The following is a 57,671-nucleotide window of genomic DNA, read 5'->3' as shown; positions in this document are numbered from 1 at the left end:
CGGTCGATATGTAGTGGTCAACTGATCCCGGACACCTTGATCACAAGTATTGCGACGGCCGTTTGAACTCGCCAGCTCCGCCGCACACGCTCACGCAAACGACCATACCCCAGAGACTAATGCTTGCTGTTAGCCGCTTGCCAAAGCGCCTCCAGCGTCCGCATTTGCTCAGCTTTTTGGCGCTGAACGCGATCATGGGACGCATGAACAGCCTCCTTCACCTCAGTGAAACGCGCCACAGACGAATCAAGCCCTCTGCAAGGGCCCATATCGGGTATCACGTCTCCTGGTTTTACGGTGGTGTTGCCTAAACAGTTCCCATCGAATGCCTTCATGCGGACGTTGAGAGAAGCTTCTTCCTGGATCATTTCCCGAATGGCTTGATCGATCGAATCACTTGCATTTCGGATGGGGGATTCTGAGGCAATAATCTGAGTCAACGCGACATCAACTTGCAACCCACGAGCATCAGAATCACCACCAGACGACATACGCTGAGCCCGTTGCATCCGCTCATTGACCGCCTTGCTCGCCCGAGTGAAGTAGGAGACGACACGCGGCTCCTCGCCGATTTGCTTTTTCGCTCTTGCCACGAACACATCAAGTGATTTTTCCAGATCCAGCGCGGATCGGTTCAGGACTTCCACCTGATCCGCCCTCACCTTCTGAAATTTGATCGACTGACTGGCTTTCTGCAACCGCTCTACTTCGGTGTTGAAATCGGCAACATTCCCACGCTCAAACCGATCGAGGGTCGTCATCCCAGTACTCGTAACCCCATTGAGTTCTAGACCTGAGTCGATGAGTGATCCGCTGACATTTTGCCCTGTGGTCTGACCGACCGGGAAAATCGTAAGGGTCAGATTATTATCGGCCACTGCGCCAATGACATTGACCGTTGCAGCGTCTATGACGCCGCCGGCTTTGAGACCGACGTGCTGCAGGCTACCCACGATTTTTCCGTCCGACGTTTGAGTCAACTGCAGTAACTCGGCATCTGACGGTCCCTTGGCAACATAGCTGCCGGAAACAGTGTGCTCAAAACAACCGGCCAACGCCAAGGTTAAGGACACGATCAGGACAACGCGTGCACGGTTTTCCATACCGTTCTCCTCCAGCCAGACACATCCAGTGTAGAGGGGCTGGAAATGTCCAATGAAGGATCTTTTCTATGAGCGCAAAACTGATGTCGAAACCCTGCAGTATCCGCACTCACTGAGCATTCCTTTCACCAGAGATGTCATTTTGACATCGCCGGCCTGGCGCGGTTAAATCTATTCGCGGTACGGCAGTCCTGTAGAAAACTGACTGTTATTTCTATTCGATGCCCTGTTATGGAGACCCTATGCGCACCTATGGCTTGTTGTACGCTCTACTGAGCTGGATGCTCGTCGGCTGCAGTATCCCTTATCAAACACCCGAAGCCTTAAGACAGATTGAACACGACCTGAAGATCCCCCAAGGTTCGGTACAGGCCCTGAGCCAGACCAACTGGTGCTACCTGCCCTATGGATCGGACCATGGTGGCGACGGCCAGTGCAGGGCCATACAAGGCTTGGGGATCCTCGCTGGCGACGGTTTGATACTGAGCACCTACTCCGGTGGCAGCTATCAGCGCTTCATCACCTTGCGCACCAGCGATGTGCTCTGCATCAAGACCTTCCGTGGTCGCGAAGCCGCCGAGAGCTTCTTTGCCTTCACCCGAGCGGGTGCCGCACAGATCATTCCGATGACCGCTAATGGGCACCTCAACACGCCGGTAAAAATCCAGTTTCTGGATTACCTGATCGGTCAGAACCAGCCGAGCGCCCTGGGTTCCGATAAGAGTTACGTCCGCGACACCGGCAAAAAGTCCTACTCCGCCGGAGTCATACAGGGCACAAAAATCCCCTACTTCTCGTCAGTAGCGGTCACAGAGGTCTTCAATCCCTGCCCAGAAAACTAGGAAAGCCCATGTATGGGCAGCTAGCTCACAATGCCCAAAACATCGCCCTGCGAGTGAGCGTCCGGATCAGTGCGGAGTCACTGTCCGGACGATCGTGGAATAGATGTCCGAGACGACACGACGTTTCTACAGTATCGGTCGATTGCTGCCAGTCAGCAGCCGACCCTAGTTAGGTTTCGTCACGAACCTGCATCAGCGCGAACCCCAGCAGATTCAGGCCACGCCACTGGTTGGGATTGTTCGCGTTTTCGTCGTCCTGGGCGAGCCCAATCCCCCAGATGCTATCCACGGGACTGGCCTCAACGATGATGCGAGATCCGGTCTCTTTGAGGAAAGCGTTCAATTCCGGGTTTTGGGAAAACTTGGCTTGGTTGGCTTGCACGACAATCGCATAGCGATGCTGCAGCCACAGCTCATCATTGAATCCGCGCACGTTGCGGCCCAGTGCTTTGGCTACATTGGGGGTGGGGGCCAGAAGCACTTGAGCCCGAATCTCCTGATCGCCAAATAAGGCAGCCTTCTGCGCCATCATGAAATGCTCGGCCGTTGGGTAATGTTGTCCCTCGACGACGAAATCGGCGTTGTACCACTGACTGAAGCACGAAGCCGTGATGCCCTTCTTGCTGCGTTGGTGTCCCCAGAAAAAAAGATAGTCGAGTGCCTCCCCTGAGTTGAAGCGGGTGCGCAGATCTTCCAGATAGTGGGCGTCGTGCAATGGGGCTTCCTTAGCGAATGGCTGTTGACGTAATAGATGGCTCACGAGGTGCCAGGGTAATGCTCGATTGAAGCGTTTTCTAGCGTTTGCTTGTGCCTTCACGATCAATCCGGGCAGGCGGCTGCACCTGCTTGCAGACAAGGTAATGCGGGCATCGACTGTCCTTTCGGGTCCTCTGTGGCCTCCCAGTTCCACCAACCCTCAACTCCGTAGACCTGGTCGTACCATTGGGTCTTTCGGGCCTTCTGCGCCAAGTACTCAGGCGTGTTCATGCCGAAGACCTCCAGGGGGAAATCCTGCTTCATGTCCAGTAGCCAGAAATCCGGGAAAAACTCGCACTCGTCGGCGTCGTAGCGAAGCGGTTTCTCGAAGCGGCGGCCGGCGGCGAACAGCTTGGCTTCCAGGATGGATTCGTAATCAGAGTCCAGCGGTATCCAGCGCTCGCTGACATGCATCAACGCCAGGTCCATCACCTGGGCGCGAGCACCGGGGTTACCGGCTTCAAGGTTGAGCTGAGCCATTGCCACAACCCGCTCTCCACGCTTCCAAGCGGCGAGTTCCTGCTTGAACCGCCTCTCGGTGTCTTGCCAGACCTCCGCGGGCACCTTCAGATAGGGCATGCCAAAGGGCCCTGCCAGCGGCAGCTTGAGGAGCGCGCCTTCGTGCTTGCCCGCATCGAAACGCGCCAATGGCGAGATGGCCATTGCGCGACGGTGGCGTTGGATCGCGTCCTGCACCACACTTTCGTTGGCGGTTTCAGCGCTGGAGCGAGGGGTAGCACTGAGCAGCAACACCTCACTCAGCGCCAGGCGCCCCACCTTGATCCGGCTCGCGGTTTTACGCAGCGCGCTGTGAACCAGTCCGCTGGTGCGCTTGCCGTCCATCGCGGGGTACCAGACGTTCAGCCGCGCCTCTTGCCACAGCAGGTGGAGTAAGCCCAAGAGAGTCATGGCAGGCTTGCGAGCACCCGCAGAGGGTTTCTGAATTGAACGGGGCTCGTGGGCGCTGCCGGCCTTGGCCGCTTGTTCGAGGAGGCCCCGCGCGAGCCGGATACGCAGAGTGCCGTCATCGCCCTCCTCGACCACTCCCCGCTCATAGCCTTGCATCCCTGACCGCTCTGGCGCAGGAGAGTAGAAGCGGCATTCGTTGGCGTGTTCGGGTCCCGTGCTCGCGAACCTGGCCAAGTGGAAGCCGTCGGTCTCATCACGGCGTTTGATCGCCAGCTTGCGCTCACCGTTGCCCGGGCACCGGCATGTGCCGTGGGCGCGACCATAGGCCTTCTCAAGCACAGACTTCCAGCCGGTGGCGAACTCACTGTCGGTCTGGAATATTGCAGTGAACGTTTTGCCGCCGATGGCGACCGGGAATCGCTCAGACACCATACCCAGGCTCTCCTTGCCTTACTCACTCAACAGGTAATGCGGTACGAATGTAACCCTGTCGGTCGTGCAGCTCTAACCCCTGGGACGTTACAAGGTATTTGGCACCGAATTTGTCACCGATCTTGACGTACGTCTTCCCCGTTTTTTCCAGCCGGTACCGGCCACTGCTGCCGTCGCCGTTTCGACGTACCAGATAGTAAGTTCCGCTGTCGTTCAAGATGGTAAAGACCGCATTACCAAACGCAGGGGAACCCAGATCGTCGTACCACTTTCCGACGGTCGATTCTGCAGCCAAGGCCACCACACACCATAGTGACAGGGCCGTCATGGCCATCCATTTCCTGTACATAGCATCCTGCTCCTTCGTCAATGAGTCCTTTGCTGCGACCAAGACGCTCTAGTCATCAACCACAACGTTCACAGCATACCCTGTCGCGGTCCATCAACACCCGCCCAGGTCACTCTCACTGCCCAGCAAACGACACACACCCGCGCCCCCTTACGCTCGCAAACGGCCGACCACCGTCCACCGGGGTAAGGTCCTCACCCCCGACTTGCGCTCTGCACCACCTGAAGATTGCCGCCCAGATCATTGACACTCAAGACGCTAGGCATAAGGCCACGAAAACCTGGGAAACGTCTGACTATCTCTTCCTGGGGGTTTGGATCGACTATCTGGGCTGGTTCGCTGTCGTTGACAGCACCTTCCCAGGTAGCCAGGACCTTCAAGGTTACAGTGGGCTTTCAAGCTCATCGGTCATCTGTAGTTCGCTCAGCATTCGGAAGCGCGAACAATCGTCGAGTCTCCTCGTCGACCGAATGCGCCCGCCACCGTGACGGAAATCCTCCGTCTGGTGGATCTCCTGATCGACTTTCCGTACAGGAGACAACATGACACTTGCGATCACGATCTACGACGCGTTGACGACCGCTAACCTTCCCCCTGACACAGCCAAAGCGGTGGTGCACGTTTGGGAGGCCGAAGAGAAAAAACTGGCATCAAAAGCTGACCTCAAGCGGGTCAAGACTCATTTGATACGGGCCATCACGCACTTAGGCGTTGAGCTGAGGGCAGAACTCAAGGACCCACGGTCGTCCACATTAGAGGTTCGCCATGCTCTGTAACCCACACCGCTTGCCGCTGCTTATCAAAATCGGCCTTTTAGCCGCACAAGCAAACGTCCACACGAGGTTGTACAAGAAATTCCCCATCGTCATGGGTCCCGCCGTCACTGACCCCTATGACTTTCTGGACGAGGAACTTTGGTATTGCGTAGATGAGCTCGTCAATGAGCTAGCGGAAATGGACCACCGGAACAGCTTTTACCCCGATGCCAGTCCTCTCCTCACCGAGTTCGGTTTGCTACGCGATTACTGGGACATACGAGACCGACTAGATCCCGATCCAGAAGAGAACTGATGGCCTGATCAAAAACGTGATGTTCTCAAACCTGCCCTCTTGGGTGAGACGAAAAGTACGTTCCCTGCCTTTCTTCGTTCCAACACCCGCGCCATCAAGAGGCGGGTGGTGGCACTGGGCGTGTTGCGTAAACGGATGTGCGTGCCGTCCGTGAAGCCCCAGACGGGCAGCACACTGGCACTCAAGGCGCTAGGCACAAAGCCACGAAAACCTAGGAAACGTCTGACTAGCTCATCCTGGCGGTTTGGATCGATTATCAGGACTGGTTCGCTGTCGTTGACAGCACCTTCCCAGGTAGCCAGGACCTTCAAGGCTACAGTGGGCTTTCAAGCTCATCGGTCATCTGTAGTTCGCTCAGCATTCGGAAGCGCGAACAATCGTCGAGTCCCCTCGTCGACCGAATGCGCCCACCACCGTGACGGAAATCCTCCGTCTGGTGGATCTCCTGATCGACTTTCCGTACAGGAGACAACATGACACTTGCGATCACGATCTACGACGCGTTGACAACCGCCAACGTTCCCCCTGACAAAGCCAAAGCGGTGGTACACGCTTGGGAGGCCGAAGTGGAAAAACTTGCATCAAAAGCCGACCTCAAACAGGTCGAGACTCATTTGACACAGGCGATCACCAACTTAGGCGTCGAGTTGAGGGCAGAACTCAAGGAGCAGCGGGCCGAGCAACGGTCGTCCACCCGGATCCTTCAATGGAGCATCGGGGTGACGTTTCTCTGTGTATCGGCCCCCTTTATCCGAAGTGTGCTCGGGGTATAGACCCGGCCATCTTGGTTTGAGCCACGGTAACAATCCTCAGCCACCCGACCTTCATCGGAGGCCCACTTGTGACAAGGCGCTGACACCGGCCCTGTCCTGATTCACCACCTATTCAACCCATACGGGGAGCACGCCCCCGTACGGGTGCAGTGTCTCTCCGTATTGGGCTTTTCTGGAGAGACCCTATGCAACTGAACGCTTTCACCCCGCAGCAACAGCAGCTGCTCAAACTGCCGATCGTGCTCAGTGAGCGCACCTGGCAGGAAGCCGTTTACACCGAACATCCTTTTGCATGGATGGAGTTTGAGCAACGTCTGACCGACGTCATACGGGCCAGTTATCGGGCCATTCTGGAACGGCCCGAGCTAAGGGTGCCTTACTGCTGTGACTTCGGCCTCTATCGCTTGCCACCCGAGCATCAGACGTCCGAGTTTCACTGGTTGGACCTGCGCCTGATCGTCGAGCAAGACCAGGGTGTTCCGGTGCGGCTTCGGATCATGCTCCGGCACGAAGACCCACAAGCCACCCAGCCGCCTCGACCTCAGTGCTTTGAGTTCGGTCGGGTGCTGATGACGCGCGGTGTCGCTGAGCTCGTGCAACGAGGACAGTTGGACACACAGCTTTACCTGAACCGGCATCTGGCCGGTGATTGGGGCGACTTGGAAGAAGAAGACAAACGGAGCAATGAACAGGCGCTGCACGACGGCACCCGATTGCTCTCGGCCTACGACATCGATGCGGGAGACAACAGAAGGCTCTACATCATCACCGAGGCGGACAGGCGCGTCACCACCCTGCTGCTGCCCTATGAGTACTGACTCATTTCCCCTGCCCCAGCCTGACTGAGACTTCTCGACCGTCTGCTCACCCTCCCCGGTGAGCAGACGGCTTCCCCCTTACCGCAACGTGGTGAAACCGAGGTGCTGGGCTCACTGGCGGTGCGAACACCGTGTCGAACCCCAGGTGCCCCGAGGCCTTGAATCCGTGAAGACGGTGCAAGGCCTCTGACAGCCCAGCGGATTGGCTTTGAATCCAGGAGGTCTTCAGTGTCCAGCTCTCTTGCAAGAGCACGCGCCTATGCGTTCTACAATCAGGAGGGTCGTTGCTGTTACTGCGACTACCCCATGTACGTCATCTCGCCCCAGAAATACGCGCAGCGCTATGGCTGCTCGATCAAACAGGCCCAGCAGATGCAATGCACGGCCGAACATCTGGTGGCCAAGTGTGAGGGTGGCTCAAACCGCGCCTCAAACATCGCCGCAGCCTGCAAGGTGTGTAACGTACGTCGGCATCAGGGCAAGGTCGCTCTGCCTTCGCACGCCTATCGGGCGCTCGTCCAGAGCAAAGTGCTGGAAGGTCGCTGGCACCCGTTTCGTCTGATGGGGTCAGTGGTTCATCCCATGGGGACCTAGCAGCCCGCCCATGGTCGTACTCACGACCATGGGCGGGTGCCTTGGATTAACCGCGAAGGCGGTGCTCAGTGAACTCATAATCTTCCTGGCAATCGCCGGAAGGGTCTGACGCCACATTCACGAAATGCACCGTGTCGGCATCGATCACCTTGTAGGTGTAGACATCGGGCAAAGGCACGCCATCGGTTCTCAACTCTCGCTTACCGTTGGCAGCAGACCAACGACCATGCTCAGTTTGAATCAGCTGGGTCTGCTGGGCATCCCAGAAAAAGGTGATGGAGAAGCTGCCGTCGGGTTTGAATTCATTGTTCCAAGAGAGGAACTGACACTTGCCGTTTTCTGCCCGTTTGCCTGTCCACGCCCCTATCAAGTAGGGATCGTTGGCCGGCTTGTTGGCGGCGCAGCCACCTAGCGTTGCCGCCAGGACGATAAGGGCCAGGGAGACATTCCGTTTCACGTAGTGCTTCCTTCTTCAAATGAATGCCGTGCGTTGCGAACACCTGGCGTTGATCTTAATTGTAACGGCTTCGGACTAGGAATGGCTCACCTGGAGAGCTGTCCCATGCAGTGGCTGTCCTCACACCGATACCGAGACGCAATCTGTGACGCCCGCCCGTAGAGCTTTGCCTGGCATTTTTGTGGTTTGCATTTAGTATGCTGTTCCAACTGCGACACAAAGGTGCCCCTGTATGCCGGGCCAGGTAATGAAAACGGAGAAAATACTGTGAGGCTCGACAAGCTGCGCCTGCAGAACTATCGCTGCTTTGGCGCGTTCGAGATCGACTTCGATCCGCACCTGACCATCTTGATTGCCTCCAATGGTGGCGGTAAGACCTCCATTCTGGATGCGGCCCGGGTGGCGCTATGGCCTTTCATCAAAGCGTTCGACTTGGGCAGCCAAGCCACTCACTCAGCCACGATCCAAATTGAGGATGTGCGGCTCGCGCAGTTCAGCAGTGGCAACATGGAGTCTCAGGTCCCTTGCTCGATCCAGGCCTGGGGTGTTTGGTCGGACAGTGCCCATCAGGAACAGTGGCTACAGCAGCGCATCAGCTTGAAAAAGTCCACCAACACCTTGGGTGATACCGGTGTCAAAACCCTAAACGCACACGGCAAAAGGCTTCAAGAGCAGGTGCGCAGCGACGCGCCGGTGACACTCCCGATGGTGACCTACCTGGGAACCTCCCGGCTCTGGTACGAGGGACGCTTCACTTTCGCAGCCGCTCAAACGACACTCGATAAAACTGAATACTCCAGAACATCCGGCTACCTGAACTGCCTGGCTTATTCGTCCAGTTTCAAGACGTTCACCGCCTGGTACAGCTGGATCTATCGCAGCTACCGTGAAGCCCAATTGATTGGGTTGGAGCGCAATACCCAGTTGTCCGACACCGGCCAGCGCTTTGAGCAGATCATCACCGCCATCAAAGGCGCCATTGATCAGTTGCTCAAGACTTCCACTGGCTGGCACAGCCTGGAGTACAGCGCCAGCCATCAACAGCAACTGGTCATGCACCACCCTGAGCAAGGGGTGCTGCCTGTGGACAGGCTCAGCGATGGGCTGCGCAACACCATTTCCATGGTTGCCGATCTGGCCTTTCGTGCCTGCAAACTCAACCCCCATCTCGGCGAACGAGCTCCGCAGGAAACTCCAGGCATTGCATTGATCGATGAAGTCGACATGTTTCTGCATCCCCACTGGCAGCAAACAATCATCGGCTCATTGCGAGCCGCTTTTCCCGCCATGCAGTTCATCGTCACGACGCATAGCCCGCAAGTCCTCAGCACCGTCCGGCGTGAAAACATCCGGGTCATCAGCAAGGACGCCGAAGGCCAATTTATTGCGTCTCAGCCGCTTGCCATGACCTACGGCGAGCCGAGCAACAGCGTGCTCCACAGTGTGATGCAAGTTGATCCGCAACCTCCGGTGGATGAGAAGCAGGACCTGCTTCAGCTCACCGAGTGGGTGGACAAGGGCCGCTATGATGAGGAGCCGGCGGTTGCATTACTGCATAAGCTGAGCAGCGCGCTGGGTGAACAGCACCCTCAGCTTCAGCGCTTGCAACGCAGCATCAGACGGCAAAAGGCATTGAAAGGATGAGGGCGATTCGAAAGCGTGTAGAGGTTCCCTTTCAGCTGTCCCACGCACACACCAACCAGCCAACAACCCATGACGCCGCCTCCAGCCGGTGGGGCAGATTCCAACACAAAAAGCCAGTTCTGGACGCCCTGCTGATTGAGCAGTACGGTTTATGCTGCTACAGCGAAATTCGCCCGGATCGGGTGGGCTTGGGTTTGCACATCGAACACGTCGAGAACAAAAGCCAGCATCCCCAGCGCACCTTCGACTACAGCAACCTGGCGGCCAGTGCCTTGGATAGCCAAAACGATCTGCAGTCACTCAAGACGCAAGGTACCGAAGTCTTCGGTGGCCACGCACCCGGCAAGTCAAAGGGTGTCGATATCACCCGTTTTGTATCGTGTCATCAGGCCGATTGCTCGCGCTTCTTCGCCTATCTATCCGATGGTCGTGTGGTACCGGCTGACGGGCTGTCTCCTCAGGATGAGGACCGTGCTCGCTACACCATCAACCTGCTCAATCTCAACAGCCCCTATCTTCAAGATTTACGTCAGCGCTGGTGGGAAGAACTGGAAACGCTTATCGAAGAACACCTTGAGCACGACATGGACCTGCATTGCCTGGCGGGTGTTGACCTCATCCCCATCGGTCCCGGCCTGAGCCCATTCTTCAGTATCACGCGCAACTTGTTCGGGCGCATCGCCGAGGAGGTCCTTGAACAAGATGCTCCTGACTTGCGATAACCAGGATGAATGTACTGTTTGTCTGCGGTAAGAATCGGCTCCGCAGTCCGACCGCCGAGCATGTGTTTGCTTCCTGGCCAGGAGTGGAAACGGCATCAGCGGGTGTTGGCAATGATGCGGATGTCCTGGTGGATGCTGAGGTCCTGGCATGGGCAGATCTGATCTTTGTCATGGAACCCGTCCATCGCAGGAAGCTCACTGCTCGATTTCGTTCTGGGCTGGCGGGTAAACGTGTGATATGCCTCGACATCCCGGATAACTTTGACTACATGGCGCCTGAGCTGGTCGAGTTGTTGCAGGCCAGGGTGCGTCGGTTTCTACCCACCTGATGATCAGTTGGCTGGACCGATAACTACGATCTGCGACAGACGACCCGCAGGTCAATTTGCGTCGCCGTGCCCAAGCAGAGCAAATCGCAATGACCACGAATGAGAACAAAATGGCGCTTCACCGTTTGATGCTTGAGGCGGCCGAGACCGGGCTGAGTCTCAACGATATCGAGCCGATTGGAACACGGCTCGGGATCGATTCTCGTCATCTGATTAACGAGCTCGCACTCGCGGTAGCGAACGGTTTTGACGCAATGACCCTCAACTTCGACTTCTGTAACCAGGTCATGAATGGCGTGGAGGGTGTAGTTGCTCAGTTGGCCATCGAGGGTGAAACACCAGAGCCCGCCCTTTCCATCTATCTGGCTTTCGATGCCGGCGAGTTCAAACGTTCTGGCGACGCGATCGATGTTTGCCCTGCTGAGAAATACACGAGGCCAATGATTGAGCGAATCTTGCTTGAGACCCCAGATAATCGGAGCTGACCCGATACCGAGCGCAATGCCTCGGTCGTACGGTCCAAGCATTCTGGCGCCTCAAACTCAGGGGTCAGTTTCACAGTGGCGGTGACACCTTACTTGGGTTTACCTGCACAGCGGCGTTTAGAAGCCGTGCAAGGTTCGCCATTCGAGTGATGTTCGGCGCACGCCTGGCAACAGTAGTGCTTGCCATGGCGCCCGCTCAGCAATCGCGCACGGGACTCGCGATCAGAAGGAAAATTAACGATAGGATAGGTCTCCCCATTTTAGAGGCGGCAGATTGGATGCAGACCTTTGACCCGATTCGGGATTTTTTCGAGCCACGGCAGGCGCGTCGGCTGAGCAACAGACTTCCCGTCGTTCACCTGCAGGTTGATCGCACCGAGTGCCACCGAGACACGTTTCTGTTCCCGGCCCCCATGACCTTCGCAACGGTCGTGGGCGACAGTCAGCCTGTCGGCACGATCCGGTATGGCATCAATCCTCTGGGCGATCGCCTCTACATTTCCGAGATCAAGATCGACCCTGCCCATCAGCGCCGCGGCTATGCCTTGTCGGTGCTCTGGTTGTTGCACCTCTCCCATCACCTCCCCATCGTCCCCCTTCACATCTGGGGATCGGCCTATCCGTTTTGGACGGCAGCGGGTCAACAGTTTCGGGCCGCCGGCGCAACCATCGAAAAAGAGTTGCGCGCCGGCGAACTCGAAGAGGCCAAGCAGCGCTGGCAGCACCTGGTGCCGGAGCTTGAACACCTTCGTCGGATTCGTGAGTACGAGGCATCGCCTGAGTGGGCATCCCTCCAAGCGAACCGGTCGCACTGATCCTTTGATCGTACCGAGCAACGCCAGTGCAGATGGCGTGGCGGCTGCCGATCTTCAAGACTTGGCCTCCATCCAGCACTGGAGTAGAGCGACAGTTTTTGGAGGACTGACATACGCCTCACAACGGCCTCACCCTCAGCCCAAAGCGCGTCTATCGTTGTCTCCGCACGAGGTAATCGGCGGTAGAATGAAATAGGATCCAAAGAATTCAGCTTTTGCCTCCACGACTACTCTCCGTACTGATGACGATCCCATGACCGAAGAATCAATCCAAAGAACCCTCTGGTACGAAACGAAGACTGACCGCATTCAGGTAACACAATCAGAACTCGTCGGACACGAAAGGTCTCTTGTCGTTCTCGGCGAAGCCGGCATGGGTAAAAGCCATCTGCTTGAGTGGCTTGCTTCTCATCCAGGTTACTCAACGTGTACAGCACGCCAACTCATCAACAGTCGCTCACCACAAAAGCTCCTCGGTGACGCTGCCATCCTCGTCATCGATGCGCTTGATGAAGTGAGCTCGCAGAAGCAAGGCGACGCCATAGATCTTGTACTTCAAAAGCTGGGCGAACTGGACTATCCAACGTTTGTGCTTTCCTGCCGGGTCTCTGACTGGCGCAGTGCAACTGGGCTTGAGTCCATTTCCGAGCAATACGATGAAAAGCCACTCGAAATGCATCTTGAGCCCTTTGGAGATGCTGATGTCGCTGCCTTCTTACACTCAGTATTCGGAGACGACTCGAGAACGGTGATCGAGCACTTCAACGCTCGAGGACTCAATGGAATGCTGGGAAACCCTCAGTCACTCCAAATGATTGCAGAAGTCGCCAAGACCGGACAGCTCCCAGAAACCCGTGGCGAGTTGTTCGAGGAAGCCGTCGATGTGTTGCGCAGCGAGCATAAGGAGGCAAAGGCTGACACCCAGCCTGCAAAAGAAACCGCGCTCGACGCAGCAGGTGCCGCGTTTGCCGGAATGATTCTGACCGGTAGCGACACCATCGTCAGAAAAGCTGCTGCAAATGTCGCCGAAGGAGAGCTTCAAATAACGGAGCTGTCCATGCTTCCTGGTGGGGAGGTAATCAAGAGCATTCTGGGTACACGGCTGTTCAAGGCCAATGGACCTGATAGGTTCAGTTATTGGCATCGTCGTATTGGTGAGTATCTGGGGGCTCGCTGGCTTTCGAAGCAGGCCAATACAAAACGAAAACGCAGACGGCTCCTTTCGATGTTCCAAAGCCTGGGCCTCGTCCCGGCGAACCTTCGTGGCCTTCATGCATGGCTCGCACGAGATCCTGCGCTCGCTCATGAGGTCATTGCCGCCGACCCGATGGGCGTTATTGAATATGGTGACGCCGATGCTCTCAGTGTCGAACAGGCCCGTACACTGCTCTGCGCGTTAGAAAAGCTGGCACGGCATGGCCCTCGCTTCTCCAGCTTTGGTAAATTCCCATTGCGCGGGCTGATGCAGCCCATGCTGCTAAACGAAATACGTTCATTGATCACTTCAGCAGAGACGCCATTTGCGCTACGTCTGTTGCTCCTAGATGCCCTAAAAGGCTCTTCTATTGCTCCGTACCTTGCGGATGAGCTGGATGCTCTCATGCTCGAAAAAACGGTATCTTTCGCACATCGAAAATCGGCAGGCAGTGCACTTATTGCATCCGGAATAGAAAAAGACTGGCCGCTTATAACTCGCAAACTTCTCGCTTACGGTGATAGCTTTTCTCTCCGCCTAGCCATCGAACTCATAGGAACAATTGGTTACGCGCTTTTTGACGACGACTTGATTAGCGACTTAGTCACGTCCTACACCAAGGACAAAAGAGCAACTACCGGAATACTCTGGCAGATGCGAAATGCCTTACCCCCATCGCGCATAGAAAATATTTTAGACCAAATAACAAAAAGAATAGCAACCTCTGAAAGCTCTCAAGAACAAGCTGCTCACCGCGAGCTCTCCGACTTCATATATCACTTGATCTTTCGACGCTCGGAGTACACCCCCCTTAACAACGAGAAGCTCTGGTCATGGATCAAAAATCTTGATTCCAGCATGGGCTATGCAGGCGAGTACCGAGAACGATTAACCGTGCTAATATCAACCAACAATTTTCTTCGACAGGCCATTCAGCGATTTGTATTAATCGAGGCTATAGATGAACATCATATTAGAGTAAGAGCCTTTCACCTAAGCAAATGCTTACCCTCTCTTTTCCCTAATACTGACGATGTGGCAGTCCTGCTCAAATCTCTAGATCCAGACGATCACAGCGATCAGCGTTGGCGCGACGTTATGCAGCTTGTTCAGCATGATGGGCATATTGGTGCTGACACTCGTGAGTTAGCAAAGCCATTTGCAAAGCATGACTCTGAGCTCCTTGCTTGGATCGACAGGCTAGCCACTCCCATCGTAGAAGACTGGGGGCTCAAACAAATGGAAAGCGAACGTAAGAGGCGCGCCCAGAGAGAAGTCAACCTCGAAAGCCAGCAGAAATTTTATCTAAAAAATATTGCCAATATGCGTAAGGGCCAATACAAATACCTAATCGCCCCAGCCAAAGCCTATCTAAAACTCTATAACGACATCGGTGATGACAAACCGGCCCATGAACGGGTTGACGAATGGCTTGGCCACGACATCGGCAGCGCTGCACACGAAGGTTTTGAAGCTTTTCTAAAGCTTTCCCCCCCAAAACCAACCGCCGAAGAAATAGCAGTATCTTGGGCTAACGGAAGAACCTGGGAAGCGACATATATTCTGGTCTCAGCTCTCGCTGAACGGTCACGAAAAGGTATTGGTTTTGAAGATCTCTCTGACGAACGTTTGATGGCAGCCTTATTCGAGCTACGTCATAGTAAAATTGATCACCATGCAGGATTTGACGGACTCGAAAAAGAGATAGAGGAGGCGCTTCAGAAGCGCGGCGCGTGGGAAAGCACCCTAAGGCTATACTATGAGCCTCAGTTCAAAGCACAGCGCGAATCAATTGATGGTCTGTATGCACTCCTCAGAGATGACACTCACGCCCACATTAGCACCAAGCTGGCTGCCGAATGGATTGAGCGTTTTCCTGACGTACAACTAGACGTCGAAACAAGCTTTATCCATCGTCTTCTTCACTCTGACCAGCATGATCGATTGCGCAGCATCGCTGCTGAGCGGATCGAATTGAGCGACGAAAGTCGCCAACAAACGTGGTTCGCTACAAGTATATACATAAACTTCGAACAAACGGCTCGCCTACGGAGCCAGCCAATAAATCCTGAACTTTTATGGCGTTTGAAACACTTAACAGGTGTGTATTTTGACAACAACAAAGACCTGACCCTCACCGCTAGCCAGCTTGAATGGATTATCAGCACTTTTCGTTTGCTTTGGCCATTCATCAATGGCGCCGAATTTGAAGTCTATGGTGGCGAAAGCCCTTGGGATGCCAGTGAGTACATCGTTCACCTCATCAAGCGCCTTGGCAACAACCACGATGATGAGGCGATCGCTGCAATACGACGACTTAGAGATCAACCGGCAGATGGCTATACAGAAACCATCCGTAGTGTCGCGGCAGAGCAGGCACAGGCACGTGTAGAAATTGACTATCGCCCGCCTTCACTGAGCGCTTTGAATGCCATCACTCGCGATATTGAACCAAGCAGTGCTCTTGATCTTCGAACCTTCATGCTCGAAGAGCTTGAAGTCGTTCAAACAAAAATCAAAAGTGACGATGCCGAATCATGGCGGGGATTTTACGATGACAAGTTTGTAGCTCGTAAAGAAGAGGAATGCAGGGATCACCTTTTAGGCCTTCTTCGGCAAGGTTCGGAAGGTATTGAATTAACCCCAGAAACGCATGTAGCAAACGATAAAGAGGTGGATATTACCTGCTCCACAGGATTGTTCAGGGTTCCTATCGAAATCAAAGGACAGTGGCATAGAGACCTCTGGCATGGCGCGGATACGCAGCTGGATGCGCTTTATGCAAGTGATTGGCGCGCCTATGGGTATGGCATCTATCTAGTGCTCTGGTTTGGCGACCGCCAGCCGCCCAAGAAAAAACTTAAGCGCCCAACACGAGACTTAGACTCACCTCAAACGCCCGAGGCGCTAGGGCAAATGCTCTCAGCCCGAAGCCAAGCCGTGAGCGACGGACATGTCGTTGTATTCGTTCTTGATGTGGCGCGATAAACGAATGGTTGATTTACCCATCCGATAGAATCTGTCGGTATCCGCCGGGATACGTAGGGCATTGTCACCAGCACCACCAGTTGACTTTGAAGGTAGCGATAAACATGGGAAACACCATCCCCTTTGGTGAACGTGACGGCGTGATGTATCGCGCATTCGAGGTCGACAACGGCTTGGCCTGCGGCTGTGTGTGCCCTGCCTGCCACAAACCCTTGAGCGCGGCCAATCAGGGCGAAATCGTCGCCCCCTACTTCCGCCATGTCCGGTGGGACGACTGTCTCTGGGGCCACAAGGAAGGCGTGCGCCGAGCCGCTATTGCCCTACTGATGCCGCCTCACACTTTATTGCTACCCGGTTTCCAGAGTCGGGTGTCGGTCGCGACGGTATCAACGCCATTGAGTCAGGAGATAGGGTTCAGTTCCTCCACCATCACGGCAGAGCGTGTGGAACGCTTTGTGGTCTTCGATGAGGTGGTCGCGCATGCCGTGCTTCACCTCAGGGACAAGCAACTGCTGGTACGACTCAAGACGTCCGCTCGCGCTGAAGGCCTGCGCTACAAACGCCTGGAAGCCCTTGAGCACTCCTCTCTCGAAATCGATCTCAGCGGGCTCAGCCTGGAGCAGATCAACGACCCAGCAACCTTTGAACACGCGGTACTGAACGACCTTGATAATCGACGCTGGATACGGTCGACCCGTGCCCTGGAACTGGAAGCGAGAACGTACAAAGCACTTCAGGCCCAAGCACAGGCAGCCGGCGCCCGCTGGACTGAAGAACAAGCGCGCTTGCAGGCCATCGCTGACGACCAACGTAAGGCGCAGGAACAAAAGGCCGCTGCTCATGCCCTGGAGCGGGAGGCGCATTGGGCAGCACAGAAAGTGGTGGCCCACAAACAATCATTGAATCCACGGCCAAGCAACACTGCCGGAATGCGTGAACGGCGCGAAGCTCAAATCGTGGGTACGACTATGAAGGTCTCCACCGAGTATGGGCACGGTACTGAATGCTCCACCTGCCACCTGGTCAGCCCACCCGGCACCACATTTTGTCTCTACTGCTCACACGACCAGAGCCACATGCAGTCGATCTCTATCGCAAGAGACTTTGCGACCACCGTTCACTTGCGTATGCGCAGCTCTGCAAAACCTGACCACTCCCTCAGGGCGGTACCAGTGCTGACGGTCGAGCCTGATCTGTAGCACTCCTCTCTTTTGTTCGGCCATCTGAAGAATGTCCACCTCTTATCTATGAACTTCTCACACGGCAGAGTTCACGAGCCATGAGTTGCCGGCAATACCGGCGCACACTCATACACCCACGCCCAGTTCTCCCATTCAATACGTACTACTGCATCGTCCGACCGCATGATAGAGTCCGCCTCCATTCCTCGGATGATCGTTGTAGATCAATCGCCAGGATGGACTAGGTGAGGACAAGGAAGATGAATGAAAGCCAGGCGGTGCAGCGTATTCATGCCTACCTTACTCACGACCTCGGATTTCCCACCGAACTGATTCAACGGGAATATCAGACCAGCCGCAACGCGCGTCTGGACTTGGTCGTGATACTGCACGGTCGCATCCAGATCGTCTGTGAAGCCAAGCGCCTCGACAAACTGCCTCCTGACACCAATCTGATTCCATTCAATGCCCTGATTCGCCAGATCCAGTTCGCGGCAATTGAAGTTGGGGCGCGTTTCTTCCTTGTTTCCGATGGCCTACAGATGCTCTGGTTCGAGACTGACGAATCGGGCCGCCCCTTACCGCTATCGGTGCCGAAGACATATTACGACCTGGTCGAAGGAGATTCCTACAGTCAATCGCGCGCCAGCCGGATAGCGGGAGTCAGGAGCACGTTGCGCAACATGCTGGAGCGCTCGCGCCAGCAAAAGTGGTCGCCTGAAGCCCTGGCTCTCATCCTCTTTGCGCACCTGCAGTGGCGACGCGGCCGCAACATATTCTGCGATCTGCTGATCGGAGGTTCCAATTCTCAAGTGGAGCTCGCTGCGGCCCGCCTGGAATGGTCGGACGCCGACTTCGTGGAAATGTTCGTCCTCGCCGCCAGGCATAACCCAACATCGCCGCGTGTGTACCAAGAAGCACTCGACTTGCTCGCCGCCTCAGCACTGGACAGTCTTGAGCCCGTCGACGCTCTGTCACTACTCGACGACATCCTAGGTCGCTATCCCACTTTATCGGGTGCAATCCGATTGCCGCGCTGGACCTCAGACCTGCTTGTGCGTCTTGCAGGCCTCGAACAGGGCGACCGGGTGCTAGATCTTCATTGCGGCCTGGGCAACCTATCAGCTGCCGTGCGCCTGGCGGGAACCACGTCGCCATCGAACATGGTCTTGTTTGCTCGCCATGCGACCGATGCCATATGGGCTAGTGTGCAGCAGTTGGTATTCGGTGCCGAACTGCCCTCAATATCGATCGGAGATCCGCTTGAGTCCACGCAAAGTGCGCACCGGCAGGACGGTCTGGCTGACCTTATCTTCGTAGCACCTCCCTTCGGCATGACCACACGGCACAAGCGATTTGACGACCGGCGAAGCGGCGGGCTGTCAAGCGAGGAGGCTTATCTTCACCATGCGTTGGAACACCTTTCGCCCACGGGCCGAATTGTGGCTCTGCTGCCGAACGGTCCGCTGGGCAATCCAGACAGGTCGCATCTGCGGAAACTCCTGCTGGATAACGGGCTGCAGGCCGTGATTGATATCGGTACCTTCCTGCCCGATTCGGGCTTGGCAGCTAGCATCATCGTACTCGACAAATCTGCCCACTCAAGAGATGCCCTGTTCTTCGCGAAAGTCCAGAGCCGCCAGCAACAGGACAGCTTCGACTGCACGTCATTAGCCGGGCTGCCCCATGTCTTGCAGCGATTCGGATCGTGGATGAAGGGTCATGAAATCGGGAACGACAACCTAGGCCTAACCGCAACGGCTCCCCCCGAAGAAGGAGTGCTGAGCGCAGGACCGTACCTTGCACGCCAAGCGCAACAGCAACTTCCTCTCACTTCATTCAAACATCACTCACTGGAAACCCTTGCCCTCATAACGAAAGGCGGTGCCATCCGTCGCTCGAAGAACGCTGGCGATGTCGTGTTCATTGGGCCAGGCGCAATACGGCCGCTGGAGATACAGCTGGATCCGCAGGATCGAGCGGACGAGGCCGAGGTGCAGCAATACCCTAATGCGGTCGCCAGCGAAGGCGATATCGTGCTGAACGGACTAAGCACCTATTTAGGTGCCGCTGCGCTCGTCGAGAGCGGCCGGTTCCCGATCAACCGGCATGTCTTCCGTATCCGCGTCCACAACACGCTAGTGCTGCCAGAGTTCCTCGCGATCGCGATCAACAGCCGCTATGTGCATGAGATTTTGATCGCGGGCGCCGGCGGAAGCGTAATGAAGATGTTGAGGTTGGAGGTCTTACAAAAAATTTTGATCCCTGTGCCTCCACGGGATATCCAGGCCGAGATCGTCCGTCGAGTCGTCCTCGCGAAAGAGGAACGCAACGTTGTCGAAAGGTCGCTTCAGCAGAAAGAGAAGGCGCTCTCGGTCCTTGTGCGCGATCTCGACCTCGGAGAGACGGCATGAAGTACCCCGTTCATGTCAGCGGCAGGGTCCTAGAGCAGACGCTCGATGCTGTGCTCGAGCTTCTGGGCGACTCGCAACACCTGCTGTTCGCCGCCATGGACCGGTTGACTGATGGCACGCCTTCACACGTCATCGCGCCGGTCGGCCCTGCCGAATTCGTCCGCAAGAGAAACGAAATCGCGAGGATCTTCCAATCGCCTATGATGCTGCGTGGCCTAGATATCGCGCTTCGACTGTTCGAGGAAGTCTACCGCCTCGTCAATGCGCAGGGCGGCGTGCCAGGATACCGACCGCTGGACCTGCTGGATCTGCTGCGTATCGAGACCGAACAACCCGACGAGACAATTTCGCTTTCCACTGACATGCGCTGGGTCGTGGAGTGGCCTGTTCGCTTACCGGTTGGCGATCCGGAGACTCGCATGAGCTGCGAGTGGCTCGCTCGCCCCTGGGGTACCGTCGTGCCACCTTACATCGTCAACTATCTCGCAAGCGCTGCGACGGCGCGACGGCAGAAGCGCAACGATGCCGCGGTGGCGCTGCTGTCGATCGCCGCCGAGGCGACGCTGCGCGACGTCCTCTCGAGTCACGGCTACTCCTTCACGCACGGTTCAGTATCAAAGGACGTCTACGCTTACAGTCGCGCGCAGGTCACCGCAGACCCCGCAGCAGGCACTTACATTGTGCAGTTCCACGACGCGATGCCATTTGGCGTCTCTGATTTTGGCAGCTCGTTTGCCGATGCATCGGTGGAGATAAAACTGAAACGGGTGCCAAAGAACAGGAACGGAACGCGCATCGATCTGAACATTGTCGCGCCGAATCCGCTCCATGAACACTGGACAACCTCTACGGTGGAAACACCTGGTGTCCGAACGGTTGGCGGACTCGGTGCGGCGTTGGACATCGCCCGGAACGAGGTAGTCTGTGTCACGGCGGAGGACCTCGCCCTCGATTTCGACGAAGTGCTGCAGGCCGTACGGAACAACCTCGTCCACCTATCGGGCGCCGCCCTCGACACACCGCTTCCGCGCTTCGACATCCTCAAGAGCGGCTTCACCTTGCGGGATTTTCTGCTGGAAGACCTGCTCGTACAAGATTTCGTCGCCGCCATCTCCAGGTTCGTTACGGTCCAATACGTCAAGCTCCGAAGCTCCGGGACACTCTACACCTGAGCCGCCAGAGAACACACCGTCGAGGGCGCCAGGTCTCGCTTGCACTCGCGGTGGGTCGCTCCAGCACCGACTCTGGTACCTCAGCGATCGCGATCCGCGCTTAGCGTTGCACGACTCGCGGGCGAAATTGGTGGCTACGGCCCTTATACCTAGTCAGCTGACTCGCTCATGTCGATTAGTTCAATCGTATTTGTTAGGGGCAAAGATTGTCGGGGGAAATTTCGCCGCAATTGCCGCGAAAGGTCACCAACGGCATCATTACGATCGAGTGCATGGTGGATCAACAACGAAACGACCTGCCGTACCTGTGTTTTGGTACCAGGCTTGCGATTGACTTCACGTCCGCGCAACGCGTTGCACCAACCAAGCTCTGCCTTTTCGACATCAATCTGATCCAGCACTGGGGTTAACCCACCAGGCCCAACCTGCGCGAGGAGGCGTAGAAACAGAAGGCCATCACCGTAGGACGCCGGACTGAACTGCGACAGCGCTGCCGCAATACCTCCATAGTGCGGCTCTAGTAAGGCCGGAATCAATGTCGGTTCCAACTGAGAAAAACGCGCCAAAACATAGGTCCCTAGCTTCCAATCGACATGACCCCAATTGGAGATCGAAATGCGTTTACCCACCGCAACGTGGCGCAACGCACTCGCCGGGGCGAGCGCCGCAAGATGTGTCGACATGATGACGATGTTTGGCTCATTGCGCTCAACTAGCGATTCAATCGCCGGGCGTGAAGCAGGCAAGGAATATGCGATACCCAGCAGCATTCGCGCATCGCCAATATTTTCCGACCAATGTGTACCAATCGCCTGATCAATCGCGTCCCAATCGAGCGACAGCACGGTCGCCTCGAACTGCTTTGGCGAGGCCTTGCGCATAAAACTGAGCAGCCCGGCGGCAGACTGGTAGTTGCGTTGCGTGCTGCGGGATAATTTCGCCGCTAGATCCCGCGGCGACCAGCAAGCACAGATCTTGCGTCCAACTTGTCGCATTCGTCTTGTGGGCGCTAGCTTGCCCACATATATGCTGAGCGGATCGTAGAGTCGCAACGAGTTCCACACAATATCGTTCAGTTCATGAAACGATTCTTGCGGATCAGCACGCAGCCCGTCGGCGATTGCTGGGATTAGAGCCTCAATCAACACAGCCCCGAACTCTGGCTCGAAATAGCAGAAATGCTTGCAGAAATCGGCAACGATTGACAAATAGGCGTCCTTCGGCCAAGTCGAGACTGTACGATGACAAGCCTCGCGATCGACATGCTCAAGATAATAGCTCTTCCACGCATCATTCTTATCGAAAGGCATCATGGAGATGAGTTCAGCTATCTCACCAGCATGCAATGGTCCCGCCGTACTGATCGCTCGGGCCAGTGCGCGCGGATCGACCAATAAGACAATACTTTCGCCAAGAGCCTCATTGGTATTGTGAACATGATTGATGACCCGACCAATCGCATAGCACGCACCTTCAGGAGCCGCCTGAATCCATTTCGCTAAAATTTCTTTATGACTTGCAATTCGGTCCATCTCGTCATGCAGATAGCCATGCAAATTGCTAATCAGCCAACAGGCATCGCGGATGTCGAGCCGTGCGGTCGCAGCCCAGCAGCGTTCCAACACGGACACAAGCCATGCCGGTTGCACAAGCTGTCTCCAATGAGGGCCCCCACCCGCCCATGACAATTCGCGAAGCAACACACTCAGACCGATCAGAGGTGTCGCCTCGTCATGGAATATAGTCTCGAGTATACGAGCAATGGTCTGATGCTCTTCGACTGACTGCCCCGCCAGAATACGCTCAAGCAAAACGCTAGCGAGACGCTGGTGCGGGCACCGAAGATCGTCCCCATTCAGCAGAAGTCGCTGCGAGACCAACCAGTCGACTGCATGGTCCAAATCAACGATCGACGTCGCGCCACCAATCAGTTGAATCAGGGCGTCGCGTGAGCAACGAGCATCGCGGCTGGCAAGTTGACGAATTGCCGCAGCGGCAAGTACCAGGTCCGCTTTCGCGGCGCGAGCTGAACTCGACAACGCGCTCGCCCGCCGCCATCCTCCTCCGAGGATGAAGCAGAACTGCCACGGGTAGACTGCCTCTTTCTCCGCATCGTTAAGACGGTGGTCGAGTTGCTCCTCTCCTACACGATCTCCGACCCCATCATCTGCACGGCGAACAGCAGCAAGCGTGGTTTCGGGAGAGGCCCGCAGCCCGTCCGCGATGACGCGAACCGCACGCTTCGCATCAAGTTGGATCGCCCCCGGAGAGCCACCCTTATCCTCTGAAATCGTGTGCGCACTCAGCACCCAGACAGATGTCGTTGCGCGCTCCTCCAACTCACGTAGCAGCGCCGGACGAGCCAAATGCGCATCATCAACGAGATATAGGATTGGGGTTGAGCTCTCAACCAATGGAGGAACCTCTCCCGTGTGATCAGCAAATCGCAAAACTCGCCAACCACGTTCACGCATCTGCAGCGCCGCCTGAAGGATGCAAATAGACTTGCCTGCCCCGGGTACTCCAACGAGTCGGGCCGAACAGCCCCGCTCCAGGTCGGCAATAAGAACGGCCACTTCAGGAAGCATCGGGCAAGCGGCAACGTCCGCAGGCCCAAGAGGACGGCCCATCAGCGCGGGGCCAAGGTCGCGTGCAGTATCAAACTGAACCTCAGACCACAAAGAGTCCTCAGCATTCGGTGCTGCTACACGAGGCATGAACCCCATGAAGCCCCGCCGAAACTGATCGAGTTCGCGAGCACTTGGAAGGGCCTTTAGAGCCTCCAGTATTTTTTCAGAATTGCCCGCATGCTCGGAGTAGAACTCTTCAAGCACAGAAGGGTGACTGGAAAGCAGCGCCTGAACTGTTTCCCAACCGATGGCAACGACAGGAAAACGACCTTGCTTCTCGCGCCTCTCAGACACTAGCCGTGCATGCTCTTGGAGTGCCCCATCATTTGGCGCTGTAGTCGCGAAGGTCCAGTGGCCAAGCGTCGGCTTAAATTTTTCGGCCTTTGCAAGCTCAGCATTAAACTCGGCAATCGTTGCTTTGGCCCCATAAGCCTCGCTCTTACCCTTACATTGCACACCTGAAACCTTGCCCGGCGTAGCCTCAGGTGTACCGAAGACATCCACACCGTCTTGCCTCTGGCCACTCCGACCATTCTTTTGCGTCAGAGGCGCTTTCCAGACAGCAGCAAACAGCGCACGTATAAGGTCTTCGAACTTCTCCCAAGATTTTGGAGGCGCGATCTGCTTGTCAATAGGGTCCATTAATTCCGCCAGGCTGATCCGCTTCATTCATCTGCAACATTTCCCCCAAGACCCTCATTGGAACAAAGTGGATCGTTTTGCATCAGGTCGAAGATAGGGTAGCGAGCTTGCTGTAGAATTGCGATACACGTCATTTTGACGTACATTCGACCAATAAAAATCAAAATGACCTCAAAATGACGCAAAAGGAAAGCCCATGGCCAGAATCAGCATCCGCGACCTACCCGACGATTTGCACTACAAACTTCAAGAGGCAGCAGCTAGCCATGAGCGATCGCTCGAGAGCGAAATTCGCTTTGCACTCAAGCAGTACATCCATTCGTTCAGCAAGCCAGCACCAGAGCAGCTTTCGCTCCGCGAGGCTTGGCAGCGTCAAGTAGGCCAACGGCTTAAATTCCTCTTTGAGCGCTTGCGAGAAGACGGAGTATTTGCCTGGGGCGAGCATAGCGATACTCCACACTTAGCGCTGAGACTGGATGAGCCCTCCCCCTCTCTACTGATGGACTGCATCGATGGTCTATCGGCTCTGACCTTCGCACTGGCCGAAAAAATCACTCAACAATTCGGTTGCAGCCTAGAGTGGCTCCTAAGCGGGAAAGGATCGATGTTTCCCTATCCTGAGATAGGTAACAGTTACGCAGAATTCTTCGCACCTGCAATCGACCATGCAAACACCCATATCAAACTAGTACGCGTCTGTCAGGAGGAAGCTGGCGGCTCCTCTGGTCGACACGATGGAACGTTGATTATGTTCCGTGTCGAAAAAGGCAAGCATTCAATTGCTGCTGGCTTCAGTTCAACACGGTTTTATTTGGGGAGTGGAATGGGCGCTACCGGGCACGGCAACCTCGAGACGTTCGTCAAATTCATAAACCAGCATCCAGGGATTCGTTACGAAGCTCATAATTTCTGTGGCGAATTGGATGAAACAGGAATGTGGGAACACCATCCCAGCTATTACCTTAACGGTTTGGAACATGCTCAGTGGCTGAGACCATTACTAGATGGCACTTCGCCGAGCAGTATAAAATGGCAAGACTAATACGAGCCTTGCCAAGATAGGCCCTTTCCTTTGCAGAAAAGGCAGCAGCAAAAGCTGCCCCAGCCGATCTAGGCGACCTGACAGCCCGTCACCACCTAGTGTACTGTTCTCGAAATAACTTACCCATTAGCCTGTGAGGCCATTGCCTCACGGGCCGTTGTATCTTGTTCAGAATATCCTCTCCTTTTGCGTTCCAGACATAGCGGGTTGGCTGCGCATTGTGCAGGGCCATGAACGCAATAATCGAAGCCTCCAACTCACGTACCGAGCCGAAGCTACCTTCACGCAGGTAGACCGTGATGTCGCGGAAGAAGCGCTCCACCATGTTCATCCATGAGCTGGAGGTCGGGGTGAAATGCATGTGAAAGCGCGGGTGCTTGGCAAGCCACGCCCTGACCGCCGGATGTTTGTGGGTGGCGTAGTTATCGACGATCAGATGCAGCTCAAGATGTTTGGGCGTTTCACGATTGATCTGCTTGAGAAACGCCAGCCACTCCTGATGCCGGTGCTGGCGTTCAATGCAACTGATCAAGCGCCCCTGAAGATAGTCCAGTGCCGTAAGCCATGGAGCACATAATTGTGTGTTTGAGTTCGGATATGACCGATGCCCAGTGGCAGTCCCGGCTGAGTTCGCTCAAGGGCTTGAACCTGACTTTTCTCATCGCAGCAGAGCACCAGCGCTTTGTCTGGTGGATCCAGATACAGCCCGATGACGTCCCAGAATTTCTCTTCGAAATGCGGGTCATTGGACAATTTGAAGGTGCGGGTCAGGTGGGGTTTCAAGTCATTGGCGGCCCACAGTTTATGGACGCTCGTGGCCGAGATCCCAGCGACTCGCGCCATGCTGCGGCAACTCCACCTTGGCTCACCGAACGGTGGCCGAGTGACGCTCTCCAGAACACGGCGCACGGCCTCTTCGGGCAACGAGCTTTTGCGGCCACGCCCTGGTTTGTCGATCAAACCGTCCAATCGCAGGGTTTGGAAACGCTGGCACCAACTGGTGACCGTAGGCAGTGAGAGTCCGGTCAGGCGAGCGATCTCCACTCGCGAGCAGCCTTGGGCTGCCAGCAGGATCACTCGGGCACGCCGACCGTCGCGTTGACTGATCGTGGCCGAACGAACTCGGCGGCTCAACTCGGACTGCTCTTCTGGACTGAGAACAATTTCCTGGGCGTTCATTGGCGTTCCCCCGAGCGCTGGATGCGCAGGAGAAGTGTAGCCAATATCACAGGAAAATTGTTTCGAGAACAGCACACTAGATGTTAGACTCAGCTAGATAGTCAGTTATGATCTGTGCACCTCTTTCTGCTGAATCCAGCAGCAGCTTCTCATCCTCAAGTAACCCGATGTAAAATTCGTCAACTTTAGTCAAAGCTGGAATCTCTCTCTCGGACTCAGATTCGACTCTCCACACTCTAAAACTACTAATATCTTGTATCCTTTGACTGATACTGTGCTTATGAGCCTCTACCGCATCGCAAAGCAACTTGCGACGGAGTTTCAACTCATGCTCCGTAGCCAGCCCACTTTCAATAAATATCTTCGTTATTCGGGGCTCATCAAACGACACACTATAAACCTTTCGCAACAGTTCAAGATGCACTTCCAACTTATCCGCCAAACTTCTATCAAACTCCTGCTCCAGCATTGACATTTGAGACGACGTATATCTTCTTGCGCCAAAAAGCAGTATATACCTGATCTCATCGAGAGACTTGGGCTGACACTCTGCGATGAAAACGCATGCATCACATGTACTGCTTACAATTTCATTGATCAGCTTATTAATATCACCTCCCAGATCATCTTTAGCACCGTCTTCAATATAACTCAAGCCGGACATTTCATCATGCACCACCTCCATTAACACCTCTTCACTTACATCGATCAGCCGATTGCTTTTTAGTATATCCCCAGGGGAGATTTTTTGAGGCGCACTATCCGATAATGGAAATCCAAATTCTACGTAACTCTCCGCAATCAACTGCGAGCAGAACAGCTCATTGGCGCCCAGCTCATAAGACTCAAAAGGCGCAGCGCACAACAAAGCGCCTTTTAACGAGTATTTTTTATACAGATGTGATTTGGCAATCTCGGCCAACCTACTCATATCGGCATTATTAGTTCCTTCACGCAATCTAAGTATCTTTATGCTTTCTTTATCTCTTACAGCCCTGCCCAACACTGACGTCAACTTTACGCCAAGAGGAACAGACTCAATTAGTACCCCTCCGTCGTGCACAAAAATTGCTGCGTGACTAAACCCAGAGCGAGTCACGCTTTTGATTACGGTGCTCCTCCAATTCTCGGTGGTGCTTAGCAATATGTCACCGACTCTTATTTTCGACATATCAAAAATATAAGAGCGAATCGCATTCGATTTCATTTTTTTATTGACTTGAATATCCATACAACCCCTAAGCAGGAAATTTTGTGAGTGAGCAGTACCAATTTTATTATTCGATTAACTAAATCGACTCTGATACCCGAGCGAGGCCTCCCTTAAACGTTGGACGCAGTCCCTCTGTGGCCGTGGTTTTGCCATTCGTCCGGGATGCTGGTGAGCCTAAACCCATCGTAATAGCCCTCAACGCAAGGAAATTTTTATGCTTCTCGATACTGATTGATCAGCGAATTATATGTATAACACGGCGCTTTCTTCATAGCCAGACTTAGTGCAACTCGGTAAATATTTTTCAAGGCCAAACATTTGAAAACAACACAAACAGTACTTTCGATTTCGACGTTGAAATCTCAATAAGTTGATAAACCTACCGCTAGCATGATGTCGCGATTATCCGCCCCTTCCCCCTTGATAAACGCTCAGCCCCCCCCCCCGGCGACTTTCATAAGTATGGACCTTACATCTTGGCTCTCGCATTTCCTTTGCTGAGGACAATCAAGAGTTCGAGCCATCAGGAGGGCCTAGGGCCGAGAGAAAGTGACAGCTACTGAGGGTCAACTGAGCAGCGACCTCCATGAATTCATCCAACTTGGATCCGCGATTACGGACACGAGCGGCCCACTCTCGTGTCACTTTTCGGTAGGCCGCCTGGCGCTCCGCTTTCCACCCATCTTCGGATCGGACAGTCGAGGCGATATGTGCGATGAGTACGCGATCTATAGCCTGATCCTCAAATCGCTCATGGTGATGTACCGAGTGCCGAGCTCTCAATTCGCCATCAAATTCCTTATCGAAGAGCTTTATAAATTTTCCAATATCAATTCGATGTGTAGGGGCCGCCACGGTTAGCACGTTAAGATATTTCTTAAGGCGCTCCCTAAACTCATAGAAACGTCCAAAATACATTTCACAAATATTTGTAATGTGATCGGAGTGTGTGATAGGCAAACCGTAAAAAGGAAACCTTCGGAAATAGTACTCACATTCTTTGAGAGCGGCAATTGTTTGCTGTAGGCACAGGTATTGGAGAACCACCGCATGTTGCCGCTCTACGACCTCAGAAAAAACAAATGCGTTTTGCCCCTCTTCGTCAGCATCTGGCGACAAGTCGTCATCATAGAGGATGCGGCTTAATCGGGCACGTTTCCACTCCTTCCAGCCCGGGTAGTCTTCCAACCAACCTATCCATTGAGCGGCTGCATCAATCATGATCGTTCTATATCTCAGCGGTGGCCCCGCAGTAGTATCTTCCGATTTTATCATCGCTACTCCACTTTAAAGACTTTTCGAATTGAAGAAATGGTAGCCGCAATAGCTCGCCCCTTTCGGGGCGCTGATGTGTTAGCCTCTATCAACATATATCCCTACAAGCATCCCGAAATTCTCAAGGCGCATCTAGCCTAAGCTTTACTTAGGCTCTACCAGGGTGTAAACGCAATGCTTATTTCCAGGTGAGCTCGCATCAAATAGCCCAAGCTCCTCTCACAATCTTATCAATCTCTTCAATGTCGCAATGCTCCAACTAGACCGGGACGCGGTCAAATGCATTTTCATCCGGCTGACTTTCTGGCAACACACGGAATGCTGCAATTACCTTCGTATCGATGACTATCATTTTACGGTTTCCATATAAAAGCGATTAACAATAAGGCATATCGGCGGCTTATTAGAAAGGTTGAAGCTCTTCAATGAACACGGCTGGATCAGCACGAAACTATGAAATTTGATCTTGATCAAGCCCGCTTCGGCCGTCCATGGTCACGAGGCACACGAGTCAAGTTCGATGCCCTTGCCCGGTCACCTCCGATGAGTCTCAAAAAAAACCTGTCGCACGTAAACCAGTTTCATGGCTGCGATCGCTCCGCATTTTGAGCAGGATTCGGGTTTCTGTTACCCGGAGACTTCTCATGATGCTATTGCCCTCCCCTCGGTCACTTGGCTTTGCTGCCCTGCTGATCGTTCCCCCCGCTGGTTTCGCCAGCGCCTGGGTCATCACCGACTCGGCTCACCCTGTTGAGGTGGCCGAGGACATTCGTGTGACTCACCTGGATCGCCTTGATCACCTGGAAGTGGCGCTGTCCCAGGGACTGCCGGCAGACCCCGCTCAAGCACAGGCCCTCTTTCAAGCCAACATGACCACCGAGGCCGCGGCCGAGATCAGCCAGGCGCACCAGGACGTGGTGGATGCCTGGCGCCTGGGCATCACCAAGATGCCGGCCGTGGTGGTTGATCAGCACTACGTCGTCTACGGCGACCCGAACGTTGAACGTGCGCTGGCGAAGATCGAGCAGTTCAGGAGGGCGCAGCCATGAGCCGTCGTGTCGTCCGCTCGCGTGTGACCGCTTGGGGACTGGCCGTCCTGGCCCTTCCCTATTCAGCCCTGAGCCTTGCCCTGAACACCGCCACCATCGTGCCCACGGTCTCCTCCCCAGACTGCCTGGACTACCAGGTCGTGGGGGTGTGCTATTGGCTGCGGTGCACCACCTTCGGCTGCGACGTCAACACCTCGGCCAAGGTCCGGCATTACGTGCCCGATGCCGTGGTCTCCAGTTATTCCGTCACCGGCGAAAATCCCTGGACGGAAGTCAGGTTGCTGAGCCCGGTCAACCCGACAGCCCAGGGCGGTGGCAGTGGCACGACCAACAACACCCACGAGAACAACCTCTCGGTCTTCAAGAACGTCGATGTGATCGGTCACCCGGGCATCGCGGCGTTCAATGCCTTTGCCAGCGGTTCGGGTTACACCTGCGCGGGGGCAGGAACGCCCTACACCCCGAACTTTCTCAGCACCCTGGACCCGCTCGGTTGGCGCCACGGCATTCCGGAAAGCGTGTTCCCGCAGTCCTTGATCCCAGGCCTGCGTGAGATCGGCAGCCGGTTGTCGCTGAACCTGTGGGGCAGCGTGTACCCACGCAGCGGTTTTCTGCACCAGCCCGACGACCACAAGGCCTCGGCCGTGATGGCCCAGCGCGCCGGGGACATCGTGACCCGACCGGGCCAGGTGCATGTGTACCGGCCGCTCCTGGCGCTGCCCAGCCCGGGTTACTGGCCGGCGGGGGAATTGCGCGAATCCGATCCCCTGACGGGCAAGTGGCAATCACTGGCACCGGTACCCAGCCCTTCCTGCTCGGTCTTTCCAGACCCCGGCCCGCGCGTCCAGGCCATGGATGGCGCTTACGCCTGGTCGCTGTGGCGTCCCTACACCTGCTGCAAACGAGAAGGACAGACCTTTCTCGGCAGCACCGGTCCTCACTGATCCCACCCTCACAACGGAGCCTTACCATGACTTGGATGTCAGTTTTTCACCGGCCCGGCGCCCGCCCCTGGCTGGCCCTGCTCACCGCCCTCTCAAGCCCCCTCGCCTTCGCGGCCTCCCCCAGCCTCAGCAGCTCCGGCAACGTGATCGGTGATGCGGTGCTGTACCACATCGGTGGTGGCAGTGCCGTGTCCATGGGCCGTGCCGGCAACATGCGCAGCATCGGTGTGGGCGTGGGTTGGAACAGCAACCTCATGTGCGGCAACATGGACCTGTCCACCACCCTGCACAATCAGCTCAATGGGCTCACCGATGGCTTTCAGAGCATCATGGGCAGCCTGATTCAGAACGCCACCGGGGCGGTCGCTTCGCTGCCGGCATTGATCATTCAGCGGGCGGACCCGGCCCTGTACAACCTGCTCACCAACGGCATTCTGCAAGCGCGCTTGGACTTCGACCGGTCCAAGGCGACGTGCCGCGCCATGGCCGAGCGCATGATCACCGTGGCCGGCAACCAGAGCGGCTGGGGGTCGCTGGCCGAAGGTCAGGCCCTCAAGGAAGCCATCGGCCAGAACCGCGATGCCGTTGCAGTGACCGCCCAGGCCGAGTCGGACAAGGGCAACACCGGTGTTCCCTGGGTGGGCGGTGACAAAGCCGGTGGCCGGGGCCAGCCTCCCATTCGGGTGGTCAGCACCGTGACCAAGGCCGGCTACAACCTCCTCAATGGGCGCAGCGCCACCGAGACGTCGAGCATTGCGCCCGTCGACTGCAACGACGGCATGCTGTGCGGCACCTGGCGCTCCCCGGACGAAGCGGCAGCCTTCGCCAACCGGGTGCTGGGCGAGGTGGAACAACAGACCTGTGAAAACTGCACCAAGAGCAGTGCCACCGCCGGTGTCGGCCTCACGCCGCTGATTCAGGAAGAATACGAGGGCAAGCTCCAGGCGCTGCAAGACCTGATCACGGGGAGCAAGCCGCCCAACCATGACAACTTGTCGGCCGCGGGCAGCAGCTCCATGCCCATTACCCGGGGCGTGATCACCGCCTTGCGTGATGAGCCCGACCAGGAGCTGCTGGCCCAGCGCCTGGCCTCTGAGATCGCCGTGACCAGCATCCTGGAAAAAGCCCTGTTGCTGCAGCGCACCCTGCTGGCCGGTAAGAAAGAACCCAACGTCGCCGCCAACGAGATCGCCACCACCGCCGTCAACCAGGAACGTGAATCCCTGCAACAGGAAATCACCAACCTGCGCACCGAGCTGGAACTGCGTCGTTCGCTCACCAGCAATGCCCCCGCCGCCATCATCGCGCGCCACACCGAGCGCAAGGACAACTCGCGCACCATCTACGAAGGCGACCCGGAAACCAACCGCCTCGAGCAGGCCGAGAAGGACACCACCAGTCGCCGCACCCGGAGCTCCCAACCATGAACCCAAACAAACCGTTCCGATTTCGTGGTGCAGGCGTTTGGTGGCCTGTCGCCGTGGCGCTGTTGGTGGTCATCGTGGCAGCGCTGTTCAACCTGGGGGGCATTTACCTGATGCACAGCCTGCCCGCCTGGCAGGCCTGGCGCGCCGAGTCCTATGGGTACTTCCTGGTCTGGCGGGTGGCACTCTACAGCCTCGTGCTGTGGGGGTGGCTGTGCTGTCGAGCCCGGCTGATCAGCCGGGACCCCGAGGCTCGCCCAGGGCTGCGCAGGGCCGAGATCGCGGTGGGGCTGGCCTTTGTGCTGATGGAATTGTCCCGTGCCCACAGCCAGCTAGGAGGCTGACATGACGCTCTACACCAACGATTATCTGGAGTACTACCTGACCCTGGTGGGTTGGCTGGTCGGTAACGGCATCTGGGATGTGCTGATGGACTCAGGGCTCTTTGCCTTGCCAATCTTTGCGATCCTGCTTCAAGAGTGGCTCAAGGCCCGTGACGAAGGCGCCGATGAGGGCAACAAAGGCCTCTTGGCCAGCACACGTATCGAGAGCCGTCTCTGGCTGGCCACGGCCGTGATCATGTTTGCGGGGGTGCCCTTCATTGAACTCAACCTCACCACCCTGCAGTTTGACGACACGCGCTCGCAGCAGTGTCAGTACCAGGTGCCTGCGCCTGAGGACACCGGGTGGGGGCGCTCCTTCACCTCCCTGAATAATCAGAGTGCCCGTGTGCCGGTGTGGTGGTGGTTTGTGCACTCGATGTCCAAGGCGGTGACCGGTGCGGCGGTGGCCGCCATCCCCTGTGGCACGGACCTTCGGCAGATGCGCATGCAGGTCAACACCACCCGGTTGCATGACACGGTGCTCACCCAGGAAGTCGCGGACTTCACCAACGACTGCTACGGCTATGCCCGGGCCAAGCTGTTCATGAGCCGCCCGACCCTGAGCGACGAGCAGACCCACGACATCAACTGGATGGGTTCTCGCTACTTCAACGAGCAGTCCGGGTACTACGACACCTACCACTCCAAGACCCCGCGGACCGAGTGGCCTTACGACCCGGTCCGGGACATGGGACTGGCCGAGGTCAGTCATGGCGGCGGTTACCCGACCTGCAACCAGTGGTGGGCCGACAGTGACCAGGGGCTACGGGCTCGGTTGTTGACCCAGATCGACAGCAGCCTGCTGGAACGCTTTGTTCAGTGGGCCAACTTCGTGAGTCAGGAAGAGGTGAACGACGCGATCATTCGGCAGGTGGTGTCGCCGGCCAACCAACGGATGTCCCTGGGTAAGGTTTACAGCGACTACGGCGGGCAAGTGGGTGGCTCAATGTTCAATGACATGAGCCGTGTGACCGGTGCCGTTGGGGTCGGGGCGGGAGCCATGGTGTACTTCCCCGCGATGGATGTCGTGCGCCAGGCGCTACCCATGGTGATGGCGGCACTGAAAATGGCGTTGGTGATCTGCATACCGCTGGTGCTGATGTTCAGCACCTATGACCTCAAGGCAGCGGTCACCGTCTCTATGGTGCAGTTCGCGATGATCTTTGTGGACTTCTGGTTTCAACTCGCCCGCTGGATCGACACCACCATTTTGGATGCCCTGTATGGGTTCACATCCCCTCACGCCAATCTGAACCCCCTCCTGGGCCTGAACAACATGCAGGCCGACTGGCTGTTGAATTATGTGATGGCGGCGTTATTCATTATATTGCCGACGTTTTGGATGACAGCATTAACTTGGGCTGGAATCAATACAGGAGCAGCCCTTCGAGGGTTGTCAGATGGTACCAATGGTGCCCAGCAACAAGGAGCTAATGGTTCGAGCAAAATAAAGAGCAAAATGAAAAAAACCTCACCAAAAAAATAATAACCGGCATCTATAAGTCATGGTGAAAGGCTGGGTCATTGATGTTCTCAGGAGCATAAGGGTCAGGACATAGCTTTTCACCATCAAATACCACTATATCTTCATCAGTATCCAAATCAGCCATTAGCATTTCCTTGAGGACAAAAAGACTTATAACAAAGACCGCAATCCAAAACGCCAAATACAAGAAGCCTCCAATCAAGGCCAACCTAACCACTAAAAAAATCATAGTATTCATTGTTGGCGGCGAGCCTTTCTTCCCCATCCAGCGAGCCGCCTTTTCCTCAAATCTCAAATAGCGGCCAGACGCCCGGGCAATCCATTGCCCCATACGATAGAAAAGCCCCTTGTTCTTCGTTTCGGCTACCATGCTGTGGACCTCGCGTTGAAATTCCGTTCTTCGCCCACTCCAAATGGTGGGTGCGATTGTTCAGATCAGCTTTGCAGATGATCAAAAATTGCGCCTGTAGGTCTTTTCGGCAAATGCCGACGGATTAGCCTTTTAATTGATAGGGTGCCGAACGAGTATCACCTTGAAAGGCCACACGGCACTACCTTACCCGCCTCCGCTCCCACGTCGTATCTATCAGTCCAGACCCAGACAGATCGACTTTCTTTGAACAACAAAATGTGACCACTGACGTTCAATAACAGAGTGACAACAGCAGAGAGGTCATAATAAAATCCGAAAAGCGACTTGAAACTCAAAAAGACATTAAACCCTATTCGTCACGACAAAACTTTGGATCATTAAGATTTTCAGATGAATAGGGATCAAGGCAAACCTCGTTTGGATCTAAAGGCACTGCCTCCCCACCAGCGTCTGGCTCATCTCTCCAAATACTGCCCAGTGCCAAAAGCCCGATCATCAAGACCGCAACCCAAAACGCGAAATACAGAAACACTCCAACAAAAAACAGCCTCGCCGACCACTTCAAAACGGCCGCCAAAATGGCTGGCAAACCTTTGTTCTTCAGCCAACTCACGGCGATCACCTCAGACCTGAGGTAGCGGCCCGAGAATCGGCCCAGCCAATTGCCAATGCGATAGGCAGGTCCTTGATTTTTGATTTCATCTTCCAAGGGTTGTGCGTTGCGTCGCCTCCACCACTCCTGCAACGCTTGCATCTGCGCTTTTGAGTCCGCGACTAGCTGAGGGTCTGAGGTTGTTCTGATTGCCTTCACGACAGCGAACTGAGCGTCAAACCGATGCATCGTGTATCGGTAGTTCGAGCCGGCTTCTTCTTCGGTGTACTTGGACAGTGAGGCCTGCAGCACCGCGTTCGCCCCCCATTTCCTGGCCGTCTCTATTAGCAGCCGGCGGGCCTCGTTGGGGTCGCTGGATCTACTCCAGCCTTTGCCGGTGATGAGCACCGTCCGCATGCCTTTCGGCGGACCGCCTTTGGACCAAACGAAGTCGTTCGGATCCACGTAGATGGTTGTCGGGCCAAGCCCAGGAATCACACGCTTTGCCTTTAAGCCTTTGGCGGAAGATGTAGGCGTGAACGTGACATTCTGTCCCGTTGCCAGAGACGCTCTCCCTTCGACGTCTTGAAGATGGAAAAAGTATTGCTCGCCGTCTTCCCCCTTAATGAATCCGTACTCCCCAATCGGTACAACGTGGGTGACAACACCCGCGGTGCTACCGGCCGTTCTGTGCTCACGCTCCATGTCCATCACTCCAACCATCCCTATCGTTATCAGCCGCCGATAGCCCGCCTGTCGTTACTTCATCAACCACGGGGCTGAATCAGTCAGGTCTGACTGAGGCGTGCCTGCGGCCGCTCTCGCGCAGGATCGGGTGAAGGGAGCCATGCTCCCCTGACCCGAACGGTAACCGCCTCATACAGCGGTGACCGAATCAGCAAGCCCTCACACCAATTCCTCAGCCATCCAGCGCCGGACCTCGCACCAGATCATGCACAGGCTCAATGAGAGCTCGCATTCGGCCATCGACATGGCAACTTCCAACACGGATCGCAGGTCCCGCACGTCCGTCCCCTGCTCTTTCGTCAGTCGGGCCCAGTGCTGCCAAAGGCGGGTCTCTTCCTCAGCTTCGACGAAGCGCCAGCGCCCCTTACGAAGAGGAATCCCCAGAAATTTCCGTCGGGCGGCAACTTCCTTGTGCGTCAAGCCAAAGAGCTCACCGATCATACGCGCACTCGCTCCCAGGCAGAGCGCGCGGTAGATCGCGTTTTCGTCATCCATATTGTTGGCACGCGCCAGCAACCGATCGACGACGGCTCCATCCACGACGACCCTGAACCAGGGAACCGATGAGTTCGCCAGGGCCCCTATTTTATGGGGGTCAATCAAGCTTTTCAGATCCTTCTGCTTAAACCCCATCGCCAGGCAGCTGCGCAATTGGCCATTTTTGATGTTACTCATAATCTGAAAGGCGACAGCCAGATTCAAAGAATGCACATGTACCTCCACCACTCCATGGTTGTTACGGTCTGACTGACAAGCCGACCGTCTTCAAAGCTCAGCCATCCAGCGAGCCCTATGTCCTTTCACACTGTCCTCGAAGCTGGACTTTCAGTACCTCGACACCGGCCCAGCCCTCAAGGCGACTCACCAGCTCATACAGAAAACCACGCATCCTCAATTGCTCGGGATCGAGTTTGAGCTGGATCGTGTAGGTGTCATACCCCGTGGCATCAGGATCGAAATCCAAGTGTTTGCCCTCCCCTTGATCGCTCTCGCCTCCAAGGCCGAGAGACAGTGATAGCAATTGCTCATTGCTCAGGTTGAGCTGGACCGTGTAGGTGCCATTGCTCGTGACATCAGGACTCAAATCCATTTGTATGTTCTCCCTGTGATCGCTATCGCCTCTAATGGCTGATAGACAGTGATGTCTGAACGGACTGCTTCAATTTTCCTCTACGACCTTGCGAAGCCGTATCGGTCATTCATCGAATAATGCCTCACCACAACCGCTCAATTTTGTGGTGCCCTAATTATGTAGTGCCTCCGCTAAGAATCGGCTGTCAGAAAAAACGCCGCACCATGGGAGAAAAGCATGCGCCCGTTGTGAGTCGCTTGTTTTCGCGAGAAATTCGTTAAAATTCGCTCAGCCCTCCAGCCGATAACACATCGTCTGCACACGAAGAACGAAGCATCTCCTTACAATCAGCCGAGAAAGGGCTGGCTATCTCAGTCAACGGGTTTGGCCCGACTATTAGATCTGGATGACGGCTAGCAACAGCTTCTTCCCAGGTGGTTTTTCTTCATAGCCAACCTGCACTAACGGCTCATTGATCGGTTGAGGCTCACCCAGCCTTTACCCGTGTGAGCAGTCGTCAATAGACACCCCAAAAAGACCATGGCCGCTGTCAGCGGCATAGGAGACCGTAGTGCGAGATCCAGCATCGAAATATGATCTGAGTTCGACTGAAAGTCTGTTGAGTCGAGAAATTTCAAATCAAGGCGATAAGTTATGTGCCTCGATCAGAGAGCTGCACACGTCTATTAGACAACAAGGCGAAAAAATCGCCACACTCAGCAGAACCCTCAACGATCAGCGAGACAACCTCAGCAATGAAATTGCTAATAAAACCGCACTTAAAATTATTGCAGAACACGACAGGGTCAGGAAACAAAGGTCCGAAAATATCTGGCATTGGTTTTTTGGCATAAGCTCGGGGCTGGTCCTACTGATAACTATTTTCGTCCCAAAGTAAAACTTTGGCCGTCGGTACTGACGCCAGTATCAACCGACATTGAGGTTGCGACGCTACAAATGAGCCGTGTCGATAAGGCACCCTAAATCGGCATTTCCACGCAATGCAGCAGCGAACAGTTGAGGTTATGTCAGGGCGTCGGTATAGACATCGGCGCCCTTCCCTGCGAAGTGCTCCGGCTTAAGCGGCGTATCCATGAGGCAGATCCAGTGACAGAGCGTGCGATACAAAAATATTTCCTCCTGTACAAAAAACAGCCCTCGCCGCTCCCCGCGCGGCCTTGCGAAGCCCGCGTATATCTGCGCGCAACTAGCTAGGCCATTTCCTACATTTACACAGGAAGCGGCTGGCTATCTCGACCAGTGAGTTTGGATCGATGATTTGGTCTGGTTCGCTGTCGTTGGCAGCACCTTCCCAAGTGGTCGTGATCTTCGAGGCCACGGTGTGCAAATAGCACATTGATCATCCTTAGTTCGCCCAGCATTCGGAAGCGCGAACAGTCGCCGACATGTTCGCCGATCGAATGCCCCACCCCACCGTGACGGAGTCCTACCGTCAGGTGGTGCCTCCTCGTCACGTATTCATTGAGCAGGAGACACCATGAGCAGATCTATGACTCTGTATAACGCGCTGTCAGTCATCAGCGTACCACCGGATAAAGCCAGAGCCGTTGTAGAGGCTTGGGAGACCGAAATGAAAACAGTAGCGTCAAAATCCGATCTGATACGGGTGGAGAAACAGCTGGTTCAAAAAACCATAGATCTAGGTCGAGAGTTGCGTGGCTCGATCAAGGAAATTAGCGACACGGTCAAAACACATACCGTGCAGATAAATACGCTCAGCCAAGCGATTGTTACCCAGGGGACCGAGCTTCGCGCGGAGATGAAGGAACAGGGCAATGAGTTTCGGCTTGCAATGGAAAGACAGGGCAACAGCTTCTCTCTTGCGATGGAAAAACAAAGCAGCGAATTTCGACTTGCTATGGAAAAACAAGGAGGCGAACTTCGGCTTGCAATTGAAAAGCAAGGTAACGAGCTGAAAAAATCCATTTCGGACTTAACCGCTGACGTTGATAAGAAAATGACTGTCACATGCTGGAAATTCGGCATAATTTTCGCTTTCATAGTCATTCCATTAGGAAAATTCGCCTTCGATTATGTTGTTAAAGAATGGACGTTCTGATTCATCGTTTCACCACTCTACCGGCAGGTTTCGGCCTGTGGTTTAAACGCTTCAAGATGTGGGCGTTGCCTGCGTCGCTCTGATACACCACCATTTCTGCCCATGCGGGGAACACTCCCCGTCCGGGCGCAGTGTCTCTCCGTTTTGGGCTTTCCCTGGAGAGACCTATGAAACTAGATGCACTCACACCGCAACAGGAAGCATTGCTCAACCTGCCTGTCGTTTTCACGCCGAGGGCATGGCATGAGAGTGTTTACATAGCGCAGCCACTGAACATCGCCGAACAGGGCTATCGCCTGACTGCAGTGCTTCAGGCCGTTCGCAATGCCATCATTCAGGAGCGTTGGGATGATGAGCCATTGTTCTTTGATTTCAGCCATGAATGCTTTCCCTCCTCGGGTGAGCGATTGGCAAAAACCTGGTTGAAACTAAGCTTGGTCGTAGACCGTTCGGACGACGAACAGAATGTGCTGAACCTCATGCTCAAGCAGGAGGCCGAAGCGCTTGAAAAGCGGATTCCTGGAGAGCTCTTTGCTCTCGGCGAGCTCGTGATGACCCAGGGTGTAGAGGCACTCATACAACAAGGATTGTTGGACATAGCCCCGTATCTGGACCGTCACCTCTGCGGTGATTGGGGAGAGTTATCTGGATCGGACAGGGCAAAAAACGAACGGGCGGTGCTGACCGGCGCCAGCTTGTTCTCGGAATACGAAGTGGATGTTGGAGCCGTGAAAAAGCTCTGGATTGTCACCTCGGCAGACAGGAGATTCACCTCCCTGCTACTGCCCGTTGAACCCACCCTGCCCCAGCTTGGCTGAGGCCCACTGACCGTCTACCCGCCTTTTCAGGCGAGTAGGCGGTATTTTCGTTCAGTGGACTCTAGCCAGTAGAGACTGCGGCCCCTTCGGGCAGGGCTCTTACTTGCTTGAGCAACGGTAGCCAGAGGTTGGGAGGAGGAGGTAGTCGGTAATGCCTACACGCCATGACAAGAATAGGCCAGTGACTGAGCTTGATAGCAGATAGCGCGTTGAAGTGCTCATCGCGAGCGCACTCAGTAGCGATCATTTCAATGGCAGCGTTACCGTCTGCGGTTATAGGGATGTCTGTGAGCGCCATACCGTGACCAAGATTACCGCTGTATACCCTACCTTCGCTATCAGCGCCTGGTATCCACAGTTGCAGATTACAATGCGTAAGTCGCTCGTTGACGAGTTCGGAAAGGACCTGAGTGTATTCTGTTTCCCCGAGCGACGATGCCCAGATAACCAAAATAGGTATGAGGGTGCTACCTTTAGTCTGGCTTTCACGGTGCTCATCATTCTGCTCACGAGGATGATCGATCAACTCTCGATAACTCCCTTGGATCGTAGGGTACTGGCCATGCGTATTATAGGTGAACAGGAAATTATTTATTAGAGCATCGCAGTAACTTTGGGCTAGCGGTTGCCACTCCTTAATCATGGACAAAAATATGAGCGAAATACAAATATCAATGGATTGCTCATCAGCTATCGGGGAAAGTAAGCAACGGTTATTTTCGATGAGTTTACAAATTTGCGCCGCAAGAGCACTCGCCCTGGTTAAATCTCCATCACTGCATACACAAGGAATATCAGCCGAATTTTGCCCCCAAAGGAGCCATAAACCACGAAGAGACAATCTTCCAAGCGTCTCAAATAATTTAAGGTTAACATCGACAGCACATCCGGAATTTACGGCAGAAGAAACAGCGTGCCTGAATTGAACAAAGGGTAGCACCTTGTTACCAAGAAATTCGTCCCAAATTTGAAAATGTAGATCAACCAGTTCAGAGAAAGTTATTCCTATGTCCTCTGAAAATTTCCTATCATGTCCAATATCACCGTTAATAAGCTGCCACCCTTGTAGGATTGCCAGCTCACTAGCTCTATAGGGCGCCTCCAGATTACCTGAATCCCGCGCCCAAACGAAAATCACCCAGAGACAGATGTAGATTTGTCTAACGCTTGTGAGCCGCTCCTGTGGCGTTTCGTTTTTAGCAGACATCAGCCCCATGACCAACTGAGAGAAATGCTTAAAAGCGATTTCAGGCTCATCCAACATCGCGACAGATTTCTGGAAACTATTGCGAAGGTTTTCATTAACCAACTGCTGTCGAAGAATTCCTTCGCTCAGAAGCCCAGCTAGGTAGTCGCCGTTCCACTCTTGGAAGGAAATCCTGTCACTCGAATGCGCTTTGATGAATTGGTTCAAATTACCGCGCACGGCCTCTTGGACATCGCCGCCAAAACATAAACAAATTACAATTTTCAGATGCTCATGCTGTTTTGGGATTTGCACAGGGATGTAGAAGTCGAGAATTTCATTAATCGAGCTTCGAAGTGCCTGCAACGTCCCATCCCAATCGGCTCGTGTCAGATCGCCCTGCTTAATGGAAAAAAGGAATATTTTCTCCTCGCCTTCATCCGCCCCTAATGCAGCTACATCTACACCATACTGACGGGTTCCCACAGACGGACGCGAAATAACATTGTAGCCTAGCTCACTTAATAAGTCAGGCAAGACAACATCCAACTCGCGACGCTCACGTAGCGAGGCGAGATATTGTCGAAAAACGAGTTTCATTGAGAGCGCCTCTCAAGTTTGAAATTCAGCAGCGTGCTGCGAAGGCCTGCTGGATCCAAAATTTCTTCTCGTGGCAACTCAAATTGGCGGCTATAGGTCTTTAGCTCAACCTCTATCCGCCGAAGTGGAAGCGACGGCCGCCCACCTTGTTGAACTGACGCAGATAAATCTTTGACCCAACTCACCATGCCATTCCCATAGAGCAATACCCGATGAGAAACGAAATCTGCTAGAAATGAATGTTTAGTCCCCTTACGCATGGCATCGGCCATACTATCAGAGCGAAGTTGCCACTCGATCTGGCGCTCCCTTTCGGATGGTTGGAACTCAGGAACGAAGCCAATTTTTTCTATCCCGCTCAAGTAATCATCCAACCGAGCAAGAGCATGCCGAACCATTGGGCTTGCCTTGTCTTCCTTATCGTCCGCCACTGATCTGAGGTATTTCTCGGCCAAGCTCGGATAATTGATGAGCACAGGGTCAAACAAAAGCCCTCGTAACTCGTTAATCTGCGCAAACGACGCAGAACGCCCTAATGAGACCATCAGCGTTGCAATGTTCATAGGTTTCGAGAAAAAAGCTGCGATAGCCTTGCGTGCAACAAAACCGTAATCGAGTTCGGCGAGCCGAAATTGCGTGAAATCGATCTGAAACCGGTGTTCATCTTCCCCATCGAAGAGTCCGTCATTGAGCTCTCGACAGAGCGCATACTCCCCCGACATTAGCCAAGAAACGACCCATTCATCCAACTGTTTGGGTTTGTCATCACGAAGCCCCTGGATGACAGAGTCAAAATGACTGAAGGAGAATTTTTTTCCGTCTCGAAGCACCAATGTCTCTATATAATTTCGGGCGTGTTCTGCGCTCCCCTCCTCAATGAAGTGGGTGAGCGCCAGGTCAATCAAATTCAGTGTATCAACGTCTGGGTTAATACTGTAGAGAACACTCAGCAAGGACTCCCTTACCGTGATGTCGAAGCCCTTGAAGTTGAAAGCCAGTGCATACGCAACTTCACGCGCCACTTTGGATGAAGTGGGCGCCGTCGCCTGAGTCACCAAATCGTGTATCGTTTCAGCATGTACGACAGGAGCTGACTGAAACCACGAGAGTGCCGTTTTTAAAAGCGCGCTGCGAACCTCTTCCGATGTTTCGCGCGTCAGAGAAGACTGGAAAACACCTAGCACCCTGATCCATTCATCGTTTTCAACGAACGAGACACTTATCAATGCACGGATGACATCGATCCGCTGCAACTCGCTGCCAGAGACCAAGAACTCATACGCGCGATCAGAAAAGTAGGCTGAATCTACCCTGAGCCCGCACCGAATGGCTATGGCAAGACTATGATATTTCGCAGCGCTTGGGAATTCATCATCAATGAGTTTAAGCAGCTCCAGTGGGCGCTCCGGTGAAACTGAGCACCATACGCCCAGCGCATCTGTCGCGACCACAGAACCAACATTATCTGCTTCGTACAGAGCATCGAATGCGAATAGAATTGAGGCGGCAGGTGTATTGAGTTTTCCTAGAAGCCTTCCATAAATTTGTCGTCCATGCTCACGCACGTGTCCATGGAATAAGTCGAGAGCGCACGGTTCCAATACGTTCAGTAGCTCCACTTCTCCATCGTTATGTGCATCCGCTAAGACATCGGTCAGTGCATCATAGTCCTGATAGCTACACCCCCAAAAGTTTCTGAAAATAGCATCCAACAATGTGCCGCGCTCTGCCTCTGCCACTATGTCAGCACGTGTAGGTACGGTCATATTTTAGCTCCTTGCTTCGCGCGGCTTTATAACGTGTCATGAACGTAAAGCGGCGCCGTCAATATCTTGGAAGCTGACTTGAGCTAATCGCGCAAATCGTTGGGTACACTCCCTTGTTTACAGCACAGACTCAGCATCATTACTGAGCCAGAGCCCGCGCCTTGCAACCGTTGGGAGGGGCGATATTTGTTTCCTTATGTGTACAGGATCCAGGTTCCTCACCACGATAATCTGTGCAGCCCAAAAATTTCCTAGCACGACCATTACCACGTTCTTTCCTCCGATGCCTAGGCCAGCGTAGAGGAGTGCGGCTCAACCTACGAGAGTTGGCTGTTGGATCTGTTGCAGGCCGTGAGCAAAGCCCATCACCGGCAACCGGATGATCGGCAGCTTCATTTCGGGCTCTAGCAGCGGTTATACACCGGGCGTCGCACGAAGCAGTCCTCCCTGGAGCTGACACTCAATCTGGTGGAAACGGACCCAGCGATATCGTATCAGCTCCTGTCACTCAAGGATGAGCGGGTTGATTCCTGACCTGGGCTCACCCTACGGTAACACCTCACTCAAGCCCGACGTTGTCTGGCTTTTTTTATGTCTGTGACAAACGCCCACGGCCATGATGAGCCATCGCGGCAAAGCCTACGAACAGGCCCTCATTACCGAGGGTTTATAACTGAGCAAAACGTTGCGTCTGCATGGAATCGGATTACCCTCTGCGAACCGGCTCAATCGAAGCGGAAATGCAATGTAGGAGAGGCAAAAAATGGATGATTTTCAGCGTGCACTCACCATCACGATCATCAATGCCAGCGGTACCGACCTCCTGGTGAACTATGGCGTGTTGACGGGTGGCAACTGGTCAACAGCACCGGCTCCCGGCTCCGAGATCACACCGGCAGGCCAGCAGAGCTATGTGAATGGCACTTCTAACACTTTCAGTGCTCTTGGCGGCCAGATTCTGCTGACACCGGCTAGCGGCGGCACAATCAACCCGACCTGGTCCTTGCCTGTCGGTGGCCCAGTATCTAGCAGTGTGAACGCCACCTCTCTTACCGGCTTGGCTGTCACCAGCCAACTGATTAACACACAAACCAATTTTCCCACCCTACAGGTGATGATCACCAACGCCTCTACGTTCGGCTAGCGCTTCGAGCTCGGCAAAAGCGCCTTCGCTTAACACGCGTGGAGATGAAGGCTGACATTTCGGTGCCAGCCTGCTACCCATATGATTTGGCTGTAGGACGGAGTCACGTCACAGGTTCAAACCTACCCCGAATCCACTGGCAACATCCAAGATTGAAACCATCGGCCCTCGCATCGCCGACCGGGCGCTGTCTCACTAGAAAGAGCCATTACATCAGAGCGTGATTTACCTGATACTGCGCGCAGTCACTCGGCCTTAATCAGGGTCCCTCTCTCATGGACGACTTTTTGCAGACGATGGCTCTGCTGCGAGCACGGTATCAGCGCCCGCCAGGCTTCAACCTCTTCTCCGTACTCCGCAGCTCAAGTGATGAGGTTCGGCTTCACTCGCGCTTCCTCGCCTTCCTGCTCGACCCTAAGGCGACCCACAATCAGGGCACAGCGTTGCTGAATCTCCTGTTGAAGCGAGTGGGTATCCAGAACTTCGATTCAGAGCATGCAACTGTCGAGGTTGAGTACCAGAACATCGATATCCTGGTCCGCAACCCATCCAAGCAGGCCGTGATCATCGAGAACAAGATCTACGCCGGCGACCAGGACGAGCAGCTCTGGCGCTACCACCAGCGGATGCAGGCGGAAGGTTACCGCGAGATTTGGACCACGTACCTCACCCTCGATGGTGCCGAACCCAGTGAGCAGAGTCGCAAGTCCCTGCCTGTAATTCTTATCAACTACGAAGCCGAGATCATCGATTGGCTGAAGGACTGTATCCCACTGGTTGCCCGCGAGCCCGGCGTGCGGGAAAGCATTTTCCAGTACATCGAACTACTCCAAAAGCTGACCTCCAGTGACCAGGGCGAGATCTACATGAGCAAGCTGAAAGAACAGATCCTGCTGGGCGAGAACCTCTTCGTGATCGCCGACATCAACCATGCATTCAAGTCCGTACTGGCCGACCTACAGCTCGATATTTGGGCGCGCATGATCGCTTACCAAGAGCGTCAGTATCTGCAACTCGGAAAGCCCGAAATCACGGCCACGAAGGAGGCGGTTTCCGCCTATTACAAAAAGGCCAAAAACAGCAAATTCATCGGCCTCTACTTCCCCTTCAATTTTATGAAGGGTGGCGTGTACATCGAGCTCAACCACCGTCTCTACTGCGGCTACTACTGTGACGGTGAGCAGTTCCCGGAAGACCGGGAACGCCTATTTTCACTGAGTCCAGAACTCGCACCCAGCAATCGCAACTCTGGCCACCTGTTCTGGAAGTACCCTGGAGTCAATGTCAATCTCCATGCCCCATCCAATGAAGACCTGGCGCACCTTCGAGATCCGGAAACGAGGGAATCGATTGCCGTCAGTCTGATCGATGACGTGCACAAGCTATGGCACTGTGCTCACCAGCAGTTCGCCTAAACGCAGAGATTGCATTCAAAGCGTGCGGCTACACAGCGATAGGGTGATCAACCTTCATTACTGCCAACGCTCAGCGGCTGAAAACCCTCCAGAGCTGATCCAGCCGCGTCGTAAAACTCTGGCTCATCATCTCCCGGCGCATGCCCCACTCCGGGTTCACTGGGACGCTGGCCGAGCGTAGGGTTCCCCTGCCCCAGCGTCCGTTGATCTGGTCCAGGACCGCCATCACTTTTGAGGCTTCCGCGGGCTGGGAGGCGGCGAACAGGTCGTCGGTGTATTCACCCTGCTGGCAGAGGTTCAGCAACAGGACCTCGGCTTTGCTGTAGTTGAACCCAGGCCGAAAGACCTGATCGAGCGCATCGACGGCCGCCCTGGTCAGGAGGCGTACGTCGTCGGTGGGGTATGGCAAATCCACCACGACTCCATTGGCGTACTTGGCCTCCTCCGGGTTGAACATCCCCGTCCTGATGCTCACCCGAATTTTCTTGCACAGCGACCGCTGGGCCCTGAGCTTTTCCGAGGCTCGCATCATGTAGGTGGCCACTGCCTCCTTGATCGGTGACAGTTCCTTCAGGCGCTTGCCAAACATCCGGCTGCAGCAGATCTCCTGCTTGGGTGCATTGGGCTCATCCAGTTCCAGGCAAGGCGTTCCTGCCAGCTCCCGGGCGATCTTCTCGATCACCACGCTGAAGTGCTTGCGTAGCACCCAGGGATCGGCCTGTGAGAGCTGCCAGGCGGTTCTGATTCCCATGCCTTCCAGGTGCGCCGTCATCTTTCGCCCGATGCCCCAGACGTCCGACACGTCGCAAGCCTTCAGCAATTTCTTCCGGCGGTTCGGTGCTCGAACATCCAGGACTCCTCCCAACTGCGCCTGCCACTTCTTCGCGCCGTGGTTGGCCAGTTTGCTGAGGGTCTTGGTCCCCGCGATACCCACACCGACCGGAATGCCGGTGCACCTGAGCACCTGGGCCCGAATGCGGCGCCCCAGTTGCTCCAGGTTCTCGGTCATGCCGGTCAGCTCTGCAAACGCCTCATCGATGCTGTAGACCTCGACCGCCGGCACCATCGACTCAATCACCGTCATGACGCGCTGGCTCATGTCGCCGTACAACGCGTAGTTCGAGGAAAACGGCACGATGCCGTGCTGGCGGATCTTGTCCCGAATCTGAAAGTACGGTTCGCCCATTTTGATGTGGGGTTTCGCATCAGCAGAACGGGCGATCACGCAGCCGTCGTTGTATCTGAATGACCCTAACAGTTATTAAAGTATAAGATACTGATTTTTATAGGTTTTGTATTGCTAACATTTTTCTGTGTTTTTGGCATTGGTTTCGTAATTGCACTCCACCTGGCCACACATTTGCATTCGACTTGACCAGCACACTAGGCGGCCTCGACCGGCAGTGGTCGGCCAGAAGCCGACGTAATGGCGTTTGTGTAGTATCTGTCTCTCTTCCCACTGTATGAGGTGCCCGATCGCCGACACTCCCCATCCCCTACAAGAGCTGCCCTAGACCTGCAAAACGCACGTTCGCTTTTGGGAAAGCGGCTGAGCGTGCTGCTGCACGATCAGTACTATTTCAACGACGAGAAAGATCTGGGAGAAATAGGTTCTCTAGAGTGGCGGTTTGGCGAGCGAGAAGTTCTATCCATGTATCTCTTGAGTGATGGCGAGAGAGTAGGCGCGGACTTGTTGCCTTCTGATACACCGGCTTCCTTCGAGATAGAGCCGAACGTGACCTGCCCCTGGAAGAGGGAAAACCTACTTGCAGATCTATCAGCAACCCACCTCGAGAACACAAAAATTTGCGCAGTTGAGGGAATTCTTGACTCTTTCAACGGGCAAGAGCCTTGGCTGTCGGGATTCAGAGTTACGTTCGAGACCGGTGACTCACTGGTCTACCTTAACCAGGGCGACGACGCCGTCGTATTGATCAATGCGCTACCGCCAGTAAGTGTAGGCCTCGAAACCCGCTTCCTTACCTCAATTTAATGACAGCTATGGGTCGATTTCAGTCGATTACGACAGGCAGCTATTGGCCGATTCTGTTGAAAAAGTCACTCCTGCTTGGGCATCCACTCTTTGGGCCGTGAAAATACTATTTTTGCATGCTGCTGCGCCAAATCTGAGTTCTGAACATACTGTGCAAAACACAGATTTCAATCTCAGACGCGTATTTTCTGAGGTGGAAACCGAAGCCGACTTTTTCAACAGAATCGGCCGATTTCTGCCTGTCGCCGACGTCAGCAGTGGGTCGACTGCTGCTCTTCTTGACAGCCAGCAATCGGCCAGAAGTAGCCTTTCACGGCAGGCCGCTCTCGAACAGAAATTGCCTCTTAAATGAGTCTACGAAACGTGTGGCGATTCAGTGTGTTGGCCGGACGCATACGGCAGAACTTCGAAACGTTGCTCGACTTCGCACAACCTGGCAGGTATTGCGACAGTTGCCACAAGAGGAAAAGGCGATGTTAATGGCGTCGTAGCACAGACGGCGCGCCGATCACTCGGCACGCCGTTGTTGCAACTTCAGAACGAGGCTAACGTCAGATCTCGATTACTATCTTACCGATCTGGGCATTGGACTCCATGTAGCGATGGGCCTCAACGATCTGGTCAAACGGGAAGGTCTTGGCAATTAGTGGGCGCAGCGCGCCCTTTTCTAGCCCTTCGGTGATGAAGGCTTTAGCCCTGTTCAACCGGTCGACATCGCGTGTGATCTCGAACAATTGATAGCCACGGATTGTCAGATCCTTACCCAGCACCTCCATCACTGGGATGCTCATATCTGAGGTTTCCAGGGCACCGTATTGGAAGAAAATCCCCAGGAATGTCAGCGATCTCAGGATATTGGCCACTTCAGGGCCGCCCACTGGATCGAAGGCCATGCGCGCGCCCTTGCCCTCGGTAATCCGGTTTACCTCGGCCACAAGATCCTGCTCTGAAGTCGCGATGACATGGGCAGCACCGGCCTCTAGAAGCGCCTCTCGTTTTTCACTTGTACGGGTCAACGCGACTGGGATCGCACCCAGCCAGTTCGCGATCTGTATCGCCGCTAGACCCACACTGCTGGAAGCAGCACGAATCAACACAGTCTCACCCTTCTGAAGGTTACCGATATCCACCAAGGCGCCGTACGCAGTGACGTACTTCATCCAGGTAGCTGCAGCTTCGACGGACGATAAGCCCGCAGGCTGCGTCACCAACGCATGCACTGGCGCTACAACCAGCTCGCCATACATACCGTATTCAGAGAATGCGAACGCCGGGATCACATTGACCTCATCGCCCACGCCATACCCAGTCACATCCTCGCCGATCGATTCGATGGTGCCAGCCGCTTCATATCCCAAAATGGCAGGCATGTCAGGCGTGAAGGTGTACTGGCCCGATCGGTACATGGCTTCAGCACGGTTTAGGCCCAAGGTCTTAACCTTGATGCGTACCTCGCCCATACCGGGCGCACGTACATCAACCTCATCGATCTGAAGGACTTCAGGCCCACCCATACGGTGGAAACGAACCACTTTGGACATGGACAACTCCCGGATTATGGAAAACCGATAAGGTAAATCCTCCGGGTAAGACAAAGAAGATCAGTTGGAGATACAGATTGTTATCCTCAAAATACCAATCGCTGTCATTTTAAATTGTGCGTAGCCATCAATGCCTTCAGCCACTCCACAAAGACCTCGACCTTCGGTGGTAAAAGATCTCTATGGGGATACAGGATAGAGACGCGCTTGGCAGGGACAGGGTAATCCTTTAGCACCTGAACCAGAGTGCCTTGGACCAGATGATCTCGTACCGAAAGCTCCAAACCCTGAATCATCCCAAACCCGGCGAGCGCTGATGTCACGAAACCTTGGGTATCATTGACGTTTAACCCGGACCTCAAGCGCATTGGTTGCACCTTACCCTCAATGCTGAAGAGCCATTCAATGGCGCGGGTGGCGTGGCCTGAGAAGTAGTTGACGGCCTGGTGCTTGTCCAAGTCATCGAGCGTCTGAGGTTCTCCAAATCGCGCAAGATAGCTGGGGGACGCGCACGTGAGCATGGGAAGATTTCCTATGCCGCTAGCGATCAAGCTGGAGTCCTCCAGCGCGCCCAGGCGTACGACACAGTCCACGCCTTCGCTCAACATATCGATGGGTTTGTCGCTGGTGCCTAAGGTCAGTTCGATACCTGGATACAGGGTCTGAAAATCCATCAGCGACGGGATTATGAGCCGTTGTCCGAGTGCAACCGGCATATCAATACGCAGCTTCCCGGTCAAACGTGCAGGCCGATTCCCGAGTGACGACATCGTTTCGTTTACGTTATCCAGGATCGCTTTGCATTGCTGATAAAAGACATCACCCTCAGGCGTTACGCTGAGCTGTCGAGTCGTTCGGTTCAGTAATCGTCCCCCCAGGCGTTGCTCAAGCGATTGAATCATCTTGGACACCGCAGGTCTGTGCATCTGAAGGGCCTGTGCTGCTTTGGTAAAACTGCCGGTGTCGATGACGCTGACGTAAACCTGCATCGAATGGAAAACATCCATCAAAGGTACCCACTGAGACAGAAACTGAGCGTATCAAACAATTAGAGATCACTTTTTCAGGTGGTGCTTGCCCATCAATCAAGGTTGTTGTGCTGACGAAACAATACCATACGGTGTTTAGCGCAAACTCCTAGCCTTGACTGTGTAATGCGTTGAATCAGGATAGTGGTTTAGCAACAAACCCACCGGCAATAGCCGATTAAGTAAACGCATAATAGCCTCGGCGGGGCGCGGTAGGGACGGCAGTTACCTGCTGCCCCCGCACAGATCCGTTCGTGCGGAACTACCGCATACGGCTCCTGCCTCGGGCATCTGAGGGCAGACGGACAACAATGACCAAGGCGCAACTTCTCGCGGCATTAAAAATCAAATGTGGAGGCTGCCTCTGTCTATGGTGCTGAGTTTTCAGCACGATTGAGCCTGGAGTCATGCGTTCGTTTTGCAGTGAGTGTCGATTCAGCTAGATCTAAGGTCTGGAGAAGCTAACCCAACGGCTATCCAGTTCGTGGCTTCTGAGCACTGCGTCCATGAATGCCATCCCCTCGATACCGTCCGCGAGCGTCGGGGTTAGCAGCGCCTCCGGCGGCAATGATTCAAGATCCGGAAACGAACGTATCTGTGAAGCAAAATCGCGATAAAGCAAGGCAAATGCTTCCAGATAGCCTTCGGAATGCCCGGCTGGCACCCGCACGCCCCATGACCCTGTGTCGCCCATCCCCGGCCCGCCGCGTGTGAGTAACTGCGCGGGCTGGCCGTGTCGGGTAAACCATAGCTGGTTGGGATTTTCCTGGTTGAAGCTGATCGATGCGCGACTGCCCGTGATGCGGATCTGCAGCGCATTTTCCATCCCAGCAGCGACCTGACTGGCCCATAGCACGCCCCGTGCCCCACCTTGAAAACGCAGCATGGCCTGGACGTAATCATCCAGCTTGCGGTTGGCCACGAAGCTGGTCAGTTCCGCCGCCAGTGACTCCACGCGCAACCCGCTGACGAACCGTACCAGCTGAAATGCATGGGTCGCAATATCGCCCAGGGCACCGCCGGCACCGGCCATAGCAGGATCGCCGCGCCACCCCTCGTCAGGCAGCGCTTCGGTCAACCAGCCTTGAGCGTACTCAACATGCACGGTGCGCAGCTCACCCAGCTCACCGCTGTTGACCAGCTCGCGGGCATGGCGAATCAGCGGATAGGCCGAGTAATTGTGGGTGAGCATGAACAACCGGTTGCTGCGCTCGGCAACCTGCTGCAATTCATGGGCTTGCGCAAGCGACAGGCACAGTGGCTTGTCGCAGATCACGTGAATGCCTGCTTCGAGAAAAGCCGTTGCCACCGGGGCGTGCAGGTGGTTGGGGGTGACGATGGCCACCGCCTCGATGCCGTCTTCGCGCAATGCCTCGATCCGGGCCATCTCGCGGTAGTCGGAATAACTGCGTTCCGGGTCGATGAACAACTCACGGGCGCTGTCCGCTGCCCGTTGCGGGTTGGACGACAGCGCCGCCGCCAACAGCCGATACTGACCGTCCAGGCGCAAGGCAATACGGTGCACATTGCCGATGAATGCACCGGCGCCACCGCCGACCATGCCGATCCGAATAGGTCTGTTCATCAGCGCGACTCTCCTTGGGGCAGGCCAAGCATAGTGTTCAAGGTCGTGCGCGACAGCGGCGCCTTGGCGAAGTCATCGAAGCTGTGCTCGGTGACGCGAATGATCTGTTTGTCGATAAAGGCTGCACCTTCACGGGCGCCGTCCTCGGGATGCTTCAAGGCGCACTCCCACTCCAGCACTGCCCAGCCGGCAAAATCGTATTGCGCGAGTTTTGAAAAGATCCCGCCGAAATCGATCTGCCCGTCACCCAGCGAGCGAAAGCGCCCAGCGCGATCAGTCCAGCCCGCATAACCGCCATATACACCTTGGGAGCCATCCGGACGGAATTCGGCGTCCTTGACGTGAAAGGCGCGAATACGCGAATGGTAGCGGTCGATGAACGCCAGATAATCCATTTGCTGCAGATGCATATGGCTCGGATCATAAAGAATGTGGCAACGCGAATGCTGGTTCACCGCCTGCAGAAAGCGCTCGAAACTGACGCCGTCAAACAGGTCTTCCCCAGGGTGGAGCTCGTAGGCCAGGTCTACCCCCTGCTCGTCGAAGGCGTCGAGGATAGGCAGCCAGCGCCGGGCCAGTTCTTCGAAGGCGCCCTCGATCAGACCCGTCGGGCGTTGCGGCCAGGGATACACATAAGGCCAGGCCAGGGCACCGGAAAACGTCACATGAACATCCAGCCCCAGTCGCCTCGACGCCTTGGCCGCGCAATGCAACTGACGTATCGCCCAAGCCTGGCGAGCCGCCGGATTGCCGCGCACTTCGGGCGGGGCGAAGCCGTCGAACAGTTCGTCGTAAGCCGGATGCACTGCCACCAGTTGCCCCTGGATATGGGTCGACAGTTCAGTCAGCGCCAGGCCATGCCGATCCAGGGTGGCGCGGATGTCGTCGCAATAGGCTTGGCTCTCGCCCGCAAGTTCGAGATCAAACAGGGCACTGACATTGCTCGGGATCTGCACGCCTTTGAAACCAAGCCCGGCGCTCCAGCGCGCCAGGTTGTCGAGCGTGTCGAACGGCGGCTGTTGGCCCGCGAACTGGGCCAGGAACAGCCCGGGCCCCTTGAGGGTCTTCATGGTAACTCCTAATGCCGCCGGGCTTACGTACTGCCGCGCACGACCAGCTCGTGCTCGAGAAGTACGCCGCTGGACGGCTGGTTGGGATTGTTGATTTTATTGAGGAGCAGCTTGGCCGCGCTTTCCCCCAGCCGCAGCGAGGGTTGGGCAACGGTGCTCAGCGCCGGCTGAGTGGCGGCAGAGAACGGAATGTTGTCGAAGCCCATGACCGCCACGTCCTGCGGGATCGACAGCCGGGCTTCGCGGATGGCCAGCATCGCGCCGATGGCCAGCATGTCGCTGGCGGCGAGAATCGCATCCGGGCGCACCTTCAGAGCGAGCAGTTGCGAGGCGGCCAGGCGGCCGTCTTCCATGCCAACATCGCCGGCTACGACGATGCCGTCGAGCATCGGTTGCAAGCTGGCCTGTTCCAGCGCTTCGCGGAAGCCGCGCTCACGCTCACGGGCATAGAGGAAGCGCGGATCACCGTTGATCAGGGCGACGCGTTGATAACCGCGGCCGATCAAATAAGATACTGCCGCCCGCGCCGCTTCGGCGTTATCGATGCCGACATAAGGCACGGCGGCGTCGCGGTCGAACTCGCAGCAAGCGACCCACGGCATCAACGCGGCATCCTGGGCCAGTGCGTGCTGGGTGGTTTCCGGATCAAGGCAGATCACACCGTCAGCCTGATGGTTTTTCAGCATTTCGTAGAAGGTACGCCCGGCCTCGGCCTCAGCCCCGGTGTCACACACCAGCAGGCTGTAACCCTGACGCCGTGCGACATTATTGATGCCCCTGATCACCTCGGCGTAAAACGGGTTGCCAAGGTCCGGCACCAGCGCCAGCAGCAAGTTGCTGCGGGCACTGCGAAGGCTGCTCGCATGGCGATTCAGGGTGAATCCCTGTTCGGCGATGCAAGCCTGGACTTTTTCGCGTGTCACCGCGCCAACGCGCCCGGTGCCGTTGATGACCCGAGAGACGGTGGCGATGGACACACCCGTCAGCCGGGCGATTTCGTGAATAGTCATGTTTGTCATGGGTAAACGTTTACTCTTATGTGCATCAATATTCAAGGATAAGTCGCCACCAAGGTAATTTTTTCTTTTGCTTGTTGACGACGCAACAGATCATGGCCTAGGCTTTGATGAGTAAACGTTTACTCATAAAAACAAACTCAGGCCGAGTCGGCTCGCGTATTCCGGCCAGAAGGAGGAGATCCATGGACCTCGCAGTGCAGCTTTACTCGATAAGAAAACACTTCGCCAGCAACTCTGCCGCAACCCTGGAGCGCCTGGCAACGATCGGCTACAGGGCCGTTGAAATACCCCTGGACTTGAGCGGTGAAGATATATTCGGCATGGGCCAGACCAGCGCCAGCCAACTGGCTGCAGACCTCGCCAGCCAGGATTTGAAACTGATCGCCGCGCACTTGCGGCTCACCCACGATGACCAGTTGAGCCAGGCCATCGATTACCTGTTGCAGACAGGCTGCCGCAACGCGGTCATCCCCCTCGAGCTCCTCGACAATCAGCAGCAGGTCGATGCGTTGGCCGACCGCCTCAACGCCTTGGGCGAGAAGCTTCACAAAGACGGCATCAGGCTGTTCTATCACAATCATTTTCACGAGTTTCAGCGCTTTGGTGGGCAATCCGCCTTCGACACCCTGGTGCAGCGCACCGATCCCAAGCTGGTGAGCTTCGAAGTCGACACCTATTGGGCCATGCGCGGTGGGGTTGATGTACTGGCGCTGCTCGAACAGCTCGGCAGCCGCTGCGGGCTGATCCACCAGAAGGACATGCCAGCTGCGCTGGACAAGGTCGACATCCTGGCTGACTGGCCGGCCGAGAGAGCGATCGACCTGGACGCCATACGCGAATTCATCACGCCAGCGTATTTCACCGAAGTCGGGCATGGCGTGATGCCGGTCAGAGACATTCTTGCGCTCGCCGAAAGCCACTGTAAAAGCCAGGCGATCGTCGTCGAGGTGGACGCCACCGACATGGACGAGCTGGACAGCGTCGCCGTCAGCTATCGCAACCTGTCGCGCCTGATGGGCATCGTCTAAGAGGAATTTTCGCATGAGCAAGCGTTTGAAAGTAGGTCTGGTCGGCATCGGCGAAGTGGCCCAAGTGGTGCACCTACCGACCCTGGCGATGCTGTCGCATCTGTTCGAGGTCGTATCGATCTGTGATGTGTCGCAGGGCGCCCTCGACCACGTCCAATCGCGGTTCAACATCGCGCACGCCACGCAGCAACTGGAAGAGCTGCTGGCACAACCGGGGCTCGATCTGGTGATGGTGCTGAATAGCGATGAGTACCACGCCGATGTCGCGGTTCGCGCCGCCGAGCATGGCAAGCATGTGTTCATCGAAAAACCGGCCGCCCTCACCCACCGCGACCTGCAGCGCATCATCGATGCCGAGCAAGCCCACGGCGTGCGGATCATGATCGGTTACATGCGTCGCTACGCCAGCGCCTTCGTCCAGGCGGTCGAGCACATTCGCCAGATGGACAAGATCCTGTATGTACGGGTGCGCGACATCATTGGCCCGAATGCGTTTTTCGTCGAGCAGTCTGCAGCTTACCCAAAACGCTTCGATGACGTGGCACCCGAGCAAGTGACGGACCGCCAGGCCCGTGCTGCAGCGCAACTCGCCGAGGCAGTGGGTGATGACAGCCGCTGGTACCTGCCCTATCGCTTTCTCGCCGGGCTCGGCAGCCACGACCTGTCGCTGATGCGCGAAGCGCTGGGCATGCCGCAGCGAGTGCTGGCCGCCGCCAAGGCCGGCAATGGCCTGTTCTTCAACGCGCTGTTCGCCTACGACGGCTTCAACGTCAGCTACGAAACAGGGATCGACAGCAACGGTCGCTTCGATGCCTTGATCGAAGTGGTCGGTGAGCATTGCACCCTGCGCATTGAGTACGACACGCCGTATATCAAGGGCCTGCCGGTGACCCTGACTTACTGCGAAACCATCGACGGGGTGTATCAGGAACGGCGCGTACGCCCGACCTATGTCGACCCGTACACTCTGGAACTCGAATACCTGCACAACGCGATCGTCAGCGGCGCGCCGATCAAGACCAACCCCGCTGATGCGCGCGAGGACTTAGTGCTGTTTGACATGCTGATCGAGGCGCTGCAACGCAGTTGATCCTGATGCCCGCAGCATCGGCTGCGGTACATCACCCGGCATCCAGCAATCGATACAAAACCAATAATCAATCGAGGCTTGCCCCATGAGTCAAAACGTACGTTTCACCGAGCGCCTGAGTTACGGCGTGGGCGACGGTGGCATCAACCTATTGCTCGGTCTGGTCAGCACCTACCTGCTGTTTTTCTATACCGATGTCTTCCATTTGTCGGTCACCACCATCGGCGCGCTGTTCCTGGTGGCGCGTCTACTGGACGCCGTGGCCGACCCGCTCATAGGCATTCTGATCGACCGTACGCGGACCCGATTCGGCCAGCACCGTCCTTGGTTCCTGTGGTTCGCCCTGCCCTATGCGATCTGCGGCGTACTGACGTTTGCCACTCCGGATCTTTCAGACAACTGGAAGATTGCCTACGCCTTTGTCAGCTACACCTTGCTTGGCTTGCTCTATTCCACGGTCAGCTTACCGCTGACCTCAATGCTGCCGACCCTGTCAGCAGATCCTCAGGAACGCACCGAGATCAATGCCCTGCGGCAACTGTTCGGCACCGGCGGGATATTGCTGATCGGTTTGGTGGCGATGCCTGCCGTACAGCTTCTCGGCCAGGGTAATAATCAGCAGGGTTTCATGCTCACGGCGGCGGTATGTGCTGTGATCGCGCTGATTGCCCTGGGCACGACCTTCACCAACACCCGCGAACGGGTATCCGCCCACGCCGACTCGCAGGCCCTGACCTGGCGGCAATCCTTGAGTGCCACCCGCGGCAATTGGCCGTGGCTGGCAACCATGTCGATCAACTTACTGTTTTGGGTCGGGATGATTTCGGCGAGCCAGTTCACTGTGTACTACATGACCTATAACCTGCAACGCCCGGATTTGATCCCGGTCGTGATGGGCACGGCCGTGGTGCAGATGTTGACGATTGCCCTGTGCCCGTGGCTGACCAAGCACTGGGGCGTAAGACCGACCGTCGCCCTGGGCAGCCTGACCACCATCGCCGGAACGCTGGGGATGATGTGGGTGCAAGGCTCGGTTGGCTTCATCGCGCTGAACATCGTCGCCAAGCTTGGCATGGGCCTGGTGATCGGGCTGCTGTTCGCGATGATGAGTGAATCGGTCTGCTACGGCGAATGGAAAAACGGCGTGCGCGCACAAGGCTTCCTGTTTGCCGCCTCCAGCTTCGGGGTCAAGCTGGGCATGAGCATCG

The 57,671-nt window shown here is 55.5% G+C and carries 48 protein-coding genes and 2 pseudogenes (1 of these 50 running past the window's edge); 29 read left to right on the top strand and 21 right to left on the bottom strand.

Annotated features, from left to right (window positions below; translation table 11 throughout):
* Positions 1 to 116: 116 nt before the first annotated feature.
* Entirely contained in the window at positions 117 to 1,103 is a 987-nt protein-coding gene (locus tag HX866_RS27250; RefSeq protein ID WP_177140784.1) for a hypothetical protein, read from the bottom strand.
* A 242-nt stretch (positions 1,104 to 1,345) separates the two neighbouring features.
* Here HX866_RS27250 and HX866_RS27245 point away from each other — a divergent pair, with 242 nt between their 5' ends.
* Positions 1,346 to 1,945: a hypothetical protein gene (locus tag HX866_RS27245; RefSeq protein WP_177140783.1), complete on the top strand. Its 600-nt coding sequence runs from the start codon at positions 1,346 to 1,348 to the stop codon at positions 1,943 to 1,945.
* A 169-nt stretch (positions 1,946 to 2,114) separates the two neighbouring features.
* On the opposite strand, the gene HX866_RS27240 is transcribed toward HX866_RS27245, so the two are convergent.
* The 3 genes from HX866_RS27240 to HX866_RS27230 all read right to left on the bottom strand — a co-directional run bounded on the left by HX866_RS27240 (position 2,115) and on the right by HX866_RS27230 (position 4,370).
* A complete protein-coding gene (locus HX866_RS27240) occupies positions 2,115 to 2,660 on the bottom strand; it encodes an NADAR family protein (RefSeq protein ID WP_177140782.1) in 546 nt (181 codons plus the stop codon).
* A gap of 104 nt (positions 2,661 to 2,764) precedes the next feature.
* Positions 2,765 to 4,042 carry a DUF1173 family protein gene (locus HX866_RS27235; protein WP_177140781.1) on the bottom strand — a complete coding sequence of 426 codons (1,278 nt, stop codon included), beginning with the start codon at positions 4,040 to 4,042 and terminating at the stop codon, positions 2,765 to 2,767.
* A gap of 22 nt (positions 4,043 to 4,064) precedes the next feature.
* Positions 4,065 to 4,370 carry a hypothetical protein gene (locus tag HX866_RS27230; RefSeq protein ID WP_256345018.1) on the bottom strand — a complete coding sequence of 102 codons (306 nt, stop codon included), beginning with the start codon at positions 4,368 to 4,370 and terminating at the stop codon, positions 4,065 to 4,067.
* A 563-nt stretch (positions 4,371 to 4,933) separates the two neighbouring features.
* Between HX866_RS27230 and HX866_RS27225 the strand changes: the two genes are divergently transcribed.
* From HX866_RS27225 to HX866_RS27205, 5 genes are all read left to right on the top strand, one after another.
* Positions 4,934 to 5,167 carry a hypothetical protein gene (locus HX866_RS27225; RefSeq protein ID WP_177105078.1) on the top strand — a complete coding sequence of 78 codons (234 nt, stop codon included), beginning with the start codon at positions 4,934 to 4,936 and terminating at the stop codon, positions 5,165 to 5,167.
* Positions 5,157 to 5,462: a hypothetical protein gene (locus tag HX866_RS27220; protein ID WP_177140780.1), complete on the top strand. Its 306-nt coding sequence runs from the start codon at positions 5,157 to 5,159 to the stop codon at positions 5,460 to 5,462. Before HX866_RS27225 ends, HX866_RS27220 begins: the two co-directional genes overlap by 11 nt.
* Before the next feature lie 473 nt (positions 5,463 to 5,935).
* Positions 5,936 to 6,235: a DUF1640 domain-containing protein gene (locus HX866_RS27215; RefSeq protein WP_177140779.1), complete on the top strand. Its 300-nt coding sequence runs from the start codon at positions 5,936 to 5,938 to the stop codon at positions 6,233 to 6,235.
* 185 nt (positions 6,236 to 6,420) lie between these two features.
* Complete coding sequence (locus HX866_RS34495; RefSeq protein WP_256345017.1) at positions 6,421 to 7,053, top strand: hypothetical protein; 633 nt, start codon at positions 6,421 to 6,423, stop codon at positions 7,051 to 7,053.
* Positions 7,054 to 7,281: 228 nt separating this feature from the next.
* Positions 7,282 to 7,647 carry an HNH endonuclease gene (locus tag HX866_RS27205; RefSeq protein WP_177140778.1) on the top strand — a complete coding sequence of 122 codons (366 nt, stop codon included), beginning with the start codon at positions 7,282 to 7,284 and terminating at the stop codon, positions 7,645 to 7,647.
* Between the two features lie 46 nt (positions 7,648 to 7,693).
* Here the strand turns inward: HX866_RS27205 and HX866_RS27200 are convergent, their stop codons facing one another.
* Positions 7,694 to 8,104 carry a hypothetical protein gene (locus tag HX866_RS27200; RefSeq protein ID WP_177140777.1) on the bottom strand — a complete coding sequence of 137 codons (411 nt, stop codon included), beginning with the start codon at positions 8,102 to 8,104 and terminating at the stop codon, positions 7,694 to 7,696.
* A gap of 267 nt (positions 8,105 to 8,371) precedes the next feature.
* Here HX866_RS27200 and HX866_RS27195 point away from each other — a divergent pair, with 267 nt between their 5' ends.
* The 9 genes from HX866_RS27195 (at position 8,372) to HX866_RS27150 (ending at position 21,049) form a co-directional block, all read left to right on the top strand.
* Positions 8,372 to 9,748, top strand: a complete 1,377-nt coding sequence (locus HX866_RS27195; protein ID WP_371319291.1) for an AAA family ATPase — start codon at positions 8,372 to 8,374, stop codon at positions 9,746 to 9,748.
* Complete coding sequence (locus HX866_RS27190; RefSeq protein ID WP_177140776.1) at positions 9,745 to 10,470, top strand: retron system putative HNH endonuclease; 726 nt, start codon at positions 9,745 to 9,747, stop codon at positions 10,468 to 10,470. The genes HX866_RS27195 and HX866_RS27190 overlap by 4 nt, the downstream gene beginning before the upstream one ends.
* Before the next feature lie 5 nt (positions 10,471 to 10,475).
* Complete coding sequence (locus HX866_RS27185) at positions 10,476 to 10,799, top strand: low molecular weight protein tyrosine phosphatase family protein (RefSeq protein WP_218179780.1); 324 nt, start codon at positions 10,476 to 10,478, stop codon at positions 10,797 to 10,799.
* Between the two features lie 89 nt (positions 10,800 to 10,888).
* Entirely contained in the window at positions 10,889 to 11,284 is a 396-nt protein-coding gene (locus tag HX866_RS27180; protein WP_177140775.1) for a hypothetical protein, read from the top strand.
* A 278-nt stretch (positions 11,285 to 11,562) separates the two neighbouring features.
* Complete coding sequence (locus tag HX866_RS27170; protein ID WP_177140774.1) at positions 11,563 to 12,099, top strand: GNAT family N-acetyltransferase; 537 nt, start codon at positions 11,563 to 11,565, stop codon at positions 12,097 to 12,099.
* A 253-nt stretch (positions 12,100 to 12,352) separates the two neighbouring features.
* Positions 12,353 to 16,282 (top strand): NACHT domain-containing protein, encoded by a 3,930-nt coding sequence (locus tag HX866_RS34490; protein WP_256345016.1) that lies wholly within the window; start codon positions 12,353 to 12,355, stop codon positions 16,280 to 16,282.
* A gap of 104 nt (positions 16,283 to 16,386) precedes the next feature.
* Positions 16,387 to 17,481 (top strand): hypothetical protein, encoded by a 1,095-nt coding sequence (locus HX866_RS27160; protein ID WP_177140773.1) that lies wholly within the window; start codon positions 16,387 to 16,389, stop codon positions 17,479 to 17,481.
* Between the two features lie 242 nt (positions 17,482 to 17,723).
* On the top strand, positions 17,724 to 19,877 hold the full coding sequence (locus tag HX866_RS27155; protein ID WP_177140772.1) for an N-6 DNA methylase: 2,154 nt from the start codon (positions 17,724 to 17,726) through the stop codon (positions 19,875 to 19,877).
* Positions 19,874 to 21,049, top strand: a complete 1,176-nt coding sequence (locus HX866_RS27150; RefSeq protein ID WP_177140771.1) for a hypothetical protein — start codon at positions 19,874 to 19,876, stop codon at positions 21,047 to 21,049. The genes HX866_RS27155 and HX866_RS27150 overlap by 4 nt, the downstream gene beginning before the upstream one ends.
* A 149-nt stretch (positions 21,050 to 21,198) precedes the next feature.
* Here the strand turns inward: HX866_RS27150 and HX866_RS27145 are convergent, their stop codons facing one another.
* Positions 21,199 to 24,348, bottom strand: a complete 3,150-nt coding sequence (locus tag HX866_RS27145; protein ID WP_218179778.1) for a hypothetical protein — start codon at positions 24,346 to 24,348, stop codon at positions 21,199 to 21,201.
* A 169-nt stretch (positions 24,349 to 24,517) separates the two neighbouring features.
* Between HX866_RS27145 and HX866_RS27140 the strand changes: the two genes are divergently transcribed.
* A complete protein-coding gene (locus HX866_RS27140) occupies positions 24,518 to 25,363 on the top strand; it encodes a FitA-like ribbon-helix-helix domain-containing protein (protein ID WP_177140770.1) in 846 nt (281 codons plus the stop codon).
* 119 nt (positions 25,364 to 25,482) lie between these two features.
* Here HX866_RS27140 and HX866_RS27135 read toward each other — a convergent pair.
* From HX866_RS27135 to HX866_RS27125, 3 genes and pseudogenes are all read right to left on the bottom strand, one after another.
* A pseudogene (locus tag HX866_RS27135) lies at positions 25,483 to 26,542 on the bottom strand (IS630 family transposase).
* A gap of 76 nt (positions 26,543 to 26,618) precedes the next feature.
* Positions 26,619 to 27,773: a YiiX/YebB-like N1pC/P60 family cysteine hydrolase gene (locus HX866_RS27130; protein ID WP_177140769.1), complete on the bottom strand. Its 1,155-nt coding sequence runs from the start codon at positions 27,771 to 27,773 to the stop codon at positions 26,619 to 26,621.
* A gap of 489 nt (positions 27,774 to 28,262) precedes the next feature.
* Positions 28,263 to 28,976, bottom strand: coding sequence for a hypothetical protein (locus tag HX866_RS27125; RefSeq protein WP_177140768.1), 714 nt, complete (start codon positions 28,974 to 28,976; stop codon positions 28,263 to 28,265).
* Between the two features lie 698 nt (positions 28,977 to 29,674).
* On the opposite strand from HX866_RS27125, the gene HX866_RS27120 reads away from it, so the two are divergent.
* Genes HX866_RS27120 through HX866_RS27100 form a run of 5 tightly spaced genes read left to right on the top strand, consistent with a single transcriptional unit; the run spans position 29,675 to position 34,316 of the window.
* Positions 29,675 to 30,079, top strand: a complete 405-nt coding sequence (locus HX866_RS27120; RefSeq protein WP_177140767.1) for a TIGR03757 family integrating conjugative element protein — start codon at positions 29,675 to 29,677, stop codon at positions 30,077 to 30,079.
* Positions 30,076 to 31,023 (top strand): TIGR03756 family integrating conjugative element protein, encoded by a 948-nt coding sequence (locus HX866_RS27115; protein WP_177140766.1) that lies wholly within the window; start codon positions 30,076 to 30,078, stop codon positions 31,021 to 31,023. Before HX866_RS27120 ends, HX866_RS27115 begins: the two co-directional genes overlap by 4 nt.
* Before the next feature lie 26 nt (positions 31,024 to 31,049).
* Complete coding sequence (locus HX866_RS27110; protein ID WP_177097162.1) at positions 31,050 to 32,450, top strand: integrating conjugative element protein; 1,401 nt, start codon at positions 31,050 to 31,052, stop codon at positions 32,448 to 32,450.
* Positions 32,447 to 32,791 (top strand): hypothetical protein, encoded by a 345-nt coding sequence (locus HX866_RS27105; RefSeq protein ID WP_177097163.1) that lies wholly within the window; start codon positions 32,447 to 32,449, stop codon positions 32,789 to 32,791. The genes HX866_RS27110 and HX866_RS27105 overlap by 4 nt, the downstream gene beginning before the upstream one ends.
* 1 nt (position 32,792) lies before the next feature.
* Entirely contained in the window at positions 32,793 to 34,316 is a 1,524-nt protein-coding gene (locus HX866_RS27100) for a conjugal transfer protein TraG N-terminal domain-containing protein (protein WP_177140765.1), read from the top strand.
* Positions 34,317 to 34,326: 10 nt separating this feature from the next.
* On the opposite strand, the gene HX866_RS27095 is transcribed toward HX866_RS27100, so the two are convergent.
* From HX866_RS27095 to HX866_RS27080, 4 genes are all read right to left on the bottom strand, one after another.
* Entirely contained in the window at positions 34,327 to 34,686 is a 360-nt protein-coding gene (locus HX866_RS27095; RefSeq protein ID WP_177140764.1) for a DUF3742 family protein, read from the bottom strand.
* Between the two features lie 352 nt (positions 34,687 to 35,038).
* Positions 35,039 to 35,986 carry a cold-shock protein gene (locus tag HX866_RS27090; protein WP_177140763.1) on the bottom strand — a complete coding sequence of 316 codons (948 nt, stop codon included), beginning with the start codon at positions 35,984 to 35,986 and terminating at the stop codon, positions 35,039 to 35,041.
* Positions 35,987 to 36,187: 201 nt separating this feature from the next.
* A complete protein-coding gene (locus HX866_RS27085; RefSeq protein ID WP_177097169.1) occupies positions 36,188 to 36,739 on the bottom strand; it encodes a DUF2857 domain-containing protein in 552 nt (183 codons plus the stop codon).
* A gap of 79 nt (positions 36,740 to 36,818) precedes the next feature.
* Positions 36,819 to 37,118: a hypothetical protein gene (locus HX866_RS27080; protein WP_177140597.1), complete on the bottom strand. Its 300-nt coding sequence runs from the start codon at positions 37,116 to 37,118 to the stop codon at positions 36,819 to 36,821.
* A 1,480-nt stretch (positions 37,119 to 38,598) separates the two neighbouring features.
* Here HX866_RS27080 and HX866_RS27075 point away from each other — a divergent pair.
* Positions 38,599 to 39,180: a hypothetical protein gene (locus HX866_RS27075; protein WP_177140762.1), complete on the top strand. Its 582-nt coding sequence runs from the start codon at positions 38,599 to 38,601 to the stop codon at positions 39,178 to 39,180.
* 167 nt (positions 39,181 to 39,347) lie between these two features.
* Complete coding sequence (locus HX866_RS34485; protein ID WP_256345015.1) at positions 39,348 to 39,998, top strand: hypothetical protein; 651 nt, start codon at positions 39,348 to 39,350, stop codon at positions 39,996 to 39,998.
* Between the two features lie 61 nt (positions 39,999 to 40,059).
* On the opposite strand, the gene HX866_RS27065 is transcribed toward HX866_RS34485, so the two are convergent.
* Positions 40,060 to 41,784, bottom strand: coding sequence for a chemotaxis protein (locus HX866_RS27065; RefSeq protein ID WP_177140761.1), 1,725 nt, complete (start codon positions 41,782 to 41,784; stop codon positions 40,060 to 40,062).
* On the bottom strand, positions 41,781 to 43,550 hold the full coding sequence (locus HX866_RS27060) for a hypothetical protein (RefSeq protein WP_177140760.1): 1,770 nt from the start codon (positions 43,548 to 43,550) through the stop codon (positions 41,781 to 41,783). Before HX866_RS27060 ends, HX866_RS27065 begins: the two co-directional genes overlap by 4 nt.
* A gap of 763 nt (positions 43,551 to 44,313) precedes the next feature.
* On the opposite strand from HX866_RS27060, the gene HX866_RS27055 reads away from it, so the two are divergent.
* Together HX866_RS27055 and HX866_RS27050 are read left to right on the top strand one after the other, a co-directional pair.
* Entirely contained in the window at positions 44,314 to 44,694 is a 381-nt protein-coding gene (locus HX866_RS27055) for a hypothetical protein (RefSeq protein WP_177140759.1), read from the top strand.
* A gap of 275 nt (positions 44,695 to 44,969) precedes the next feature.
* Entirely contained in the window at positions 44,970 to 46,109 is a 1,140-nt protein-coding gene (locus HX866_RS27050) for a PDDEXK-like family protein (RefSeq protein WP_177140758.1), read from the top strand.
* Between the two features lie 70 nt (positions 46,110 to 46,179).
* Here HX866_RS27050 and umuC read toward each other — a convergent pair.
* Positions 46,180 to 47,346, bottom strand: a pseudogene (gene umuC, locus HX866_RS27045) (translesion error-prone DNA polymerase V subunit UmuC); the annotation flags it as partial.
* A gap of 318 nt (positions 47,347 to 47,664) precedes the next feature.
* Here umuC and HX866_RS27040 point away from each other — a divergent pair.
* Positions 47,665 to 48,102 (top strand): hypothetical protein, encoded by a 438-nt coding sequence (locus tag HX866_RS27040; protein ID WP_371319290.1) that lies wholly within the window; start codon positions 47,665 to 47,667, stop codon positions 48,100 to 48,102.
* Between the two features lie 551 nt (positions 48,103 to 48,653).
* On the opposite strand, the gene HX866_RS27035 is transcribed toward HX866_RS27040, so the two are convergent.
* The 5 genes from HX866_RS27035 to HX866_RS27015 all read right to left on the bottom strand — a co-directional run bounded on the left by HX866_RS27035 (position 48,654) and on the right by HX866_RS27015 (position 54,336).
* Entirely contained in the window at positions 48,654 to 49,643 is a 990-nt protein-coding gene (locus HX866_RS27035; RefSeq protein ID WP_177097184.1) for a zinc-dependent alcohol dehydrogenase family protein, read from the bottom strand.
* Between the two features lie 104 nt (positions 49,644 to 49,747).
* Entirely contained in the window at positions 49,748 to 50,650 is a 903-nt protein-coding gene (locus HX866_RS27030; RefSeq protein ID WP_177097186.1) for a LysR family transcriptional regulator, read from the bottom strand.
* Between the two features lie 466 nt (positions 50,651 to 51,116).
* The gene (locus HX866_RS27025) at positions 51,117 to 52,256 is read right to left on the bottom strand and encodes a Gfo/Idh/MocA family protein (protein WP_218179777.1); all 1,140 of its coding nucleotides are present in this window, start codon (positions 52,254 to 52,256) and stop codon (positions 51,117 to 51,119) included.
* Entirely contained in the window at positions 52,256 to 53,326 is a 1,071-nt protein-coding gene (locus HX866_RS27020) for a sugar phosphate isomerase/epimerase family protein (protein WP_177097189.1), read from the bottom strand. Before HX866_RS27020 ends, HX866_RS27025 begins: the two co-directional genes overlap by 1 nt.
* A 23-nt stretch (positions 53,327 to 53,349) precedes the next feature.
* A complete protein-coding gene (locus HX866_RS27015; protein WP_177097191.1) occupies positions 53,350 to 54,336 on the bottom strand; it encodes a LacI family DNA-binding transcriptional regulator in 987 nt (328 codons plus the stop codon).
* A 191-nt stretch (positions 54,337 to 54,527) separates the two neighbouring features.
* On the opposite strand from HX866_RS27015, the gene HX866_RS27010 reads away from it, so the two are divergent.
* From HX866_RS27010 to HX866_RS27000, 3 genes are all read left to right on the top strand, one after another.
* Complete coding sequence (locus HX866_RS27010) at positions 54,528 to 55,373, top strand: sugar phosphate isomerase/epimerase family protein (RefSeq protein WP_177140757.1); 846 nt, start codon at positions 54,528 to 54,530, stop codon at positions 55,371 to 55,373.
* Between the two features lie 13 nt (positions 55,374 to 55,386).
* Positions 55,387 to 56,463 carry a Gfo/Idh/MocA family protein gene (locus HX866_RS27005; protein ID WP_177097195.1) on the top strand — a complete coding sequence of 359 codons (1,077 nt, stop codon included), beginning with the start codon at positions 55,387 to 55,389 and terminating at the stop codon, positions 56,461 to 56,463.
* A gap of 85 nt (positions 56,464 to 56,548) precedes the next feature.
* On the top strand, positions 56,549 to 57,671 hold the 5' portion of the coding sequence (locus HX866_RS27000; protein ID WP_177097198.1) for an MFS transporter. Its footprint extends 233 nt past the window's final position; the window shows 1,123 of its 1,356 coding nt (coding positions 1-1,123); its start codon is at positions 56,549 to 56,551; its stop codon lies beyond the right edge, outside the window.

This window comes from Pseudomonas gingeri, from assembly GCF_013386165.1.
Taxonomy (GTDB): Bacteria; Pseudomonadota; Gammaproteobacteria; order Pseudomonadales; family Pseudomonadaceae; genus Aquipseudomonas; species Aquipseudomonas gingeri_C.
Note: the sequence above shows the minus strand (reverse complement) of the source record. Positions and strands in the feature narration are given on the sequence as shown.

What these genes read in the sequence shown, in the direction of transcription:
- HX866_RS27080 (WP_177140597.1), bottom strand. Translation starts at nt 37,118, where the DNA reads ATGGATTTGAGTCCTGATGTCACGAGCAATGGCACCTACACGGTCCAG.
- HX866_RS27050 (WP_177140758.1), top strand. Translation starts at nt 44,970, where the DNA reads ATGGACGACTTTTTGCAGACGATGGCTCTGCTGCGAGCACGGTATCAG.
- HX866_RS27140 (WP_177140770.1), top strand. Translation starts at nt 24,518, where the DNA reads ATGGCCAGAATCAGCATCCGCGACCTACCCGACGATTTGCACTACAAA.
- HX866_RS27025 (WP_218179777.1), bottom strand. Translation starts at nt 52,256, where the DNA reads ATGAACAGACCTATTCGGATCGGCATGGTCGGCGGTGGCGCCGGTGCA.
- HX866_RS27030 (WP_177097186.1), bottom strand. Translation starts at nt 50,650, where the DNA reads ATGGATGTTTTCCATTCGATGCAGGTTTACGTCAGCGTCATCGACACC.
- HX866_RS27150 (WP_177140771.1), top strand. Translation starts at nt 19,874, where the DNA reads ATGAAGTACCCCGTTCATGTCAGCGGCAGGGTCCTAGAGCAGACGCTC.
- HX866_RS34485 (WP_256345015.1), top strand. Translation starts at nt 39,348, where the DNA reads ATGAAACTAGATGCACTCACACCGCAACAGGAAGCATTGCTCAACCTG.
- HX866_RS27015 (WP_177097191.1), bottom strand. Translation starts at nt 54,336, where the DNA reads ATGACTATTCACGAAATCGCCCGGCTGACGGGTGTGTCCATCGCCACC.
- HX866_RS27125 (WP_177140768.1), bottom strand. Translation starts at nt 28,976, where the DNA reads ATGATTGATGCAGCCGCTCAATGGATAGGTTGGTTGGAAGACTACCCG.
- HX866_RS27110 (WP_177097162.1), top strand. Translation starts at nt 31,050, where the DNA reads ATGACTTGGATGTCAGTTTTTCACCGGCCCGGCGCCCGCCCCTGGCTG.
- HX866_RS34495 (WP_256345017.1), top strand. Translation starts at nt 6,421, where the DNA reads ATGCAACTGAACGCTTTCACCCCGCAGCAACAGCAGCTGCTCAAACTG.
- HX866_RS27035 (WP_177097184.1), bottom strand. Translation starts at nt 49,643, where the DNA reads ATGTCCAAAGTGGTTCGTTTCCACCGTATGGGTGGGCCTGAAGTCCTT.
- HX866_RS27100 (WP_177140765.1), top strand. Translation starts at nt 32,793, where the DNA reads ATGACGCTCTACACCAACGATTATCTGGAGTACTACCTGACCCTGGTG.
- HX866_RS27215 (WP_177140779.1), top strand. Translation starts at nt 5,936, where the DNA reads ATGACACTTGCGATCACGATCTACGACGCGTTGACAACCGCCAACGTT.
- HX866_RS27230 (WP_256345018.1), bottom strand. Translation starts at nt 4,370, where the DNA reads ATGACGGCCCTGTCACTATGGTGTGTGGTGGCCTTGGCTGCAGAATCG.
- HX866_RS27010 (WP_177140757.1), top strand. Translation starts at nt 54,528, where the DNA reads ATGGACCTCGCAGTGCAGCTTTACTCGATAAGAAAACACTTCGCCAGC.
- HX866_RS27145 (WP_218179778.1), bottom strand. Translation starts at nt 24,348, where the DNA reads ATGAAGCGGATCAGCCTGGCGGAATTAATGGACCCTATTGACAAGCAG.
- HX866_RS27235 (WP_177140781.1), bottom strand. Translation starts at nt 4,042, where the DNA reads ATGGTGTCTGAGCGATTCCCGGTCGCCATCGGCGGCAAAACGTTCACT.
- HX866_RS27120 (WP_177140767.1), top strand. Translation starts at nt 29,675, where the DNA reads ATGATGCTATTGCCCTCCCCTCGGTCACTTGGCTTTGCTGCCCTGCTG.
- HX866_RS27190 (WP_177140776.1), top strand. Translation starts at nt 9,745, where the DNA reads ATGAGGGCGATTCGAAAGCGTGTAGAGGTTCCCTTTCAGCTGTCCCAC.
- HX866_RS27005 (WP_177097195.1), top strand. Translation starts at nt 55,387, where the DNA reads ATGAGCAAGCGTTTGAAAGTAGGTCTGGTCGGCATCGGCGAAGTGGCC.
- HX866_RS27020 (WP_177097189.1), bottom strand. Translation starts at nt 53,326, where the DNA reads ATGAAGACCCTCAAGGGGCCCGGGCTGTTCCTGGCCCAGTTCGCGGGC.
- HX866_RS27245 (WP_177140783.1), top strand. Translation starts at nt 1,346, where the DNA reads ATGCGCACCTATGGCTTGTTGTACGCTCTACTGAGCTGGATGCTCGTC.
- HX866_RS27065 (WP_177140761.1), bottom strand. Translation starts at nt 41,784, where the DNA reads ATGAAACTCGTTTTTCGACAATATCTCGCCTCGCTACGTGAGCGTCGC.
- HX866_RS27225 (WP_177105078.1), top strand. Translation starts at nt 4,934, where the DNA reads ATGACACTTGCGATCACGATCTACGACGCGTTGACGACCGCTAACCTT.
- HX866_RS27060 (WP_177140760.1), bottom strand. Translation starts at nt 43,550, where the DNA reads ATGACCGTACCTACACGTGCTGACATAGTGGCAGAGGCAGAGCGCGGC.
- HX866_RS27160 (WP_177140773.1), top strand. Translation starts at nt 16,387, where the DNA reads ATGGGAAACACCATCCCCTTTGGTGAACGTGACGGCGTGATGTATCGC.
- HX866_RS27180 (WP_177140775.1), top strand. Translation starts at nt 10,889, where the DNA reads ATGACCACGAATGAGAACAAAATGGCGCTTCACCGTTTGATGCTTGAG.
- HX866_RS27095 (WP_177140764.1), bottom strand. Translation starts at nt 34,686, where the DNA reads ATGGTAGCCGAAACGAAGAACAAGGGGCTTTTCTATCGTATGGGGCAA.
- HX866_RS34490 (WP_256345016.1), top strand. Translation starts at nt 12,353, where the DNA reads ATGACCGAAGAATCAATCCAAAGAACCCTCTGGTACGAAACGAAGACT.
- HX866_RS27185 (WP_218179780.1), top strand. Translation starts at nt 10,476, where the DNA reads ATGAATGTACTGTTTGTCTGCGGTAAGAATCGGCTCCGCAGTCCGACC.
- HX866_RS27055 (WP_177140759.1), top strand. Translation starts at nt 44,314, where the DNA reads ATGGATGATTTTCAGCGTGCACTCACCATCACGATCATCAATGCCAGC.
- HX866_RS27090 (WP_177140763.1), bottom strand. Translation starts at nt 35,986, where the DNA reads ATGGAGCGTGAGCACAGAACGGCCGGTAGCACCGCGGGTGTTGTCACC.
- HX866_RS27170 (WP_177140774.1), top strand. Translation starts at nt 11,563, where the DNA reads ATGCAGACCTTTGACCCGATTCGGGATTTTTTCGAGCCACGGCAGGCG.
- HX866_RS27155 (WP_177140772.1), top strand. Translation starts at nt 17,724, where the DNA reads ATGAATGAAAGCCAGGCGGTGCAGCGTATTCATGCCTACCTTACTCAC.
- HX866_RS27075 (WP_177140762.1), top strand. Translation starts at nt 38,599, where the DNA reads ATGAGCAGATCTATGACTCTGTATAACGCGCTGTCAGTCATCAGCGTA.
- HX866_RS27115 (WP_177140766.1), top strand. Translation starts at nt 30,076, where the DNA reads ATGAGCCGTCGTGTCGTCCGCTCGCGTGTGACCGCTTGGGGACTGGCC.
- HX866_RS27220 (WP_177140780.1), top strand. Translation starts at nt 5,157, where the DNA reads ATGCTCTGTAACCCACACCGCTTGCCGCTGCTTATCAAAATCGGCCTT.
- HX866_RS27105 (WP_177097163.1), top strand. Translation starts at nt 32,447, where the DNA reads ATGAACCCAAACAAACCGTTCCGATTTCGTGGTGCAGGCGTTTGGTGG.
- HX866_RS27130 (WP_177140769.1), bottom strand. Translation starts at nt 27,773, where the DNA reads ATGGATATTCAAGTCAATAAAAAAATGAAATCGAATGCGATTCGCTCT.
- HX866_RS27250 (WP_177140784.1), bottom strand. Translation starts at nt 1,103, where the DNA reads ATGGAAAACCGTGCACGCGTTGTCCTGATCGTGTCCTTAACCTTGGCG.